The following is a 56,658-nucleotide window of genomic DNA, read 5'->3' as shown; positions in this document are numbered from 1 at the left end:
CCGCCGTGCCCGCCCCGCTGACCGGGACGAACGTGTACCAGAAGGTGTGCTGCGCGGACACCAGCGGTCCCCACAGCCCCAGCGGCAGCAGCAGCCCGAAGACACCGTGGGCCAACAGGCCCGGGGCCAGGACCGCGATGATCGCACCGGCCGTGAAGTCCACGAACAGCCACTGCACGTCCCGCCAGGTCGCCGGGTCCCGCAACAGATGGCCACAGCGCTCCACCTGACCCGTCAGACCACGCCGCATATCCTGCGGCAGCGGCCGGTAGCCGGCCGGGATGCGTACGCCGCCCCAACTGGGCGCGAGCCGCCGGCGGAGGTTGGCATGGGCACGCACCAGGGCCAGCACCGCGGGGGTCATCAGCACCCCGATCCCCACCACCGACAGGGCCAGGGACACCACCGTCAGCACGAACAGGGTGATCGAGCCGATCAGTGCCATCAACGTCAGGGCCAGTCCCCTGGCACCGGCGAGCAGTGATGTGCGCACCGTCGTGGCGTCCATGGCCGTTCCCCTCTTCGTACCGGTGTGAGCCCTCGTACCGGTGTGAGCCCTCGTACCGGTAGGAGTCCTCGTACCGGTGTGAGCAGTCTCGCCCGCCCGTCCGCTCAGGTCACTGGGTCCTGCCCCCGGCCGTGGGGTGGTGCTGGCACCACCTCGAACCCTCGCCTTCCGGCTCCGTGAACGGGGGGTTCGACGGCTGGGGGAGACACCGTTGCCTTCCTAACGTCGTCCCCGAAACGTCGTCGGCGAACGGCACGGCCCCTGGGCCCGTCGCCCCGGCCGGCGCCCATCTCGGCCCGACCCCTGGGGGAACGAACGTCATGAGACGCAATCTCGCGGCTCGCATCGGTGTGTGGAGCGCGCACCACCGCACGGCGGCCATCGTCGGCTGGCTGCTCTTCGTCGTCCTGACCGCCGTGGCCGGCGGCGCGGCCGGCATGGTGGAGATGACCGACTCCGAACAGGGGGCCGGCGACTCCGCACGCGCCCAGAAGATCCTGGAGGACGCGGGCCTGGACCGGCCGGCCGGTGAACTCGTCCTGGTCAGCGCCGATGCGGCCGAAGGATGGCGGACGGCGGTGACCGAGGTGACCACCGCGCTGCGGGGCACGGGCGAGGTCAAGAAGGTGCAACCGCCGCTGGTCTCCGAGGACCGAAGGGAAGCGCTGGTCCGGCTGGAGATGGCGGGCGATCCCACCACGGCGGGGGACCGGGTCCAGCCCCTGCTCGACGCCGTCCGCGAGGTCGACGACGACCACCGGGGCGTCGAACTCCACCAGTTCGGCGACGCCAGCGCGGACAAGTGGCTCGGCGATCTGCTCAGCGACGACTTCCAGCGGGCCGAACTCACCGCCATTCCCCTGGCCCTGGGCATCCTGCTGGTGGCGTTCGGAGCGGTCGTCGCCGCACTCCTGCCGGTCTCTCTCGCGCTCACCGCCTGCCTGGCCGCCTTCGGACTGCTCTCCCTGGCCAGCCACCAACTGCACCTCTTCCAGACGACCTACTCCGTGATGTTCCTGATGGGGCTGGCCGTCGGTGTCGACTACTGCCTCTTCTACCTGCGCAGGGAACGCGACGAGCGCGCCGCGGGACGCGACGCGGAGACCGCGCTGCGGATCGCCGCCGCCACCAGCGGCCGGGCCGTACTGATCTCCGGCGTCACCGTGATGCTGGCGATGGCCGGTATGTTCCTGTCCGGTCTGATGCTGTTCGAGGGGTTTGCGCTCGCCACCATCCTCGTCGTCCTCATCGCGATGCTCGGTTCGGTCACCGTCCTGCCCGCCCTGCTGTCCTGGCTGGGGGACCGCGTCGACGCCGGCCGCATACCGCTGCCGGGCCGTCGACGCACACGGTCACACCGGGGCGGCGGCGCCTTCGCGGGAGCCGTCCTCACCCCCGTACTGGCGCGGCCCAAGCTCTTCGCCGCCCTCGGGGCGCTCGCGCTGTTGGTGCTCGCCGCCCCCGCGGTCGGGATGAAGACCGAGCAGCTCGGCATGGAGAAGCAGTTCGGCTCCGACGCGGCGCTCTCCGTCGCCCACCAGCGCATCACCGAAGCCTTCCCCGGCGGCCCCGAGCCCGCCCGGGTCGTGGTGCGCGCCAAGGACATCACCGCCCCGCCGATACGGGACGCCCTGGCCGGCTTCGACACGGTCACCGTGGACCGGGCCCATCACGTGGCCCAGATCGACGTGCCGCTCGCCGGCAACGGCAGCGACGCGCGCTCCCGGAAGGCACTGACCGAACTCCGCGAGGAACGGCTGCCCGAGGCGTTCGACGGGACGGGCGCGGAAGCCTACGTCACCGGCTCCCTCGCCGAGTCGGTCGACTTCAACGACCAGTTGCAGCGCGGCATCGTCCCCGTTTTCGCCTTCATCACCGCCGTGACCTTCCTGCTGATGCTGTTCTGCTTCCGCTCCTACGTCATCGCCCTGACCTCGATCGTGCTCAACCTGCTCTCGGTGGCCGCCGCCTACGGAGTGATGGTCGCCGTCTTCCAACACGGCTGGGGAGCGTCCCTGCTGGGTACGGAGGCGGTGGGCGCGATCCAGAGTTGGCTGCCGCTGTTCGTCCTGGTGGTGCTGTTCGGCCTGTCGATGGACTACCACGTCTTCGTGGTCTCCCGGATCCGGGAGGCGTGGGACCGCGGGGCGGACACCCCGGCCGCGATCGACGAGGGTGTCCGCAGCACCGCGGGCGCGGTGACGGGAGCCGCAGCCATCATGGTCGCCGTGTTCGCCGTGTTCGGCACGCTCTCCATGCAGGACATGAAGCAGATGGGTGTCGGGCTGGCCGTCGCGGTGCTGCTGGACGCCACCGTGGTCCGCATGGTCCTGCTGCCGTCCGTGATGGCCCTGCTGGGCGAGCGCAACTGGCGTACGCCCCGGCTGCTGCGACGCCTACCGGTGCTGGAACACGGGGAGCCTCCCGCCCCCGCCCCCAAGGAGCGAGTGCGCTCACGGTGATTCGACGGCGCTCACCCGGTACTTGTGCACATCGGCCGCCAGGATCGCCGCGGACTGTTCCGGGTCGGGCCCCGAGCCCCGGAACGCCGCCAGGTCCGCGTCCGACGCCCACCGCTCGTACACGGTGATCCGATCGCCCTCCAACGGGTCGGCCGCCAACACGAAGTCCAAACAGCCGGGTGCGGTGCGGGCCGCGGCCACGATCCGATGGCAGCCGGCGACATAACCATCCCGGACCTGCGGGTCGACCCTGATCCAGCCGGACACGATCAGCATGGGAATCCCTCTCCTGGACCGTGCTCACACGGTGCGCGAACGGCCGGGCAGCCCCGGCCACGGAGAGGAGACCGTACGGGAAGGGGGAACTCATCGGTGGGACGTGCCACCGACCCCGGATCCGCCCCGTGCAGGACCCCGAGCGCTGACCGGACCACAGGTCCCGTCAGCGCTCGTCTGGCACCTCACGGGCCCACACCTCACGGGCCGGCACTTCACAGACCCAGGATCTCCGCCTCCACCGACGGGTCGATGCCCACCGCCGGCCGATCGGGCCGCAGCGGTGCGCTCCCGCCGACCGACTGCAACCACGCCCAGGTGTCCGCGACCGTCTCCGCCGCAGGCCGACAGGACAAGTCGCTGGCCAACGCCTTCGCCACCCCCAGCCCGTACACGGCCCGGTGGAGTTCGGCGGCCTCCGCCTGCGGCACCCAGATCGGCAGCCCGCTCCACGGCACGACACCCGCCGCCAAGATCGGCGCGGGGTCCGTCCACCGCAGTTCGGCCGTCGCCCCCGTGACCCGTACGCACTCCGTCAGGAGCTCCTCCATCGTCGAGTGCCCGGGCGGGCTCACCAGGTTGTACGGGCCGTGGAGCCCGGCGGTGGCCGCCGACAGCGTCCATTCGGCGAAGTCGCGCACATCGATGAACTGCAAGGGCGTCTCCCGTGGGCCCGGGGCGAGCACCGCACCGCCCCGGGCGATCCGCTCCAGCCACCACGGCAGCCGGCCCACGTTCTCCCGCGGACCCAGCAGCAACCCCAGCCGGACCAGCAGCGTGCGGTCCGCGCCGAACGCGTCCAGCGCGGCCAACTCCCCGCCGCGCTTGGCCTGTTCGTACGGGACGTCCACCGCGCCACGCGCGGCGGACGGTGCCTCCAGCAGTGGCGCCTCCACCAGGGGTGCCGACTCATCGGGTGCGGCCACCGGAGGCCAGGCGTACACCGAGCAACTCGACACATAGACATAGCGGCCCACCCGATCGGCCAACAGTCGGGCCGAGTCCCGCACCGCCGAGGGCGCGGCCGACCAGGTGTCGACCACCACGTCCCAGGTGCCTTCGGCGAGGGCGGCCAACCCGTCCGGTTCGGTACGGTCGCCCAGCAACTCCACCACCCCGGGCGGAGCCCCGTGCCGACCCCGGTGGAAGACGGTCACTTCCCAGCCACGCGCCAGAGCCGCATCCACCACCGCCCGCCCGGCGAACTCCGTACCACCCAAAATCAGAAGTCTCATGGGGCGACTCTGCCCCTCCGTCCCCACGGTGAACAGGGATTCTGCTGCAAGAAGAGCCCATCCGCCCGCTTTAGCCTGCGTCTTCGCCGGGATCGGACCACTCCCACCTCTCCCGCACCCGCCCGGAGGATGGCAGCATGTGCGCACCATGACGGATGTCCGGTCGCCCCTGCGCGCCCTGCGAGCCGCACTCTTCGCGGCGATCTGCAGCTCCTTGGCCGCCATGGGGCATTCGTTCACATCTGGCCATGACCTACCGCTCCTGGTGCTCCTTCCGGCCGTCCCCGTGACCGCCGGCTGCGCCTGGCTCGCCGCCGGCCGCCGCCGCGGCGCACTCTCCATCGGCCTCGGCCTGCTGGCCATGCAGGGCGCGCTGCACCTGTTCTTCGGACTCGCCCAGACCCACCGGACGACAGCCACAACCCCCACCCACCACATGGCCTCCGTGGACCACACGGCCACGGCGGTGCCGGTCGAGGTCGGGGCGACGGGCCAGTCATCCGCCACCATGCTCGCGGCCCACCTGGCCGCAGCAGCCTTCTGCGCACTGTGGCTCGCCCACGGCGAATCCGCGTTCTTCCGACTGGCCCGCACCGCCGCCGCGTTCGCCTTCACTCCGCTCCGGTTGTTGCTGGCCGTCGTCCTCCTGCCGGAACGTCCACGGCCCGCACCGGTCCGAAGGGCCCCGCTCGTCCGCCGGCCGACCCTCCTGCTCGGTCACACCGTGGTGCGCCGCGGCCCGCCCCACTCCTGGCTGTCCCGCGCCACGGCCCCCGGAGCCTTCGTCTGACCTGGGGCCTATTCCCCCATGTCACACCAACTCCCCAGGATCACCATGGCCATTGACGCCCCTGTCCAGGGCAGCACCGAGACCGAGCAGGAGACCGCAGCCGGCACCTCCACCTGGAGTGCACTGCGACCCCTCGTCCTGCGCATCCACTTCTACGCCGGTCTGCTGATCGCCCCGCTGCTGCTGATAGCCGCCGCCAGCGGACTGCTGTACGCCCTCTCCTTCCAAGCCGAGAAGATCATCTACAGCCATGAGCTGGAGGTCCCGGTCGGTGACCGCACGCTTCCGCTCGCCGACCAGGTCAAGGCGGCCCAAGCCGCCCGCCCCGACGGCACGGTGACCGCCGTCTGGCCCAGCCCCGAAGACGGAGCCACCACCCGGGTGCTGATGAGCAGCCCCCAGGTCGAGGAGGGCAAGTCCCTCGCCGTCTTCGTCGATCCGTACACCGCCGAGGTACGCGGATCACTCGCGTCCTACGGCAGTTCGGGTGCCCTCCCGGTGCGCACCTGGATCGATGAACTGCACCGCGACCTCCACCTCGGCGACCTCGGCCGCCACTACAGCGAACTCGCGGCGAGCTGGCTGTGGGTGGTGGCGCTCGGCGGACTGCTGCTCTGGCTGGGCCGGCGCCGGCGCAACAAGCGCGCGCTGCTGGTGCCGGAACGCGGTGCCAAGGGCCGTCGCCGTACCCTCTCCTGGCACGGCACCGTCGGTCTGTGGGCGACCATCGGCCTGGTCATGCTCTCCGCAACCGGACTGACTTGGTCCCGGTACGCGGGCGAGAACATCGGTGCCGTCCAGGACCAACTGGGCGGCGCCACCCCCGCCGTCTCCGCGGAGATCACCCCGGGTGCCGGTGGTGGCGGCGACCACGACGGGCACGGCGCCGGGCACGGCGGTGCACACCACGGGGCGGACGTCGGCATCGACAAGGCGCTGGAGTCGGCGCGTGCCGCGGGGATCGCCGGCAAGATGACGATCGTGCTCCCCGGCGAGGGCACCGGCTACGTCATCAGGGAGACCGACGCCACCTTCCCCGTCCATCTGGACTCGGTGGCCGTCGACCCGGCCGACGGCAAGGTCATCGACGAGCTGCGGTTCGCGGACTATCCGGTCCTCGCACAGCTGACGCGCTTCGGCATCGACGCGCACATGGGCGTCTTCCTGGGTCTCGCCAACCAGTTGGCGTTGGCCGTGCTGATGGTGGCGGTGATCCTGCTCACCTTCTGGGGCTACCGCATGTGGTGGTTGCGCCGCCCCACCAAGGACCGCAAGCTCGGCGTCGGTCGGGCGATCCCGCGCGGTACCTGGCGGCGGGTGCCGCTCGTCGTCCTGCTGCCGCTCATCGCGGTCACCGCACTGGTCGGCTGGTTCGTTCCGCTGCTCGGCATCACCCTGGTCGCCTTCCTGGTGCTGGACCTGGCCGTCGGCTGGGCGCAGAAGCTCCGCACCCCGGCCTGACCCCCACGATGAGGCACTGCTAGCACCGATGGGTCGACGCCCGGGTACTCCTCGGGACGTCGACCCATCGGCTTGCAACGGTGTGCGCTGGGCGGCCTTCGACCGGAAAGAAGGGCCCGGCCCGTGGAGTCCCCACCACGGGCCGGGCCCTCGGGCTCAGGGGGCGTACTTGTATCCCACCCGGCGCACGGTCTTGATGGTGCGTCGGTGCTCCACGCCCAACTTGCGCCGCAGTCGGGCGACGTGGACGTCGACCGTCCGCCCGTCGCCGACGTGTCCGTAGCCCCAGACGGTCGTCACCAGCTGATCGCGGGTGTGCACCCGATGGGGGTAGGTCACCAAGTGGGCCAGGAGCTCGAACTCCAGATACGTCAGATCCAGCGCCTTCCCGGCCACCAGGGCGACCCGTTCCACCGGGTCGATCCGTACCGGACCCGACTCGGTGACGGCCGCTTCGTTCGCGGCCGACGGGTACGGGGGAGGGGGTGACGCGGGCGCCAGCGGGGTGTGCAGCGGAACCTGCTGGTCGGCGGGGACGAGGACGAGATAGCCGACCATCGGCGGATGGCCGGGCAGGCTGGGCACGCTGTGCTGGGGCGCGGGCAGCCAGGTCGCGCCGGGCGGCAGATAGTCCGCCACGTTGCGCAGCCCGCCGAGTGCACCGGCCGGTACCACCTCGTCGCGGTCGACGGCGCGCAATCGATGACGGGCGGGGTTCAGGGCGCCGGCAGCGGCGGCAGCGGTCGCGGGGCCGGCCGGTACGGAGGAGAAGGAACGAGGGTTCGCCATGAGAGGTCAGCTCTCTTTCGCGCGGAGGATTCGTCGAGCCGTGTGGGACGGGACGTACGTCATGCGCGCTGGCCGAAGGCCGGGGGAACGGCTTTAGAGGGCCCGCGCGTTCACCGCGCGGCAACACACCCGGTCAAAGTCATGGTCCTGCCGGGACGGCCAGAAGGGCTCAAGGTCGCTGCGACCCATCGCGAGGTTCTCAAGGCTGGCCATGGAGCTCATTGAATCAGATGAACACGATGCGAACGAGGGTCCCTCTCACGGATCGAGACGCGAGTCTCATCACATTCAATCGGCCCTGATTGCAGGGGTGATAGGGGAGTTCCCCGCCGTCAGTGCCCCCAGCGCCGTGTCCATCGGGGGCGCACGCCCCTCCCCGGGGCTGCCCCTGGTCGCGCTCCGCCGTACCGCCGTGCGACCCGCCCGCCGGCCTGACCGCCGACCGTCCCGGCCTCCACCACCGCCACCCGACAACGACGACGGGGGTGCCCGCCGATATGGCGGACACCCCGGGGCGTCATACGTGGATCAGACCTGTCCGGCCTTCTCCAACGCGGTGCAGCAGGTGTCCACCATCAGCCGCGTCACCAGGTACGGGTCGACGTTGGCGTTCGGCCGCCGGTCCTCGATGTACCCCTTGCCGTCCTTCTCCACCTGCCACGGAATGCGGACCGACGCACCCCGGTCCGACACGCCGTAGCTGTACTCGTTCCAAGGAGCGGTCTCGTGCAGACCGGTGAGCCGGTCGTCGATGCCCGCGCCGTAGTTCTTGACGTGGTCGAGCGGCTTCGAGCCCTCGCCCAGCGACTCGCAGGCGGTGATGATCGCCGCGTACCCGCCGTCCTCGCGCATCGCCTTGGTGGAGAAGTTGGTGTGCGCACCCGCGCCGTTCCAGTCACCGCGTACGGGCTTGGGCGCCAGGGTCGCCGAGACGTTGAAGTCCTCGGCCGTGCGGTAGAGCAGCCAGCGGGCGATCCACAGCTGGTCCGCGACGACGACCGGGTTCAGCGGGCCGACCTGGAACTCCCACTGCCCCGGCATCACCTCGGCGTTGATCCCCGAGATGCCCAGGCCCGCGGTGAGGCAGTTCTCCAGGTGGGCCTCGACCACGTCACGGCCGTGGATCTCGTCCACGCCGACACCGCAGTAGTAGCCGCCCTGCGGCGCGGGGAAACCGCCCACGGGGAAGCCGAGCGGACGGTCCCCCTCGAAGAAGGTGTACTCCTGCTCGATGCCGAAGATCGGCTCCTGCGCGGCGAACCGCTCCGCCGTCTCCACGAGCTCCGCCCGGGTGTTGGAGCGGTGCGGGCTCAGATCCGTGTTCAGCACCTCGCACAGCACCAGGACGTCATCGCCGCCGCGGATCGGGTCCGGACAGGTGTAGACGGGCTTCAGCACACAGTCCGACGAGCTGCCCTCGGCCTGGTTGGTGCTGGAACCGTCGAAGCCCCACAGGGGCAGTTCGGCGCCGGTGGCCAGGATCCTCGTCTTGGAGCGGAGCTTGGCGGTGGGCTCGGTGCCGTCGATCCAGATGTACTCAGCCTTGAAGGTCACGGGTCCCATCCTTTGCGGGTGCTGCTGTATGCCCTGGAGCCTGGCAAGGGGCGATTTCCCGACCATTGCCCGATGATGAACCCCGTGTTACGGATGTGACCTCCGGGTGACCAGAGGTGTTGCTCTGATCACCCGGAGTCGAGGTGGCCGCCGTCCGCCACGATCCGTCATCGGCCGGTCGCCCGCCGCTCCGCCCCGTGCTTCAGCAGCGAACCGAAACCGGCGTCTTTGATGCGACTCACCAGCTGCGCCCGGTCGACACCCATCGCCTCCGCCGTCCGGTCCAGGTGCCAGTCGTGGTCGTGCAGCCGATCGAGCAGATGCCCCCGTCTGATCTGTGCGTCCGAGAGCCGGAACGACTTCAGATAGGCGACCTGCCCCCGGTGGTCGCAGATCGCCTCCCCGATGTGCTGCTCGGGCTCGCCCCGGGCGAAGGACGGCAGGAACCGCCACAGCGCGAAGCGATCCATCCGGTACACCCGGTCGAAGCGGTACGAGGCACCCAGGAGCCGTGCGGACATCAGCGCGTCATGGCCCTCGGCCCAGCTCCTCTCCTGCGCCCGCGCGGCCATCCGTAGATCGGCCAGCGTGCGGATGTGGCGCTCCCCGCCGATCCGCACCTCGAAGTCCGGTACAAAACCCCCGAAGAATGCGTACTGGTACACCAACTCGCCGTACAGGTCCTCGACCAGCGAAGGATGCAGAGCGCGGTAGTCGTCCGGATGCGGCACGACGAACGCGGCAGCCAGCGAATCGGCCGTGTACACCAGCACACCGCACTGACCCGGATGGATCTCGAAGATCCTCAGCGCCTGCCCGAGCCCGGGCACCCGCCACCCTGCATACGCCGCCTCCGCCCGCGGCGAGAGCCCCTGCCGCACCGCCCGCTGCGACCACTCCTCCCAGACCACCGAGGGCCCGCCGAAGTGCAGCGACAGATAGCCCTCCAACGCCAGGTGCAGGGGCAGGAACCGAAGCCGCCGCTCGCTGACGCCCTTGTCCCGTCGACGCTTGGCCAGCCGGTGGTGCACCCGTACCGGAACGCAGTCGACACCACCGTCCGCCGCAGCCGCCAACCTGCTGCCGTACGCGGCGGCCTGCTGACCACCGTCCCCCGACCAGTCCGCGATGAAGCCGTGCGGCACGTACGACAGGTAGTGCGCCCGCGGACCCACCTCCACCACGCCGTGCGAACGGTCGTAGACCTCGTGGTGCAGCCGCAGCCCCGGCACGGGCTCCGCCCGCACCAGGGGCACCAGCCGCACACCGCCCCAGACCTGGGACGGCATCACCGTCAGCCCGGTCAGATCCAGCCCGTTCACCGCTGCTCCCCTCCCCGTACGGCCAAGAAGTCCTCCGTGCGCCGGTCCAGGTACGCCAACAACTCCGGTAGCCCCGTACGCCCCTCCGCGAACTGTGCGACCTCCACCAACGCCGCCAGGTCCTCCGCGTCCCGCACCCCGGCCGTCGGCACGCTCGGTGCCAATCGGCGCACGTCGAAGGCGTCCGCGTCGTACACCGGATTCAGATGGACGATGCTGGTGCTGCGCTCCCGATCGAGCCGGGTGCGCCAGATCCGCAGCACCTCGCCCGCCAGCCCCGGCGGGGCGTTGTCCCAACCGTCCGAGACGATCACCAACCGCTCCGGGGAATCCTCCAACGCGTCCAGCACGCGATTGCCGAGCGGACTCGGACCCCACGGACGCACCAACAGCGCATCCCGGCCGCCCGAGAGCCAGTGCGCACGGTAGGAGTCGGCCAACGCCTCCAGCAGAAAGTGCGCCCCCAGGGCGACCGCGAGCGGTCGACGCCGCTTCACACCCGAACCCGAGGACGAGTAGCTGTCGTCCAGCACGGCCGACACCCGCCCCCAACTGCCCGCGTGCCGTCCCGCGACCCGTGCCGCCGCAGCCCGCAGCGCACCCGTCAACTCCGCCCGACGGGCCGCGCGCTCCTGCCGCGGCACCGACAGGACGAAGAGGGCGAGCCGGGTGAGCGGCATACCGGCCAGATCCGCGGACACCCCGGTCGAGCGCTGGGTGCGCAACCGCTCCAGACGCGTCATCCGCGGAGCGATTCGCTCCAGGAAAACGTCGCGCGGTACGCCGTGCTTCGCAGCGAAGCCCTCGGCGACCGTGAACGGCAGTTCGTAGATCGCCCCCTGCTCGTAACGGGCCCGACGGTAGGCGTCGAGACGCGCATCCGCGTAACGGGCGCTCTTGCCGGGACGGAAGAGGAAGTCGCCCAGTTCATCGCCGAGCGCGTGGTGGCCGTGGCGGGCGACCGTCTTCAGACCGCTGCGGTACTTCACCGCGTCATGGCCCAGATCCGGACGCGCGGCCAGCCAGTCCCGCTGGATCGCCCGGGTGCGGCGGTTGTTGACCTTGGCGGCGCGCAGCGCACGGAACGCCCGGTAGACGCGCTGCGGCGGCAGGGCCGCCAACCGGGCGGCGATCAGACGCCCCTCGGTCCGCTTCTGCTGCGCGGTGGCCTCATCCGCGGTGCGCAGCAGATCGACGACGATACGCACGGCATTGTGGTCGTTGATGTCCAGCGCCAACACCGCCGCGTACAGGGTGCGGTAGTTGACCCGTACGTACGCGTGCAGGAACGACAGCGACAGCCGCTGCTCACCCGCTCCTGAGTGGAACTCCCGCTGGCCGGTGGAGGTGACCGCGGCGTTCACGAAGAGGAGCACGTCCTCGGCCGCGACCAGATCTGCGGTGCACTCCTCAGTGGCTGCCATGCGTCTCCCCCTGCTTCCGTTGCCGTACGTCTCGGTCCCCGGCCGTGGCGCCCCCGGGTGACGGTCACATCGGCGGTCGGGTCGGGCGCCCGGGCCACAGTGGGACATGCGGTGCGCAGGCTCTTCCGGACAGCGGAAGCCGGCCGGGGAGTGAGGGCGTGATCAGCGAAATCACTGCTTTACAGGCAAGTCCCGGAAGTCACACCGGAGTCCCGCGGCCGGCTCGCCGAACCTACAACACGTTATCCACAGGGCTCCACGGGAATTCGGGCCGGCGGGCACACTGGGGCCATGACGGATCACGAGCCCACGCGGAAACCGCGCTTCGGACTGATGGGTGCCGGCCCCTGGGCCGAGCGCACCCAGGCCCCCGCACTCGCCGCCCACCCCGGGATCGAGTTCGCGGGCATCTGGGCCCGGCGCCCCGAGGCCGCCGCCGCGCTGGCCGCCGCACACGGCACCCGCGCCCTCAGCGGGGAATCGGGCGCCGAGGAGTTGTTCGCCGACTGTGACGCGGTCGCCTTCGCGCTGCCACCCGACGTACAGACGCCGTGGGCGGTGCGCGCCGCTGAAGCGGGCTGCCACCTCCTGCTCGACAAACCGGTCGCGACGACGGTGGCGGGCGCCCGCTCGGTGGTCGAGGCGGCAGAGCGCGCGAAGGTCGCGTCGGTGGTGTTCTGCACCTTGCGGTTCGCGGCGCAGACCCGCCCGTGGATCGAGCAGCAGGCCGCGGTCGGCGGCTGGTTCACGGCACAGGCCCAGTGGCTCGGTTCGCTGTATGCCGCCGACGGGGCCGCCTCCGAAGCCTCCGCGTACGCCGCGGCCCGCTGGCGCCGGGAGAAGGGCGGCCTCTGGGACGTCGGACCGCACGTCCTGTCGGTGTTGATACCGGTGCTCGGGGAGGTCACCGGTGTGACGGCGGCCCGCGGTCCCCTGGACACCGTCCATCTGGTGCTGCGCCATGCATCGGGTGCGTCGAGCACGGTCACCGTGGGGCTCAGCGCGCCGCCGAAGGCAGCAGGGGCCGGCGTCGAACTCGTCGGGGACCAGGGCCGGGTGCAGATGCCGCAGTGGTCCGATGCGATCGCCTCCTTCGGCAGTGCGATCGACGGACTGCTGGAGGCTTCTCGCACGGGCGGGGCGCACGACTGTGATGTGAGGTGGGGGATGCGTCTGACGGAGATCCTGGCCGAAGCGGAGTCCCAGTTGCGCTGAGCGGGTCGCGTCCTGTCGTGCAACCGCGGCCGAGGCGTTCCGTTGTTCAACCGCGGCTGATGGCGTCCCGTACGGCCTCGTCGGTGCGGGCCACCACGGCCGTGCCGTCGTCCGCCGTGATGATCGGGCGCTGGATGAGCCGCGGATGACGGGCGAGCGCGGCGATCCAACGGTCGCGCGACTCGTCCGTGCGCGGCCACCCGGCCAACGCCAACTCCTTTGCCTCGGGCTCCTGGGTGCGGGTGATGTCCCAGGGGGCGAGCGCCAGTCGCTTTAGCACCGCGCGGATCTCGTCCTCGCTCGGCACGTCCTCCAGATAGCGGCGCACGGTGTACCGGGCGCCCTCTTCGTCGAGGAGCCCGATGGCGCTGCGGCACTTCGAACAGGCGGGATTGATCCAGATCTCCATGGGGCGAACCGTACCGCCGAAGCCGTCGCTCGGGGCTCGCCACGGGTGGCCCGCCGGGCTGCTCGCAGACCCCGGCCAAGTGCCGTCAAATACCGTCTGAGCAGGGGTGATTGTCAGTGGCGGGCAGTAGAATGGAGGTAGTTCGGGATGGTCCCGCCAGCACGTCTGGAGGTTGCCGATGACCGTGGTCAAGCTCATGAGGAAGCCGACACAGACCGACTCGGGCGCAGAGCCCGCGGCGAAGCAAGTTCCCCTTGAGAACCTGAAGAAGCCGCTGCCAGCCGGGCAGCCGCGCGACTGGTACGTGACGCACAACCGCCGGTTGAAGGCGATGCGCCTCGCCATAGCCCTGCTCGACTCCGGCGTCTACCATCCGGCCACCGCTGACAACCGCCGGATCAGGGCCATGGCGGACCAGGTCGGTATCCACCCCCCGTCGGACACGACCTGCCGCATGGTGCGCGCGCTGATCCGCTACGGGCGCTGAGCAGCAGGACCGCCTGCCGTCCACAACCGGACGGCGGGCGGCCATCCGAGCGCACTTCCTCGCAATGTCCGTCCGTGCAGGGTCCGGTGCGTGGAAAACCGGGCATCCTGATGCCAATCGGTTTGCGCCACGCCTTGGGGGACTCGTATGTGGCATCCGCACCGCACCCTGTACCGAGCACTACACCGACTACTCACCCTTCAGCGACCTCTCCACCGGGCTGCACCCAGCAGACAGCACCCGAAGGGAGCCCGACCGTCCGGCGGCCGGATCACCGGGGCACGCCTTCGGTCGACGCCCGTGGCTTCACGCACCTTTGGGCCGCGCGCCCCGCGCAGGCGCCCGTCGCACACGGTCGCGCTCCTCTCGGCGGCCGGAGCGCTGAGCGCCACGGCCGTGTTGGCCTTCGCACCGCCCGCCGCCGCCGAACCGGCCACTCCGATCGCCTACGGGGCCGGGGCGAACTCCACCCGCTTCGCGGGGCTCGCCTTCGACACCTGTACCGCGCCGCCGCTCGCCGCCATGCGCGCCTGGACGGCCTCGCCGTACCGAGCGGTCGGGGTGTACTTCGGCGGGGTCAACCGCACCTGCGCCCAACCGGAACTCACCCCGTCCTGGGTCGCTTCCGTCGGGGCACTGAAGTGGCGCCTGCTGCCGATCTACAAGGGACTGCAACCCCCGTGCGGGGCGAGGCCCATCGACGCCAAGATCAGCCTCGTACCCGCGACCGCCCGATCGCAGGGCACCGCAGCCGCCACCGACGCCATCGCCAAGGCAAAGGCCCTCGGCATGCAGCCGGGCAGCGCGTTCTACAACGACATCGAGCACTACTCCCAGACGGATGCCGCCTGCCGCACCGCGGTGCTGAGCTACGTCTCAGCGTGGACCAAGGAACTGCACCGACTCGGCTATGTGTCCGGGGTCTACATGAACCTCAACCTCGGGGCGAAGCAGCTCTCCGACGTCTACACCTCCACGGCCTACGCGCGCCCCGACGCGCTGTGGATCGCACGGTACGACGAGATCGACTCGCTCAAGGGGTGGACCAACATCCCCGACTCCCGATGGGCTTCGCACCAGCGGGCCAAGCAGTTCCGCGGCAGCCACAACGAGACCCACGGCGGCACCACCATCTGGATCGACAGCAACCGTCTCGACACCCCGGTGGCGACCCTCGCCTACTCCTACAAGGTCACCAGCAGCACCGCCCTGAACGCCCGTACCGGCCCCTCGTCGACATACGCGGTCAGCCGCTCGTACGCATCCGGGGCGGCACTGAAGGTGGTGTGCCAGACACCGGGACAGACCGTCGGCGGGACCGCCGTGTGGAACAAGCTCTCCGACGGCTCGTACGTCACCGACCGCCATGTGAGCACCCCGTCCGCGACCGGCTACAGCGCCCCCGTACCCCGCTGTCTCCACCCGTACCAGGTCACCCCGGCCAGCGGTCTCTCGGAGCGCACCGGTCCAGGCGCTTCCTACGCCGCTCGGGCGGTCCTTCCCCAGGGCGCGTTGGCCTGGGTGTACTGCCAGCGGTCCGGTTCGACGGTCGGCACCAGCAAGGTCTGGAACCGTCTGGAGAACGGCCGGTACGTGTCCGACTACTACGTGGCCAACGCCAGCAACACGACCTACAGCAAACCGGTTCCCCGCTGCTGAACCGGCGAGAGACCGAAGGAGAACGGGGAGCGCACGTCACCCGGCGGTCGTCGCCGACACGGGGTCGCCGACGGACAGCGAGCCCCGACGCACGACCGCGGCCTTCATCCCGAAGCTGACCCTGTTGTCGAACTGCGGCTCCCGTCGATAGGTGGCGAGGGTGCGGATGGGTTCGGGACCGGACCGGGCCCCGGTGCGCTGGTCGACCATCGGCACGGCGCACCGGGTCGCCCGTACCGCATAGGCGAGTCCTACGGTCCCGATGTCGAGACGGCGCATCGCGTCCTCGGCATGGGCGTCGGTGCATCCGTCGAGGACGATGTTCGGCCGGAACCGGTCCATGGGGACGGGTGCCGCGCCCCGCGCGGTGATGAGCGCATTGAGGTGGTCCAACGACGCCTGGGACACCACCAGAACGGCATGGGCGTCCGCGAACCCGACCTTGCCCGGGGTCTCGCCCCACCCGTCCCGGTCGAAGTCGTTCGGTACGCGGACGAGTCGGGACGCAGCTCCCAGCACCTCGGAGAACCAGGCGGCGACCTCGTCCCCCTGGTCCACGCCCTCCCCGACGGGCCGGCCGAACATGCTCACTGCCCGACGGCTGCCTTCCGGCACCACCCGGAGCAGCAGATCGTCCACGTTCGACGCCGAGAGGCGCAGTGTGCTGCCGTCGTCCGCGATCGTCGGTCGGATCGCGGCCATGGCGGGCTCGGTGCGCTGGCTCCGGAAGGAACCGTCCGCCGCGTCGACGACCATGAACGTGCGGTCGTGCGCCAGGCCGATCGTCGTCACGGCCGCCGATGCGGTGTCCGTTCCCGCACAACCCTTGACGGGGTAGTACGTGAGCCGCTGTACGGACGGCAGCCCGGGCCCGGTCATGAGTGCCCCATCGGAGCGAGGGCCGACCGCAGACGCGCCTTGGCCGCCGGCCATTCGTCCGCCAGCAGCGAGTAGTACACGGTGTCCCGCCACGTGCCGTCGTGGCGCATCCGATGGCGGCGCAGCACACCTTCGCGTCGTGCCCCGAGCCGGGCGATCGCTGCTTGGGAACGCTCGTTGCGGTGGTCGGTCTTCAACTGGACGCGGCCCATGCCGAGATCCTCAAAGGCGTGCGTCAGCAGCAGGAGCTTGGCTTCTGAGTTGACCGCGGTGCGCCAGTGCTCCCGTCCGTACCAGGTCCAGCCGATCTCCAGCCGCTCATCGCGGACCTCGATGTCCAGATAGGTCGTCCAGCCGATCGCGCGACCGGTGGCGAGGAGGATGACGGCGAACGGAACGAGCGCCCCTCGCTCCGCCTCGTCGAGCACCTCGCGCAGCGTGGCTCCGAGGTGCTCCTGTCGGGTGGGTGTGGGACCGCCCTGCCAGCGCCACACCTCGTCATCACCCCCACCCGCGACGAAGAGGTCCGGGAGGTGTGCCGTGGTGAGGGGTTCGAGGCGGATGTGCCGACCGGTGAGGGTGGTCGGCGACGGTGTCTTCGCGGGCATACCGCGACGGTAGCCGCTCTCTGTATTAGCTGCAAACTATTTTTGTACTAGTGTGAAATTCAGTGAGAGATCTCGTCGATCAACTCACGTGCCCCCTGCCGCAGGAGGGCCACCGCCACCGAGGTGCCGAGCGTCGCCGGATCGAGCGGGCCCGCCCACTCATGGGCGTTCAACACCCGCTTGCCGTCCGGGGTGAAGACCTTCGCCCGCAGGGACAGGTCCCCGCTGCGCTCCGAACGGGCGAAGCCGGCGATGGGGGAGTTGCAGTGCCCCTGGAGGACATGGAGGAACATCCGCTCTGCGGTGGCTTCGCGATGGGCCGCCGGATCACCGAGCCCGCTCACCGCGTCGATCGTCGTGGTGTCGTCCTCCCGGCACTGGAGGGCGAGGATGCCCGCCCCGATCGGCGGACACATCGTCTCCACCGACAGCACCTCGCTGATCACGTCCGTACGCTCGATGCGCTCCAGTCCGGACACGGCGAGCAGCAGCGCATCGGCCTCCCCGTCGGCGAGCTTCTCCAGCCGACGGTTGGCGTTCCCCCGCATCGGTACGCACTCCAGCTGCGGATGGGAGGCGGCGAGTTGGGCGACCCTCCGCACGGACGAGGTTCCGATCCGCGTGCCCACGGGAAGCTCGTCGAGGCGCAGACCCCGGGGGTGGACGAGCGCGTCCCGGACGTCATCGCGACGCAGGAACGCGGCGAAGGTGGTCCCGGCCGGGAGCGGCCGGTCGGCGGGCACGTCCTTCACGCAGTGCACCGCGAGATCGGCTTCCCCGGCGACCAGCGCCGCGTCCACCTCCTTGGTGAACGCCCCCTTGCCGCCCAACTGGGCGAGATCCCCCATCCAGCGGTCGCCCGAGGTGGTGACGGGCACCACCTCGGTCCGAATCCCCGGATGCAGAGCAGCCAACTCGTCCTGTACGCGGGCGACTTGGGCCAGAGCCATGGGGGAGGAACGGGAGACGATGCGAATCAGCTCAGGGGCAGACATGCGCAACACCATAGGGCGTCCCGCTAGAACGCCGGTTCACTCCGCGGCACTCGCACCCCGTAGCCCCACCCGCTCTCCAGCGCCCGCCCAGTCGAAGCCCAGGCCAGACGCCCACCACCGTCCCCCCACGGCACCGGGAGCACCTTCGACGACCACCCTCGGACCGCGCCCAATCGGGCGAAAGCACCATTCCGCGGACTGCCCGGAGGCATCTCCCGTGCCCATCACACGGTGATCGCTCACGAAACCCCCGGCCCGAGGGCCCGGAAGGACGGTACGGACGGACGGTCGTGCATCCGGGGGACCGCAACCCCGCCGTGCGTGTGTCGACCGGCGACGGTGTGGCCGCCCGCCCCACAGTGAGTAGCCACATCCACCAGCGCACCCAGGGGTGTACTCACATGCCACACGCAAACCGGGGGATCGGCCGCCGCGACATGCTGCTGCTGGCAGGGGGCGCTGCCGCCGCGGCGACCGTCACCGACGGCCACCGGGCGTACGCCGCGCCGGGAGGCGACAGCCCCCTGCCGCACGGCCGCCCCGCCGGTGACGCCCGCGGTGCGCGCATCGACGTCCACCACCACTACACGGCATCCAGCTGGGTGACGTGGGCGGCCGGTAAAGGGCTTGTCGAACCCGCCCAACTCCCCTGGTGGACACGGTGGAACCTCGCCGACACGCTCGCCCTGATGGACGACGCGGGCATCGCCACCAGCGTGCTCAGCCTGGCCATGCCCGTACGCAGGTTCACCGGCCCCGCCCAGTTGCAGGAGAGCGTGACCGTCGCCTTCGAAGCGGTCACCGAACTGAAGGACAGCAACCCCGACCGCTTCGCGTTCTTCGCGCCGATCTTCACCGACGACCTGGAGAGCTCACGCCGCTCCTTCACCCGGGGCCTCGACGAACTCGGCGCACTCGGCGTCCAGACCAGGGCGAGCACCAACGGCGTCTACCTCGGTGACCCCTCGCACTCCACCCTGCTGGCCGAGCTCAACGAGCGCTCCGCAGTGATCAACACCCATCCGCTGGAGCTGCCCGGCTCGGACCCCACCCGCCCGGCGGTCCCGGGCGTGCCGAGCTTCCTGTGCGACTTCCCGCTGGACACCACCCGTGCGGCGATCAATCTGATCCTCAACGGAACGCTCGACCGCTACCCCGACCTCTCCTTCATCCTGCCGCACGGCGGCGGCTTCCTCCCATACATCGCCACCCGCGCGGAAGCCTTCGCCGGCTTCCTCACCCCACCCGTCGACCCGTCGCGCGTGCGCGACTACCTCCACCGCTTCTACTACGACACGGCCGCCCCCCTGGGCCCGTCCTCGGTCGCGACCCTGCTCACGGTCACCGACCCCAGCCGCCTCCTCTACGGCAGCGACTGGCCGGCCAGCCCCGCCGCAACCATCACCGACATCGCCCTCCCGGCCCTGGACGACGACCCCACGCTCACCACCCGCCAACGCCGCCACATCAACCGCGACAACGCCGTACGCCTGCTGCCCGCACTCGACCGCAGACCGACGACGCCCCGCTGAGTCCCTGCAACTCCGGCTCCCACCCACTCGCTGACGGCCCTCGTGGAGCACGTCAGCGACGGCTCCTTCCGCCCTCGTCGTCATCGGGCGGAAGGAGCTCACCCGTGACGGGGGGTGGGGTGGAACCCGGGACGCTTCGCCTCCTTAGAGTGCGCCGTTTGCAACGCGTCCCACTGTGGGAGGAACAGGGGCTCAGCCCTGATGGTGCCGGGCCGCGGCCAGCGTTGCCAGGAGTGCGTCCTGGCCTCCGGTGTGGACGATGACTTCCTCGTCTTCGGACGGAACATCGAAGCGGGCGAAGAAGTCGTCCAACGCTTCGGGGGTGACGGTGAGGGCGTTGGCGTCCTCGCGCTGGTTGCGTTCGGCCAGGCGCCGGAGCAATTCGTCGCGGCCGGCGGGGAGGTAGACGAGGACGGGATGGCTGCCTGCTTCACGGGCGGCTTCCCGCCAGGCGTCCCGGTCGGAGCGGCGCCACAGCCCGTGGTCGAGGACGACATCGCCGCCGGCCTGGAGTTCCTTGATGAAGCGCTCCCGGATCGCCTCGATGGCGGGTCGTTCGCGCTCGAAGTAGGCGTGCTCGGGATAGTCCACGCCGTACCGGCCGTGGAGGCGGTGCACTTCTTCGTCCACGGACAGCCGGATGTAGCCGTGGCCAGTGAGGAACCGGGCGATGGTGGTCTTGCCAGAGCCGGTGAGGCCGACGAGGAGAACGGCGAGGGGCACGGAGAGATCCCTTTCGCGACTTACGTGGGGCGAGCGCGGTCATTCTCCCCGATCCCGGGTAGAGCGGGCGGTAGGTCGCCAGGCGGTGACGATGCTGCGGGCCTCGGCGCGCCAGGTGCCCGGCATCCGGTCCAGGCTCACCTGCCGGAACGCGAACCGTTGATCGTTGGTGTCGATCGTCCCGTTGTGTTGGCCGATGTGAGCCAAGAGACAGGCGGCTTCGTCGCGTACGGCCGGGGTCTGCTCCTGCCAGATGCCCGTCGAGAAGTGCTGGGCCCTGCGACGGAGGTCTTCCAGCACGCCGGAGCGCCACTTGAAGTGGTGAACGACGCAGATGCGGTCCGGGTCTGGCTGGTGCCCGGGGGATCGGTGGTTGCCGGAGGAGACGGGGATGCCGTGGCGGGCCAGGACGATCTTGCGTGGATCCCCGTGAAGGAGTTGGTGGGTGAGATGGCCTCCGAGGGGATAGCTCTGGTCAAGCCCGTTTTCAGGATGCCAGACGGTTAGGCGCCCGGTCGTGGCGACGCGGTCGAGCATCAGTCCGCCTACGACACGGTGTCCGGAGTCTCCGGCCTGGTCGATCACTTCGGAGAGTGGGACGGCGTACTGCTGGAACTCGTCAGCGTCGGCGAACAGATGCCAGCCACGTCCGGCGTGGTGCCGCAGGGCATCACGGAGTTGACTGTTCGTGTGCTCGTGCCAAGGGCCGGTCGAGGTAACGGTGGGAACGATGCCCAGCTCCCGACAGGCCGCCTTGAGCTGGTGCTGCTGGGCATCGGGAACATGCTCGGGGAAGTGGAAGGCGATCAAGAAGCGTTCGACGTCAAGCTTTCGGTAGTGGTGGACCCATGCCTCGAACAGAGAGGGCTCGACGGGCCCTACGACGGCGATCAGAGCCGGAGGCGTGCTCAACATCAGGACTCCTCTGCTGTGAGCGCGGTGAACGTCCGGGTGAGGAAGTCAGCCTGGTCTGCGGCGGTTGGCATCCCCAGAAGGCCAGGAACTTCGGGGCCGGGTGGTTCGGGCGGCTGGCGGATGACGCTGTGTAGAGCGTGGGCGAGGCCGCTCGCGTCGCCCGCAGGAAACGTCAGAACCCACGGCTGGCCCTGGAGCCGGCCGGTGAGCGTGGGGTCGTGATCGGAGACGATCAGTGGAATGCCGAGCCGGGCGGCGTCCATCACCAGGCCGGACTCCTTGCCGACACCGGGGCGCCGGGCAACCAGGGCGGCGTCGGCCGCGCCGTAGACCAGCCGCAGCACGCACTCCGCGACGGGGCCCGGGACCACGTGCAGGCGGAGGAAGGGCAGGCTCCGCCATCGTGCGAGCACCGACTCGTCCAGCGGATCGCCCGTGACCAGGAGGTGCAGCGGTTCCCTCAGCCGGGCCCAGGCTGCGTCGATGACGTCGAGGTCCTTGTACGGCCACCAGCCGCCGACCAGACACACCGTGGGATCGGTGGCCGGGATCCCGAAGGCCGTTCGTCCGCTTTCGCGTTCGGTGTCGGTCAGACGGAGACCGTCGTCGACCGCGAAGGCTCGGACCATGGCCGGCAGGTCGGGGAAGTCCTCGGCGAACTGGTCTCCGACCGTCTGGGTCGGGTACAAGGCGATCACTCGCTGCTCGCTCCGGCGGGTCAAACGGCCGATGAACCGTACGAAGGGGCTCTCAGCCGTCACAGCCTCATGGACGAATCGCAGATGTGGTTGGCCGCCCAGCAGGGCGGCCGTCCCGTGAAGGGCTTCGCTGGCGGTGAGGATCACGACCGTGTCGGCGTCGGTCTGGAGTCGACGGGCGGTCCGCAGCGCGGAGGCTTCAACCAGACAGCGGGCGATGAGGGTGATCTGATGTGGTAGCCGCCGTAGCCGGTCGGGCCAGTGACGGGAGTGAAGGACGCGCCGGACGAGCGTCGAGACCCGGGCAACCCGCCGTGATGCGGTGAGGACAATGACGGAGACGAGCCCCACGGGCCTGGTCACCAGCCGAGCCGTGACCCCCCGGAGTGTTGCCACCGCATCGGGGGCGATTCCGTTCAGGGCGATGACCAGGGTGCCGGGCCGTGCCTGGGCAAGCGCCACCAGAGTGCGCTGATGGTGTCCGCCGAGCAGGCCGGCGTACGGCTCGATCAGCACAAGTTGCTTGGTCATCCGGAGACCGCCTGGTCCCCGTGGGCCGTGGTGAACCTGGCCCGCAGCCACGACGGGTCATTGAGACGTTCGAACTGGTCCGGGCGGGAGGCTTCGCGAGCGAAGGCGACGCCCTCTCGTGCCCCCGACGCCGCGTAGTCGGCGAACTCACCATCACTGCTGCGCTGCCAAGCGTCCACCCGCCAGCGGGCGTCGCCGTCAGCCATGCCGTACTCGCTGCCGCAGGTGAGCATCACGCACTCCCTGAAGCCAGCCTTCCAGGAGTGGAAGGGGCTCTGGTTGAAGCGCGTGACTCCGGCGGTCCGTTCGGCGAACTCGACGCGTCCGGGCAGTGCGGCGAGCACGTCCACCGCCTCGCCCATCTCCCGCAGAGCGCTGCGGCGGATCAGCTTGAGCCCGCCGTAGCCGTAGGTCAGACCGTTGACGGGGTTGACTGCGCGCCACACGCGCATGGAAACGCCCTCGTCCAAAGGTTCCACGGCAGCCAGATCGAAGTCAGTGTCGATGGCGAAATCGCCGTCGGCGAGGAAGAACTGCTCATGGTCGACGGCCTCGGCGCACAGCCGGTAGGCCCGGCGCATCCCGTGCACACCGTGCAGACGCTTCACGGCGCCCCCGAGCGTGCGTTGGAGACGCGAGTGGAGGGAGTCGGCCATCGGTTCGTCGTACGAGAGGAAGACGGCGTCGAACCCGGTCACGAGATCGCCTCCAGGTAGCGGGCTGCGACCAGTTCGGGGGTGAAGTCGGCCGTGGAGGCATGGGCGCGCTTGGCGTGCAGGGCGTGGAAAGCGTCGTCGGAGACCAGCCTCTCTGCGAGGGCGACCGCCTCGGACATGGTGGTGAAGCACAGTTCGGGGTCGATGTGCTCGGCGAGCCAGCCCAGTCGCGGCGAGATCACAGGCAGGCCCATGCCCTGGCAGTCGATCACGCTCATCGACCACGGGCAGCCGGGCCGGAAGGGGGCGATGCCGAAGCGCGCCCCGGCCAGCAGATCCCGATAGCGGACGCGGTCACCCCGGTCCGAGACGATCTGCACATGAGGCAGCGCGGCAAGTTTCTCCCGCATCCGCTCGGGACTGTCGTTCAGCCCGGTCCGAGCGGCACTGCGCTGCCCGAACAGGTCCATCACCCGAAGCCGCACCGAGCCGGAGGCCGCAAGATCACGCGCCAGGTCCACGAACTGTTGGGCGCCGTAGTGCGCGTACAGCCTGTGGTTGTAGACCCCGATCGGCTCGGCTCCGTCGCCGCTCGGGGTGGTGACGGGCGCGCGGACCAGGCGTTCGTCGCGTGGGGCCGGAACCACTCGCAGCCTTTCGCCCAGATCCACGGTCATCCGTTCAGCTGCGGCCGAGACCCAGGAAGCGGCCGTGGAGGAGTGCACCATCACCCGGTCGCAGACAGCCAGGCCGGCGGCGAACGCCAGCAGCACCGGCCGCCCGAGCCCGCCATCGTCGAGGGATGGGTCGACCAGGAGCCGCCCGCCGTCGTCGAAGGAGTACGGCAGATAGTGGCAATACCCGGCCAAGAGCGCGCCGGAGCCCGCTTCCAGCAGGGCCGTACGGATCGCGGGGGCCTCCTCGATCTGGTTGGCCACCACGACATCCGGCTTCTCGGCCCGGATGAGTGCCACCAGCTCGTCGATATCTGCCGAGAAGCGGGCGCGATACTTCGTTCCGGGCAGCTTCGTCTGCCGGAAGCCGCACCGGTCGTCCCCGGCCGGTGCCGGCGCGGCGACGGTCACCTCGGCTCCGGCGTCCGCCAGCGCCGGGGCAAGGAGGTCGGCGAAGATCCAGCCGGAGTCCGAGGACAGCCGGTCGGGGTTGGAGATGTTCAGCAGGTACAGCACGCGCATGATGCGTCGCCTCCGTCATCCGCCCGGGAATCGGTCCGGGCCGCTGAGGGAAGGAAAGCGTCGACGCGGACCGTGACGGGATGATGAACTGGGATCACTCACGGTTCATTCATGCTCACTGAAGATGACACGGGGCGATGGTTCGATGGACACCCAGGGCGAGGAGATCACCGCCGAGCAGGCAGCCGAGGACTTCGCGGCCGAGGTGGCCCGCTGGCGTGAGGTACGGGGTCTGTCCAAGCGAGCGTTAGCACAGGCCATGGGCTTCGACCCGTCGTACGTCAGCCACATGGAGTCCGGTCGCCACAAGCCCAGCGCGGAGTTCGCCCGGCTCGCCGACGAGGTTATGAACTCCGGGAAGGCCATCTGGCGGCGCTGGCTCGACTACGAGCAGGCGAAGGCCAGAGAGTCCCGAGCACGGCGCCCACCCGCAGCCCCGCCGGCCCCGCGCAGGCCCGAGCAGCCTTACGCCGCAGGCTCCGCCCTCGTCGTCGAACACGACGCCGCCCATCTCCGCTACGACGGTCGCGCTTACCGGCTCACGATGCGACGACGGCTCCGGAACACCGGAACGGAACCGGTCACCCGGTATCTGATCCGCATCTCGGTCGACCGCTACCCCGGCGACCCGGAACAGTCCAACGCCCACTACCGAGCCCACCCGCTGACGTGGGACGAACTCGATCTCACCGCCACCTGCCGGGGCGAGTCAATGCGCTGGCAGGCCAAGCACGACCGCGACGCCTTCAAGGAGATCTGGCTGCTGTTCGACAACGAACACGGCCGCTTCCCGCTCTACCCCGGCGAATCCGTCTGGATCGAGTACGCCTACACCGTCGGCGACGACAAATGGGGCAACTGGTTCCAGCGTGCCGTTCGCCTGCCCACTGAACAGCTCGAAGTCCAGCTTGTCTTCCCCGCCGCTCTCGACCCGGTGGTCTGGGGCACCGAGACCTCCATGACCGCCGAAGCCTCCCCGCTCCGCACCCCACCCGTCCGCCGTGACGACGGTGAACAGCGGGCTTTCACGTGGATCACGACCACACCCGCACTGCACGCTCGGTACCGTTTGGAGTGGCGGTTCCGGGCGCAACCCGAATACGAGACGGACCAAGGGGAGTTCAGTTGACGGACGTTCGGCCCAGCCAGCAGATGCGCGACCTCGGCGTCGTCCAGGAGGGCGCCGCCATCCTCACCACACCTGCCCGCCCCTTCAACCTGCCCAGCGAGCGCAACGAGGCCGAGCGCATCGTGGATGAACTGTTCGCCGCCCTCAATCGCATCAGCCAGGTGCACCCCTTCGCCAAGGGCATGGGCATCGCGGCCCCGCAGATCGGCATCGGCCGCGCCGCCGCCGTCGTCCAGCCGCCGGGGGACGCGCCAGCAATCATCCTGCTCAACCCACGGATCACAGCGCGCGTGGACGCGAGCGACGAGCAGTACGAGGGCTGCCTGAGCTTCTTCGACGTCCGGGGCCTTGTCCCCCGCCCCCTGGAGATCACGGTGGCGACCACGACCCTCGCCGGCGAGACCGTGGCCACCGTGTACGAACACGGCCTCGCCCGACTCATCCACCACGAGATCGACCACCTCGACGGCCTCCTGTACACCGCCCGCATGCGTTCCGGAGCATCGCCGATTCCCGTGGAGCAGTACCGACAGAGTGGTCAGGCTTGGGCGTACGACCGGTCATGACCTACGAGGGCGGAACCCGTCTGCTGGAACCCGCGGTGGCGAATCGTCGTTTCATGGCGGCAACGAGGGCCGCTGCCCTCGTACGGGGTAGCGGCCCTCGTGGTGTGCTGGCGTGACATCAGGGAATCGGCCGGGCGGTGCTTACTCGGTGCACAAGGGGGCGGATCTCCCGCGCCCGGCCCAGCCCCTTAGAGGTCGAAGTACAGCTCGAACTCGTGCGGGTGCGGGCGCAGCTGGATCGGGGCGATCTCGTTGGTGCGCTTGTAGTCGATCCACGTCTCGATCAGGTCGGACGTGAACACGCCACCCGCCTGGAGGTACTCGTTGTCCGCCTCCAGCGCTTCCAGGACCGCCGGCAGCGAGGTCGGGACCTGGGGCACGCTCGCGTGCTCCTCCGGAGCGAGCTCGTAGAGGTCCTTGTCGATCGGCTCCGCCGGCTCGATCTTGTTCTTGACGCCGTCGAGGCCCGCCAGCAGCAGCGCGGAGAACGCCAGGTACGGGTTGGACGACGGGTCCGGGGCGCGGAACTCGACGCGCTTGGCCTTCGGGTTCGACCCCGTGATCGGGATCCGCATCGCGGCCGAGCGGTTGCGCTGCGAGTACACCAGGTTCACCGGGGCCTCGAAGCCGGGCACCAGACGGTGGTACGAGTTCACCGTCGGGTTGGTGAACGCCAGCAGCGACGGGGCGTGCTTGAGGATGCCGCCGATGTAGTAGCGGGCGGTGTCCGACAGACCCGCGTAACCCTGCTCGTCGTAGAACAGCGGGACGCCACCCTGCCAGAGCGACTGGTGGACGTGCATGCCCGAACCGTTGTCACCGAAGATCGGCTTCGGCATGAAGGTCGCGGTCTTGCCGTTGCGCCAGGCGACGTTCTTCACGATGTACTTGAAGAGCATCAGGTCGTCGGCCGCGGCCAGCAGCGTGTTGAACTTGTAGTTGATCTCGGCCTGACCGGCCGTGCCCACCTCGTGGTGCTGACGCTCGACCTGGAGGCCCTGACGGTCCAGCTCCAGCGAGATCTCGGCACGCAGGTCGGCGAAGTGGTCCACCGGCGGGGCGGGGAAGTAGCCGCCCTTGTAGCGGACCTTGTAGCCGCGGTTGTCCTCGACCGCACCCGTGTTCCAGGCGCCGGCCTCGGAGTCGATGTGGTAGAAGCCCTCGTTGGCAGAGGTGTTGAAGCGCACCGAGTCGAAGACGTAGAACTCCGCCTCCGGGCCGAAGTACGCCGTGTCCGCGATCCCGGTGGAGGCCAGGTACGCCTCGGCCTTCTTGGCGATGTTGCGGGGGTCACGGCTGTACTGCTCGCCCGTGATCGGGTCGTGGATGAAGAAGTTGATGTTGACCGTCTTGTCGCGACGGAAGGGGTCCAGCCGCGCAGTCGACAGATCGGCGCGCAGCGCCATGTCGGACTCGTGGATCGCCTGGAAGCCGCGGATCGAGGAGCCGTCGAAGGCCAGTTCCTCGGTCGGGTCGAACACCGCCGCCGGGATCGTGAAGTGCTGCATCACTCCTGGCAGGTCACAGAACCGGACATCGATGAACTTGACGTCCTCGTCGGCGATGTACTTCTTCGCGTCGTCGGCGTTCTGGAACATCCAACTCCTCCTACTCCCGGCCCGGGAGGGCGGGGGTTGCAACTCGGTCGTGAGGCCAGTGCGGTGGCACACGCAAGACCCGACCATAGGTAGACGGGATTTCTCCAGCGTGACCCGTTTGTTTCGCACAAGTTAACCGGGTGGGGAGCGGAGGGTCTCGATCCGTCGGTGCGCCATGGGCATGTCGGCTCGCTGTGGGCTGCGCCACAGGGCCGTACGGAGGCAAGCACCTGCCGGCTGCTCACCACTGCGGGGCCGCCCCGGCCGCCCGCAGCAAGGGCACCAGCCGTGAGCTCGCCGAGCCGAGCACAGTACCGTGGACGGGTGGACAACAGGCAAGTAATCGGATCGTGGCTCTCCGGGCCCCGCGCGGCGGCCGAACAGATGGGGGCCGACTTCGGGCACCGCGGTCAGCGGCTCGGCCTGCCGGAGTCGGGGCCCGGCGCCATCGCCCCGCTCGGGAGGCGCTTCGGCGCACTCTTCGTCGACTGGGGGCTCTGCCTGCTCATCGCCTACGGCCTCTTCGCCGCCGGCGACCAGCAGGCCGCCGGCAACTGGGCGCTCGGCATCTTCCTCGTGCTGAGCGTGCTCACCGTCGGCACGGTCGGCTCCACCCCCGGCAAACGACTCTTCAAGCTCCGCGTCATCTCCGTGGACGGAGGGCGGCTGAGCATCCCCCGTGTGGTCGTACGCAGTGTGCTGCTCGGCCTCGCCCTCCCGGCCCTCATCTGGGACCGCGACGGCCGGGGGCTCCACGACCGCCTCGCCCGCGCCGTCCAGGTGCGGATGTAGCTCCGGCGTCCCGAGGGCGCTGGCAGTTTCCGGGAACACAACGCGAAACACCTGCGGTCTCCGCATCGGGCAGCGGCATGTTGCTCAGCAGCCCGCCCGGGGCGCGCAGTCAGTCACTCGTCGGACATGCGGAAGGGGCGGTACGGACTCTCGTGTCCGGCCGCCCCTTCGTGGTGTGTACGAGGCGCCGCGCTAGCGCATCTTCGGGCCGCCCCGGGGCATCCGCATCCCCTTGGGCATCGGACCCTTCGGCAGCGGCATGTTGCTCATCAGGTCGCCCATGGCGCGCAGCCGGTCATTGGTCACCGTGACCTGCGGGCCGGTGAGGACGCGAGGCAGCTTCAGCATGGTCGTACGGACCTTCTTCAAGGGCACCTGGCCCTCGCCCGTACCCACCACGATGTCGTGCACCGGCACGTCCACCACGATGCGTGCCATCTTCTTCTTCTCAGCGGCCAGCAGGGACTTCAGCCGGTTCGGGTTGCCCTCGGCCACCAGCACGATGCCCGACCTGCCGACGGCCCTGTGCACCACGTCCTGGCTGCGGTTCATCGCCACGGCCGGTGTGGTTGTCCAGCCCCGGCCGATGTTCTGGAGCACCGCGGCAGCCGCGCCCGGCTGGCCCTCCATCTGACCGAACGCCGCCCGCTCGGCCCGGCGCCCGAAAACGATCGCCATCGCGATGAAAGCGATCAGGAAGCCGAGGATCCCGAGATAGATCGGGTAGTCGATCCAGAATCCGATCGCGAGGAAGACACCGAAGGTGACGATTCCCACAGCCGCGAGGACGAGACCGACCTTGGAGTCGGCCTTCCTGGTCATCTTGTAGGTCAGAGCGATCTGCTTCAGTCGCCCCGGGTTCGCAGCAGCGTCAGTGCTGTCGGATTTTGCCTTCCTCGCCATAACGGGAAGTTTACGTGGCCTGGGAAGCGCGACCAGCCACGGCCTCCAGTACGTGTTGGGTCTCGACACGGTCCTTGGCCCGACGACGGTCCTCCAGGACCGATGTCCAGGCATTTCGACGCGCCGTGCGATGCCCGCGACCCAGGAGCAGCGACTCCACGGTGCGCAGCGCGTCGGTGACGGACGGAAGGGCTGTAGCGCGTACGGGACGTACCGGCGCGGCCTGCATGATGCGGTCCCCTCGGAATGAACGGGCAGGAAGGTGCGGGGGGTGTGGTGCTGGAAAACCAGGGTTACCGATTGGTGTTACCAGTGGGTGACCGACCGGTCAAACACTGATGAAACCTCTACGTGTCTGCCCTAAAGCCCCGGAAAACGCCGAAGCGGCCCCCGTACCGCCCCCACCTGCGGGGAACGCGCGGACCGCTGTCGACCTGGCAGTACTTGCCGGTAGCTGCTTGTGCCTGAATTCACAGGAGCTGGGGCGCCATCTGCCGACCCCCCACCTACACCGCCGCTCGACTCCGCCGTGCGGTTGGTTGGTCGCGCTGCGTCTCGCCTTGGTTTCGGCGGCGGGCCGGCCTCGTTCCTCGGCCGACCCCCCACCTACACCGCCGCTCGACTCCGCCGTGCGGTTGGTTGGTCGCGCTGCGTCTCGCCTTGGTTTCGGCGGCGGGCCGGCCTCGTTCCTCGGCCGACCCCCCACCTACACCGCCGCTCGACTCCGCCGCTCCATGGCCTGGGCGAAGAGCCTGCCCGCCCGGTACGACGAGCGCACCAGCGGACCCGACATCACGCCCGAGAAGCCGATCTCCTCGGCCTCGTCCTTCAGCTCCACGAACTCGTGCGGCTTCACCCAGCGCTCCACCGGGTGGTGGCGCACCGAAGGCCGCAGGTACTGCGTGATCGTTATCAGCTCGCAGCCGGCCGCGTGCAGCTGGCGCAGCGCCTCGCTGACCTCGGCACGCTCCTCGCCCATGCCCAGGATCAGGTTGGACTTGGTCACCAAGCCCGCCTCACGGGCACGTGTGATGACGTCGAGCGAGCGCTCGTAACGGAAACCGGGACGGATGCGCTTGAAGATCCGCGGCACGGTCTCGACGTTGTGGGCGAGCACCTCGGGGCGGGAGGAGAAGACCTCGGCCAATTGCTCGGGGACCGCGTTGAAGTCGGGAATCAGCAGCTCGACCTTGGTCTGGCCGCTCTCGCGCTCCGCCGTCATCGCATGGATCTGGCGCACGGTCTCGGCGTACAGCCAAGCTCCGCCGTCCTCCAGGTCGTCGCGGGCGACACCGGTGATCGTCGCGTAGTTCAAGTCCATCGTGACGACGGACTCACCCACGCGTCGCGGCTCGTCGCGGTCGAGCGCCTGCGGCTTGCCCGTGTCGATCTGACAGAAGTCGCAACGTCGGGTGCACTGGTCGCCACCGATGAGGAAAGTCGCCTCACGGTCCTCCCAGCACTCATAGATATTGGGACAGCCGGCCTCCTGGCACACCGTGTGCAGACCCTCGCTTTTGACGAGCTGCTGCATCTTCGTGTACTCGGGACCCATCTTCGCCCGGGTCTTGATCCACTCGGGCTTGCGCTCGATGGGGGTCTGGCTGTTCCGGACCTCCAGGCGCAGCATCTTGCGTCCGTCGGGTGCGACAGCGGACACGTCGGCGCCCCTTTCTGCTATCGCGGCATGTGATTCTGCGGCGCACACCAGGGTACGCCCGTCATTCGTGTGGCCTACTTCCAGCCAACCCTGGGGCGGCGGGGTCCATTCCCCTTCCGTCAGGAATCCTCGGAGCTCACGCTTCGCTCCCGACCGTCCGTGGGAGCGGCTCGGCCGCCTCCAAAACCGCCCTCAGATGCCGCTCCACCACCGGAACCACTTCGGCGACGGTGATGTCCCGGCCGAGTTCCGTCGCGAGCGACGCGACCCCCGCGTCCCGGATGCCACACGGCACGATCCGGTCGAACCAGGTGTTGTCCGGATTCACATTGAGTGCGAAGCCGTGCATGGAGACGCCCTTGGCGATGCGGATGCCGATGGCGGCCAGCTTGCGGTCCTCGCGGCGCTGACCCGCGTTGGACGGGGCGTACTCGGGGCCGTTCAGCCGCGGGTCGAACTCGTCGTCGTGCAGGCGCGGGTCGAAGTCGAGCGACAGGCCGCCGATCGCCGGACGGTCCTCGACGGGATCGCCGAGCACCCACACGCCGCTCCGGCCCTCCACCCGACTGGTCGGGACGCCGAACTCCGCACAGGTGCGGATCAGCGCGTCCTCAAGCCGGCGCACATGGGCCACGACATCCACCGGCCTGGGCAGCTTCATGATCGGGTAGCCCACCAACTGGCCCGGTCCGTGCCAGGTGATCTTTCCGCCGCGATCGACGTCGATCACCGGAGTGCCGTCCAAGGGGCGTTCGCTGTCGAGCGTGCGGCGCCCCGCGGTGTAGACCGGGGGGTGCTCCAGCAGCAGACATGTGTCGGGGATCTGGTCGTCGAAGCGTTGGGCGTGCACCTCGCGCTGCTTCTGCCACGCCTCCTGGTACTCCACCGCCTCGGCGCCGAAGCCCAGCCGGACGAACCGCAGCTCACTCACGGCACTGCCTTTCCCTTGGACTCTCCGTTGAAGCGCATGGACTGCATGGACTGTATGGACCACACGGACCGCATCGCCGGCACTGCCTGCGTGGTTTGCGTCACCTGCATCTCCAGCACTTCCTACGCCTCAGCCACTGTACGGCGGCCCATCGGGGCCCGACGGGGGCGGTACGACCGTCAGCGTCACCTTGAATCCTCACACGATCGAATGAATTTGGGGCGAAGGCGGCGGTACTCACGGTAAGGGCCGCTACATTCACGCCGTTCCATGAGGGCTGGACCGGCCCGGAAGGCAGGAGACCGCACAGCTGATGACGGAACGACCCTCGCAGCGCATCCCCAATCGCCAGCTTGCCGCACTCATCGCAGAAGCCGGATTCTCCAATGCGGGACTCGCCCGCCGAGTGGATCAGTTAGGTCTTGAGCACGGCCTCGACCTCCGCTACGACAAGACGTCCGTCACCCGATGGCTCCGCGGCCAGCAGCCGCGCGGCACCACCCCCGCTCTCATCGCCGAGGTCTTCACCCGGCGGCTCGGCAGGCGACTGTCCGCCCAGGACCTCGGGCTCGACGCCTGCGCACCCGTCTACGCGGGACTTGAGTTCGCGGCCACCCCCGAAGAGGCCGTGGACATCGTCAGCGGGCTGTGGCGCAAGGACTCGGGCAGCCACGGCGAACTGCGCAAGATCGCTTTCACTCCGGCCGGGCTCGTGGTGCCGAGCCGGGACTGGCTCATCGGGCGGCCGGACGAACGGGTCGGGCGACCCGACAGCGGGCCCATCGGCTCGCGGGTGCCGCATCAGGCGGGCCCCGGCACCCTCCCCCGACAGCGCCCCTTCGACCGCACCGACCGCGGCCCGGGACAGCGGGTCTCCAGCGGCGACATCGCGGCACTGCGCTCGGTGGGGGAGCTGTTCCGCACCCTCGACCACGCCTACGGCGGCGGGCACGCCCGACAGGCCCTGGTGCGCTACCTGGAGCACGAGGCCGAGCCGATGCTCCGCGGCAGCTACGGCGAGGCGACCGGCCGCAGGCTCTTCGGCGCAGTGGCCGATCTCACTCGGCTCGCCGGCTGGACGTCGTACGACATCGCCGCCCACGGCCTCGCCCAGCGGTACTTCGTCCAGGCCCTGCGCCTCGCCCAGGCAGCAGGGGACCGGGCGTACGGCGCCTATGTGCTGGTGGCCATGAGTCGGCAGGCGATCTACCTCGGCCACGGGCGCGAGGCCGTCCAGCTCACGCGAGTAGCCCAGCAGGGAGTGGGCCATGCGGCGCCGCCCGCAGTCCAGGCGCTACTGCATGCCGTGGAGGCGCGCGGTCACGGCGTGCTCGGCGACGGGCGGGCCTGTGCCGCCTCGCTCGTCCGGGCCGAGAGGGCGTTGGAAGCGGCGCGGTCGGGGGACGAGGTGCCGCACTGGGCGCGGTTCTTCGACGAGGCGCAGTTGGCCGATGAGTTCGGGCACTGTCACCGCGACCTCCAGCAGTACCGGCAGGCCGTGCAGCACGCGGAGCGCTCCCTGCAACTGCGTCCGCCGGGCCTGGCCCGCAGCCGGCTGTTCTGCCGGGTCGTGCTGGCGTCCGCCCGGCTGGGGCTCGGCGAACTGGACCAGGCCTGTGCGCTGGGTGCGGAGGCGGCCCAGCAGGCGTCGGAGATGAGGTCCGCGCGGGCGACGGAGTACGTGCGGGACTTCGAGCGGCGGTTGGAGCCCTACCGGGACGCCGCGGCGGTACGGAACTACCGCGACCGGGTGGCCGCCTACGGATGAAGGGCCCGTCCGTTGCCGACGGGGCGACACCGGACGTGAACCACGGCCGGCGGCCCCTCCCGTACGCCCGAACCCGGGAGTACGGGAGGGGCCGTCGCGCTGTCAGGCGGCGGCCGGCAGGGGTGGCGTTCCCGGACGGCGTACGGCGAAGTCCTGGACGATCGCGTCCGTCACCCGCCGCGCCGAGTGCATCGCCCCCCGGACCGTGCTGGTGGTGCGGTGGTCGCCGCAGACGTACAACCCCGCCAGCACCCGTACCGGCCGATGGAGGTCGTGTGGAGGGGCCATCGCGGGCACCGCATCCCGGGTGTGGTGCACGGCGAGCGTCTCCCAGCCGTCGGTGGGGACGCCGTAGAGGCGGCTCAGCTGCGCCCGTGCGCGCGCTTCCAGCTGCGGCGGGGGCGGCCCCAGTACGGTCGAGGTGATCAGCGTGCGTCCCTCGGGGGCACGAGAGGGGTCGACCTGGCTCATCACCGCCGTATGGGCGATCGGCCCGAGCCGTTCTGCGTCGAGGACCAGGGACGCACCCGTCGGTGGCGGCGAGGGTGCCGTGTGGTGCACCACCGTCACGGGGTGGAACGGGGGGACCCGCAGCCCCGGCAGCAGTTCGGCCGCCTCCCGTGCACCGGTGGCCACCACGAGGGCACGACAGGTGAGTTCGCCGTACTCCTCCGTGCTGACCCGGTTGATGGACGCCTCCTTGACCCGTACGCCCGTCAGGACCGTGCCCGGGGGCAGCGTCGCCGCAAGGTGCTCCGGCAGGGTCACCGCGCCGCCGGCGGGGACGGCGAGCCGGCCGCGGGCGAAGTCCCGCAGCACCAGATCGGCACTTCGGCTCGATGTGGTCAGCTCCGGATCGCAGAGCAGGGCCGACAGCAAGGGCCGGAGGAATCCATCGAGGGTACGGGTCGGAAGCCCGCGGCTCGACAGCGAGGCGAGGGCGGTCCGCTCCGGCCGGGCGGCCAGCCGTGCGGTCGAGGTGCCGGCGAGTCTGGTCAGCCAGGCGGCGAGCCGCGCTTCGTCCAAGGGCCTGGGGGCGCTCGCGAGGGCTCTCGCCACCGTCAGAGCGCCCCGTGCGCTCCCCGGTTGACCTGGTCTGCGGACGGTCTCGCCCATGCGGTGGAGCCGCCCCGCAGCATGGACCAACACCCCGGGGGCGAAGGGCCGTAGCTCCACGTCCACCGTGCTGATGTCGTCCGGCAGCCCCGGGTGCGAAGTGCTGACGAACGGTCCGACGCGGTCGAGGCGGTAGCCGTCGACCTCTTCCGTGGCCATGCGTCCCCCCGGCCGCGGCGCGGCTTCGAGAACACTGACACTGAGTCCTGCGCTGATCAGCCGATGGGCGGCCGAGAGTCCAGCGACCCCGGCTCCGACGATGATGACGTCCGCATGGTCCTTGTGGTGAGCGGTGCTGATGAGCACGTGCCCCTCCCCGAGGTCGCACGGCCGGCGGGAGGATCTCGCCCCCACCAAGCCCCTGGAATACCCGAGTTCAGTACGAGGGTAGGCAGGGCCCCCGGCCAGCGGTGCGCGCGTGTGGCGGGGCACCGGAGCGCAGGGGGCGCACGCGCCCGGCGCGGGACCCGTCTCAACCGCCCCCGGCCCGGCGCCGCCCCGGTTCAGGAGTCGTCCGACGTACCCTCCCCGTTCCGCCGATCGCGTACCGCCCGCCACACCAGCCCCAACCCCAGGGCAGCTGCCCCGAACTGGAGCACCGCAGCACCCAGTTCGGCCATCACCTTCACCATCTCCACCTGATCCACTTCCCCTTCCGTCGTGATTCGTCCCGTCCTCTCGCACATCGACGTTCGCGGGGCCGTCAATCTTGCGCCAGAAGCAACAAAAGATCTTCCCGTCGTCCGGGAAGATTGGTCGACTGGCAGCGCTGGAAGGGGAGTTGTTGCGGGGGATGCAAGAAGCACGCCGAGGACGGCCGCTCAAGAAGCTGGACCCGGAGCTCAAGCCGGAGATCGCCGCCTGGGCGATCAGACTGCGCGAGTTCTACACGATCCTGAACATGACACTGGTCGAGCTGGAACAGCACCTGGGCGTGACACCGGCGACCCTGTCGCGCTACCTGAACGGCGAACGGCTCCCCGAAATCACCTTCCTGGCCCGCCTGGACGCCGCAGTGGAGAGCAAGACCGGCCGGGCGCTGCGGCCGGAGGTCGTCTGTTCCGTACGGGAGCAGTACTACGCGGCCTGCGCGGTGCGGGAACCGCAGCGACACCAGGTGTACGTACTCCAGGACGCGCTCAAGGAGGCCGAGGGCAGGGCCGCGGAAGCCGAGCGGACCGTGTGGGAACTGCGCACCGAGCTCCAGGTCGAGAAGAAGCTCAGGGGTGCGGCGGAGACGAGCCTGCGGGCGCTGAGGGAGCGCACCGACCGGGCCGCCGAGATCGGGGCCGTGCGCAGGGAGCTCAAAGAAGCAGCCGCCGAGCGCGACCGGCTCGGCGCACTCGTCCAGCTCCATCTGGAGGAGTTGGCGCACGCACTCAAGTCACAGCAGCTCATCGAAGACGCGCGGGTTCGAACGGAGTTCGCGTTACGGAAGGCCGAACTCGAACTGGAGGCGGAGTTGGAGCGGCGCTGGGCAGCGGTACAGGCGGAACGGACCGATCGAACCCCCTCGGCACCCGGACCGGCGCACGGCTGGTGGCGTCGGTTCAGGCCCAAGCCGGGGGGCGACCCGCAGGAGGAGCGGAGGGCACAGGGGCGAGGGCGGCCGGCCCCCGCGGAGCCCCCCGTGCTGGAGCCCGACCCGCCCGACGCGCGGGAACTCATGAACGACCTGTTCGTCAACCTCTCCCGCCGCAATCAGCTGCTGATCAAACGCCAGCTCTCCCTGATCTCCACGCTGGAGTCGAGGGAAGCCGACCCGGACCAGTTGTCGTCGCTGTTCACACTGGACCACCTGGCCACCCGGATCCGTCGCAACGGCGAGAACCTCCTCGTCCTCGCAGGCGCGGAGGCGGGCCGCGAGATGGTCGGCCCGGTGCCCCTGGTGGACGTGCTCAGGGACGCGGCGTCCGCGGTCGAGGAGTACGAGCGCATCGAATTGGAATCGGTGCCCACGGCAGAGGTGACGGGCCGGGCCGTCAACGACCTCGTGCACCTCTTCGGCGAACTGCTGGAGAACGCCACCTCGTTCTCGTCCCCGCAACACCGGGTCCGGGTCACCGGTCACGATCTGCCCGACGGACGGCTCCTGGTCCAGATCCAGGACAAGGGGGTCGGGATCGCCCTCGCGGACCTCGCCCAGATCAACGAACGGCTGGCCGCGCCCCCGACGGTGGACGTCTCGGTCTCCCGCCGCCTCGGCCTCCTGGTGGTCGGCCGGCTCTCCGTGCGCCACGGTACGAGCGTTCGGCTGCGCCCATCCGAAACCGGTGGGACGACCGCACTCGTCATGCTGCCCGGGCATGCGCTGGAGGGCCGCGACGGGTTCGCGAACACCCCGCCGCCCTTCGCACCGGGCCAGTGACCCCGTGCACACCCTTCGGACACTCCCTAGCGCAGCGCCGCCCCGATGGCCGCGTCGATCCCCGGGAAGGCGAAGGAGAACCCCGAGTCCAACAACTTCGCCGGCACGGCACGCTGACTGCCGAGCACATCGCCCGCCATGTCCCCGAGGGCGGCCTTCAGCGCCACCGCGGGCACCGCGAACAGGGTCGGTCGGTGCAGTACGCGCCCCATGGCCGCAGTGATCTCCCGATTGGTCAGCGGGTCCGGGGCCGTGCAGTTCACCGGCCCCGACAGCGACTCCGTGTCCAGGATGTGGCGCAGCGCCGCCACTTCGTCGTGCAGGGAGATGAAGCTCCAGTACTGGCGTCCGTCGCCGAGCCGGCCGCCGAGCCCGGCTTTGAACAGCGGGAACATCCGTCCCCAGGCGCCGCCCTCCCGGGCGACCACCAGGCCCGTGCGGGCGAACGCCGTCCGCACCCCTGCCTCCTCGGCCGGGGCCGTGGCCTCCTCCCACTCCACGCACACCTCGGGCAGGAATCCCCCACCGGGCGGGGCCTTCTCGTCCACCGCCCGGTCGCCCGTGTCGCCGTAGTAGCCGACCGCACTGCCGTTGAGCAGGACCCGCGGCGGTCTGTCCAGGGAGGCGACCGCCTCGGCCAGTGCCGCCGTGCCCAGCACCCGGCTGTCCCTGATCTCCTTGCGGTAGGCGTCGGTCCATCGGTGGTCGCCGATGCCCGCGCCCGCCAGGTTCACCACGGCCTCGCACCCCACGAGGCCGGCCACGTCCACGTACTGGCGTTTGGGTTGCCACTCCACCTCGTCCCCGGAGCGGGAGGGGCGGCGCACCACGCGCACCACCTCGTGCCCGTCCGCGCGCAGTGAGCGCACCAGGGCGCCGCCGATGAGTCCGGATGAGCCGGTGACCGCGATCCGCATGAGCCCATCCTGCCCTCCGAAACCCCCATGACACAGTTGCCGTCATGCCCGAGTCGCACATACGCCCCGCCCTGCTCGCCGATGACGCCCTGCTCACCGCCCTCGACGTGGAGACCTGGTCGACCCTGCACGCGGTGACCCCACGCCCCCTGCCCCCGTACGACGCCTTCTTCGACTCGAACCACCGCCCGCAGGACTACCTCGTGGCGGAAGAGGCGGCGAAGCCGGCCGAAGGGGTCGGTGCCGGGGAAATCGAAGGTGTGCCGCCGTCGGCCGGTGGTGCCGGCGGTCCGGTGATCGGCTACATCCGACTCGTTCCGCCGACCTCGCTCGCGTCCAACCAGCACGTGCGGCAGATCCAGGGGCTCGCCGTCGCTCCGAGGGCCCGGGGGCGTGGCGTGGCGCGTGCGCTGTTGCGGGCGGCCTGTCGGGAGGCGAGAAGCCAGGGCGCTGTGCGGATCACCCTGCGGGTGCTGGGGCACAACACGCCCGCCCGCGCGCTCTACGAGTCCGAGGGGTTCGCGGTGGAGGGGGTGCTGCCCGAGGAGTTCTTCCTCGGCGGGCGGTACGTCGACGACGTGATCATGGGCCGGAGCCTGCGCTAGCCGAGCGCCCCGCCCGCAGCCGCTCAGTCCGTGCCGAAACGCTCCCACAAGCGGGGGAAGCGGCGGGCCAGCCCGGCATCGTCGTCGAAGTCGAACGGGCTACCCAGCGGCTCCGCCGGCTGTGGCGGAATCCCCAGGTCCGGTGCGACGACGCCGGTCAGCTGTTCGTACGCTTCGTCCGCCGCGTACCCCAGCTCCTCGCCATCCCCGTCGATGTCGTCGTCGAAGTCTTCGAGGAGTTCGGCCAGCGCGTCCGGCTCGTGCACCCCGCCCTCGAAGATCTCCCTGCCCTGTCCGATCAACCAGCAGCGGAAGTAGTCGAAGGCGTCGTCGCTGGCTCCGCCGAGCAGTACGGCTGCCGCTCCCCACAGGTCCCAGGTGTAGGCACGGTTGTAGCGGGCCTCGAAATGACGGGCGAAGTCCAGCACAGAGTCGGGGTCGAGCTGCATCAGCCGTTCCACCAGCAGGTCGGCATGGTCTTCGGGGTCGCCCTCGGCGGCCTCGCGGGTGCTGTCGACGATCTCCCAGAACTCCGTCTCGTCCATCACGGGTCCAGCATCGTGGTTGGCGGGGGGCGGCGCACGCCGAGCCACCGAAGTGATGAGGATTTCGAAGGGTTGTTTCGAGGGAGGGCTGTGCTCCGGAGGGCGTGTTCTTGCGAAGAAGCCTTTCGGGGGAGCCTTTCGAAGGAGATTGACCGCCCGTTGTTCAAGCGGGCGCAATCGGCGACAGGAGATGTCCGGTATTCGTGCGACGGTCGTCCTCATGACCACCAAGAACACAGCAGCGGACGCACCCCCGCTCGCCGGGCGGATCGCTCTCGTCGCCGGGGCCACCCGGGGTGCGGGACGGGCCATCGCCGTACAGCTCGGACAGCAGGGCGCGACCGTCTACGTCACCGGTCGCACGACCCGCGAACGGGTCAGCGAGATGGGCCGACCGACGGAAACCATCGAGGAGACGGCCGAACTGGTGTCCGCCGCGGGCGGCACGGGAATCGCCGTGCCCACCGATCATCTCCAGGTCGCGCAGGTCAGGGACCTCGTCACCAGGATCGAACGCGAGCAGGGCCGGCTCGACATCCTCGTCAACGACATCTGGGGCGGCAATGCGCTCCTCGACTTCGACACCCGGATGTGGGACATCGACCTCGACCGTGGACTGCGGATGATCGACCTCGGGGTACGCAGCCACATCATCACCAGTAGCGTGGCGCTGCCCCTGTTGGTCCGCAGGCCGGGCGGGCTCGTCATCGAGGTCACCGACGGGACCTCCCGGACCAACGAGGGCTTCCGCGAGAACTTCTACTACGACCTGGCCAAGAACACGCCCATCCGCATGGCCTTTGTCCTCGGTGAAGAACTGAAGGCCGTGGGCGGTACGGCCGTGGCCGTCACCCCGGGGTTCATCCGCTCCGAGGAGATGCTGGACACCTTCGGCCTCACCGAGGAGAACTGGCGCGAGGGCACCGAGGCACAGCCGCACTGGTCGCTCTCCGAATCCCCCCTCTACCTCGGCCGCGGAGTCGCCGCGCTGGCCGCGGACCCCGAGCGTGCCCGTTGGAACGGACAGTCGGTGGACAGCGGGCGGCTCGCCCAGGAGTACGACCTCACGGACACCGATGGCAGCAGGCCGGATGTCTGGGGCTTCATCCTCGCCGAGCGCGCCGGCGAGTCGCCGGACCCGGTGGACTACCGGTAGCCGTCAGCGTTGTCGAGGGGGCCACGGGAGGGCCGCCGAGTCCGTATCCCTGAGACCGGTCGTGGACACCCCTCAGGAGCGGTCGTAGAGATCGGCCGTTCGACGCGCCGCCGTCGCGAACCTCTCGCGCAACTCCACCGGCTCCAACACCTCCATGTCCGGCCCCAGCGCGAACAACTGCGCGTACGCCACATCGGGGGACTCCACCGGCAGTCTGACGGTCGTCCACCCCTCCCGATCGGCGGGGGCCGACACGGCCAGGGCCTCCCGGGCGGCGGCGCGATCCGTGACGTAGGGCAATCGGTGAACGCCCTGCTCGGTGAGGCGCACCACGATCTCCGTCCGCAGGATGGAGCGGGCGAACTGCGTCGCCCGCTCCGCCCAGAACTCCGGCAGGTCGAATGCTTCGTCGCGGACGAAGACCCCGCTGTCCGGCGGCTCGTCGACGGACTCGAAGCGATCGATCCGATACACCCGAAAGGAACCCGCCACCCGCGCACAGAGGTACCAGACCCCCGCCTTGAGCACGAGACCGTACGGTTCCAACTCCCGCCGCACCTCGACGCCCTTGCGGTTGCGGTACACCACCGCGACCGGGCGGTCGTCCCACACCGCCTCGGCGACCGTGGGCAGCAGGGGCGGGGTCTTCGGCTCCTGGTACCAGCCGGGGGCATCGAGGTGGAAGCGCTGTGCGGCACTCCGTGAGGCGTCGCTGAGCGAGGGCAGCAGGGCCGCGGACACCTTCAGCCGCGCCGCTGAGGCCGCGTCCGCAAGCCCCATCTCCCGCAGCGCCCCCGGCAGCCCCGACAGGAACAGTGCCTCGGCCTCGCTGCGGCCCAAGCCGGTCAATCCGGTGCGGTAGCCGCCGACCAGTCGGTACCCGCCGGCCCGACCGCGATCCGCGTACACCGGGACACCCGCCTCCGACAGGGCCAGGGCATCCCGGGTCACCGTCCGCTCCGACACCTCCAACTCACGGGCCAGTTCGGCACCCGTCATGGACGGCCGGGACTGGAGGAGCAGCACCATCTTGATCAGCCGAGCAGCGCGCATGGCCCCATCATCGCCCGGGCCCACACGGACTACGCCAACGGCTCCTGGAGCTCGGTGACCCACTGGTCCGGGTCGGGCGGGCACTCCAGGCTGACCTCGCGCGCATAGCCGGCCGACCGGTGGCCGCCCGCGTCGATCCAGCGGGCGAGCGTCTGTGCCGACGGCATCACCGACTGCATCGGGCCGCGGTGCACGAGCGTCGCCGCCCGTTCGACCGCGGGCAGTTCGACGATCTCGAAGTCCGACCCGGGCCGGGGGGACGCCGAGACCGTCACGCCGGCGTGGACCACGATCGAGCCGTCGCCCTGGGGCCCGTCCTCGTAGTGGGCGATGCCCGGACCGGTCGGCGTGACGTCCGACGCCTCCAGCCGTCGGAACAGCTCCGTGTAGAGGGGGCCGATGACCGGGCCGATGTGCTCCGGTGCATAGCTCTTGGCCACCGCCGTCAGCTCGGCGACCCGGACGGCCGGAAGGGACTTGATGACGACGTCGTCGGTGGGCATGTGCCCCTCGCTCTCGATCGTTCGGAGCCTCGCCTCGACCTGACCCAGCGTCGCCGCAGCCGCGGTCATCGCCGCCTCCAGCTCTGCCCGCCGCAGGACGAGCATCCCGCGCAACTCCTCCGTACTCACCTTCTCCTCCAGGATCCGCCCCACCTGGTCCAGGGTGAAACCGAGGTCCTTGAGGGCGACGATCCGGTTGAGTCGGGCGAGCTGGGCCGCCGCGTAGTGGCGGTAGCCCGTGAACGGGTCGGTGCGCTCCGGGCGCAGCAGCCCGATCGCGTCGTAGTGGCGCAGCATCCGGGCCGATACCCGGCCGTGCCTGGCGAAGTCTCCGATGGTGAACATGACTCCCTCAGTGCACGGGTTCACACGGTGTCAAGGTCAAGGGGCGCCCCCTCGGGAGACCACGGTCTCCGGGGACGCCCCTCAATTTTTACTCTCCGTGCCACATCCCCCGACGAATGGGGGCGTTAATCACAGGCCGTAGCGCTCGCGCGCCTCCTTGACCACGGAAGCCGGAATCTCACCGCGCCGCGCCAGCTGGGCCAGCGCCGCGACCGTCACCGACTGGGCGTCGACACCGAAGTGCCGTCGGGCCGCCGGCCGGGTGTCCGACAGACCGAAGCCGTCCGTGCCGAGCGAGGACCAGTCCTGCTCGACCCACTGGCTGATCTGGTCCGGCACCTGACGCATCCAGTCGCTGACCGCCAGCACCGGGCCCGGAGCACCGCTGAGCGCCTGCGTGACGTACGGGGTGCGCTGCTCGCCGCGGAGCAGGGCCGCATCGGCCTCCAGCGCGTCCCGACGCAGCTCGCCCCAGGAGGTAGCCGACCAGACGTCGGCCGTGACGCCCCACTCGGCCGCGAGCAGTTCCTGTGCCTCCAGGGCCCAGTGGATCGCCGTTCCCGAGCCGAGCAGCTGGAGCCGCGGCGAGTCGGGGGAGGCGGCCACGCCCTCCTTGAAGCGGTAGAGGCCGCGGATGATGCCCTCTGTCACGCCCTCGGGCATGGCGGGCTGCGGCTTGGGCTCGTTGTAGACGGTCAGGTAGTAGAAGACGTTGGGGTCCTCGCCGGGGAGGTTCTCCCCGTACATCCGGCGCAGACCCTCCTTGACGATCACCGCGATCTCGTACGCGAACGCAGGGTCGTAGTTGAGCGACGCCGGGTTGGTGGCCGCGATCAGGTGCGAATGGCCGTCGGCGTGCTGGAGGCCCTCGCCGGTCAGCGTCGTGCGGCCCGCGGTCGCACCGACGATGAAGCCCTTGCCGAGCTGGTCGGCGAGCTGCCACATCTGGTCACCGGTGCGCTGCCAGCCGAACATCGAGTAGAAGATGTAGAACGGGATCATCGGCTCGCCGTGCGTCGCGTACGACGTGGCGGCGGCGATGAAGTCCGCCATGGAACCGGCCTCGGTGATCCCCTCGTTGAGGATCTGGCCGTCCTTGGCCTCCCGGTAGTACATCAGCTGGTCGCGGTCGACCGGCTCGTACGTCTGGCCCAGCGGCGAGTAGATGCCGGCCGAGGGGAACAGCGACTCCATGCCGAAGGTGCGGGCCTCGTCGGGCACGATCGGCACCCAGCGGCGACCGGTCTCCTTGTCCCGCATCAGGTCCTTGACCAGCCGGACGAAGGCCATGGTGGTGGCCATCTCCTGCTTGCCGGAACCCTTCTCCAGGGTCGCGAACGCGCGCTCCTCGGGGGCCGGCAGGGCCACGGAGTGCACTCGGCGCGCAGGGGCCGGTCCGCCGAGTGCCGCACGGCGCTCGTGGAGGTAGCGCACCTCGGGGGCGTCCTCGCCGGGGTGGCCGTAGGGCACCAGACCGTCGTCGAAGGCACGGTCGGGGATCGGCAGTTCCAGCAGGTCCCGCATGCACTTGAACTCGTCCACCGTCAGCTTCTTCATCTGGTGGTTGGCGTTCTTCGACGCGAAGCCCTTGCCGAGGGTGTGGCCCTTGACGGTCTGCGCGAGGATCACGGTCGGCGCGCCCTTGTGGGAGAGCGCCGCCCGGTACGCGGCGTACACCTTGCGGGCCTCGTGGCCGCCGCGGGAGGTGTAGAAGCACTCCGCGATCTTGGCGTCCCCAATGACCCGCGCCAGCTCGCTCAGAGCGGGCTCGGTGCCGAAGAAGTGCTCACGGATGTACGCGACGTCGCGAGTGGCGTACGTCTGGAACTGGGCGTCCGGCACCTCGCGCAGCCGGCGCAGCAGGGCGCCCGTGGTGTCGAGCTGGAACAGCTCGTCCCAGGCGGAGCCCCAGAGGGACTTGACGACGTTCCAGCCGGCGCCACGGAACTGGGCCTCCAGCTCCTGCACGATCTTGAAGTTGGCGCGCACCGGTCCGTCGAGGCGCTGGAGGTTGCAGTTGATGACGAACGTCAGGTTGTCCAACTGCTCCCGGGCCGCGAGGGCGAGGGCCGCGGTCGACTCGGGCTCGTCCATCTCGCCGTCACCGAGGAAGGCCCACACATGGGAGGCGGAGGTGTCCTTGATCTTGCGATTGTGGAGATAACGGTTGAAACGCGCTTGATAGATGGCCGAGAGCGGCCCGAGACCCATGGAAACGGTGGGGAACTCCCACAGCCAGGGCAGTCGGCGCGGATGCGGGTACGAGGGCAGGCCCTCGCCACCGGCCTCCTGGCGGAATCTGTCCAGGTGCGCCTCGCTCAACCGGCCGTCGAGGAAGGCGCGGGCGTAGATGCCGGGGGAGGCGTGGCCCTGGACGTAGATCTGGTCGCCGCTGCCATCACGCTCCTTGCCCTGGAAGAAGTGGTTGAAGCCCGTCTCGTAGAGCCAGGCGGCAGAGGCGAACGTGGCTATGTGGCCGCCCACGCCGAGGCGGGAGCCCCGGGTGACCATCGCGGCTGCGTTCCAGCGGTTCCACGCGGTGATCCGTGCTTCCAACGCCTCGTCGCCGTCGAAGGCGGGCTCGGCGGCGGTCGGGATGGTGTTCACGTAGTCCGTCTCCAGCAACCGGGGCACCGGGATGCCGGCGGCCTCGGCGTGCTGGAGGGTGCGGCGCATCAGATACGCGGCGCGATGCGGGCCGGCATGCTGCGTAACGGCATCGAGGGAGGCCGCCCATTCGGCGGTCTCCTCACTGTCACGATCCGGGAGCTGGTCGAGCTCGCTCGGAAGCTTGCCTACGGGGTCGGTCATGATCGCCGCCTTCCGGACTGGGAGGTGGTGTAACAGGGGGTGATGGGGCTGCCTCGTCTGGCAGGACAGGGCGGTGGGGGCTGACCCCGAAAGCGACTGTAAGCCTCTGATCGATGATCGATCAAAGTATTCGGAGATAAAAATACTCTGCGGGGCGAAATTGGCATTCCGTGCCCCGAGGGGCGGCACCCGGTGCCGCAAATCCCCGCCCTGAGCAGGGCTTTGTTACTGGCCCGACAGCAGAGGGTCATGGGGATTCTGCGCTCTGTGGGAGCGTACTGGCTGGGCGTGATGACCGGGGGGCGTTCGCGCGGACGGCCGTCAGGACGGCCGCCGGCGGTTACCAGCCAGGGCGCACGTCCCGGCCGTGGTGGCCGTACGGCACCGGTGCGGAGACCGGCGGCGCAGCCGGCCTGCCGAGTGACACGGACCATGCGCGCAGCCTGCGACAGAAACGTTGGGCGCGCCTAAAACGACAGGCGAGGACACCGGGCCGGTACGGGCGCGGACCGGAGCAGCGGCCTCCAAGGGGGCGCCGTCGTGCCCCGGGATCGGGGCTATGCCCGCGGTGCGCACCCCAGGACATGTGCCTTCACCAGGAGGCCGATGTCCGGATCGCGTCGGAGGAACGCCTCCACCAGCGCCTCGTGCTCCTCCGCGTACGACTGCTGGACCGTCCCCAGCCATCGGATCGACAGGGCGGTGAAGACCTCGATGCCCAGCCCCTCCCAGGTGTGGAGCAGCACGGCATTGTCCGCGGCGCGCACCAGCTCCCGGTGGAAGGCGACCGTGTGCCGGACCTGGCCCGCCGAGTCCCCGGCCTGGTCAGCGGCGTACAGGGCGGTCACATGGGGCTGGAGCGTGGAGCAGTCCTTGGCGAGTTGCTCGGCCGCGAGCTCCGCCGCGATCTGTTCCAGCCCCGCCCGGACGGGATAGCTCTCCTCCAGGTCGGCCGCGGTCAGATTGCGCACCCGGACGCCCTTGTTGGGCGCGGACTCGATCAGTCGGAGGCTCTCCAGCTCGCGGAGCGCCTCACGGACGGGGGTCTGCGAGACCTGGAGCTCGGTGGCGATGCCGCGCTCGACGATCCGCTCGCCCGGCTTCCAGCGGCCACTGACGATCCCCTCCACGATGTGCGCGCGGATCTGCTCCCGCAGCGACTGGACGACGGGCGGGGTCATGGGGGGCTCCTTCAGGAATGGGCATAGCTCACCGATTATGCCCCTCGGCCGGCGGGGGACAGCGGACGCACGGCGCCCCCGCCCGGGAGGACCCGGACGGGGGCGCCGTAGTGCACTGTCGGTAGACACCTGCCGACGGGCCTTAAAGGCCCAGCTCAACCTCGAACTCGCCGGCTTCCAAGATCGCCTTGACGGCGGTCAGGTAGCGGGCGGCGTCCGCGCCGTCCACCAGGCGGTGGTCGTACGAGAGCGAGAGATACGTCATGTCACGGACGCCGATCACGGTGCCGTCCGGCGTCTCGATGACGGCCGGGCGCTTCACCGTGGCACCGATGCCCAGGATGGCTGCCTGGGTCGGCGGCACGATGACCGTGTCGAAGAGCGCACCGCGCGAACCGGTGTTGCTGATGGTGAAGGTCGCGCCCGCCAGGTCGTCCGGCCGGATCTTGTTGGAGCGGACGGCTCCGGCGAGTTCGGCGGTCTTCTTGGCGATGCCGGCGATGTTGAGGTCGCCAGCGCCCTTGATGACCGGCGTCATCAGACCCTTCTCGGAGTCCACGGCGATGCCGATGTTCTCCGAGTCGAAGTACGTGACGGTGCCTTCGTCCTCGTTGATCCGGGCGTTGATGATCGGGTGGGCCTTGAGCGCCTGGGCCGCGGCCTTCACGAAGAACGGCATCGGGGAGAGCTTGACGCCCTCGCGGGCCGCGAAGCTCTCCTTGGCCTGGTTGCGCAGCCGCATCAGCTTGGTGACGTCGACCTCGACGACCGAGGTCAGCTGGGCCTGACCGTGCAGCGCCTTCATCATGTTGTCGCCGATGAGCTTGCGCATCCGGGTCATCTTGACCGTCTGGCCGCGCAGCGGGGACACCTCAAGGGAGGGGGCCTTCGCCGACGGCGCGGCAGCCGCGGGTGCGGCGGCCGGAGCAGGTGCGGCGGCCTTGCTGGCCTCCGCCGCTGCGATGACGTCCTGCTTGCGGATGCGTCCGCCGACGCCCGAGCCCTTGACCGCGGACAGGTCCACGCTGTTCTCGGAGGCGAGCTTGCGGACCAGCGGGGTCACGTACACATCGCTGCCGACGGGCGCCGTGGGCTGGGCCGGGGCGGCGGGTGCCGCCGGTGCCTGCTGGGCGGGTGCCGGAGCGGGAGCCGCGGGCTGAGCCGGCGCCGGAGCGGGCGCGGGAGCCTGGGCGGCGGGTGCCGGGGCTGCGGGCTGGGCCGGCGCCGCGGGTGCTGCCGGCGCAGGAGCGGGTGCCGGAGCGGGTGCCGGTGCCTGCTGGGCGGGTGCGGGAGCCGGCGCCGCGGGCTGGGCCGGGGCGGCCGGAGCAGCACCGGGAGCACCGATGACGGCCAGCTTGGCGCCGACCTCGGCGGTCTCGTCCTCGCCGACCACGATCTCCAGCAGGACGCCGGCCGTGGGGGCGGGGATCTCGGTGTCGACCTTGTCGGTCGAGACCTCCAGCAGCGGCTCGTCGGCCTCGACGGAGTCGCCGACCTCCTTCAGCCAGCGGGTGACCGTGCCCTCGGTGACGCTCTCACCGAGCGCGGGCAGCACCACGTCGGTGCCGCTCGCACCGCCGGCCGGAGCCTCCTGCGCGGGAGCCGGGGCGGGGGCCTCGGCGACCGGAGCGGGAGCTTCCTGCACCGGGGCAGGGGCCGGAGCCTCCTGGGCGGGAGCGGGAGCTTCCTGGGCGGGAGCCGGCGCAGGCGCCTGTGCGGCAGCCGGGGCCGGAGCCTCGGCCGGCGCACCGGAACCGTCGTCGATGATGGCCAGCTCGGCGCCGACCTCGACCGTCTCGTCCTCGGCGACCTTGATGGAGGCCAGCACACCGGACGCGGGCGCGGGGATCTCGGTGTCGACCTTGTCGGTCGAGACCTCAAGCAACGGCTCGTCGGCCTCGACGCGCTCGCCCTCGGCCTTCAGCCAGCGGGTGACAGTGCCCTCGGTGACGCTCTCACCGAGCGCCGGAAGGGTTACGGAAACCGACATGGTTTCAGTTGCTCCTAACGGTGGGGTCTCCCCAGCTCAAGCGAAGCGCGAGCGTAGGGGAAATGCGGAAGTGGTCGTCTGGCCCGAGGGACTCAGTCAGCGCGAGCTGCGGGAACGGCTCGGTCAGCTCAGTCATGCGCGTGCAGCGGCTTGCCCGCGAGCGCGAGGTGGGCCTCGCCGAGCGCCTCGTTCTGGGTGGGGTGCGCGTGGATGAGCTGCGCCACCTCGGACGGCAGAGCCTCCCAGTTGTAGATCAGCTGGGCCTCGCCGATCTGCTCGCCCATCCGGTCACCCACCATGTGGACACCGACCACGGCACCGTCCTTGACCTGGACGAGCTTGATCTCGCCCTGGGTCTTGAGGATCTTGCTCTTGCCGTTGCCACCGAGGTTGTACTTCAGCGCGACGACCTTGTCCGCACCGTAGATCTCCTTGGCCTTGGCCTCGGTGATGCCGACGGACGCGACCTCCGGGTGGCAGTACGTCACCCGGGGCACACCGTCGTAGTCGACCGGGACGGGGTTCAGACCGGCGAGCCGTTCCGCCACCAGGATGCCCTCGGCGAAGCCGACGTGCGCGAGCTGGAGCGTCGGGACCAGGTCGCCGACCGCGGAGATCGTGGGCACGTTGGTGCGCATGTACTCGTCGGCGAGGACGTAACCGCGGTCCATCGCGACGCCCTGCTCCTCGTAACCGATACCGGCCGAGACCGGGCCGCGACCGACGGCGACCAGCAGCACCTCGGCCTCGAAGGTCTTGCCGTCCGCGAGGGTCACCCGGACGCCGTCCTGCGTGTACTCGGCCTTCTCGAAGAAGGTGCCGAGGTTGAACTTGATGCCGCGCTTGCGGAAGGCGCGCTCAAGAAGCTTGGAGCTGTTCTCGTCCTCGACGGGCACCAGGTGCTTGAGGCCCTCGATGACCGTGACGTCCGCGCCGAAGGACTTCCACGCGGAGGCGAACTCCACGCCGATCACACCGCCGCCGAGCACGATCGCGGACTGCGGAACGCGGTCCAGCTTCAGTGCGTGGTCGGAGGAGATGATGCGGTTGCCGTCGATCTCCAGGCCGGGTAGCGACTTCGGTACGGAACCGGTCGCGAGGAGGATGTGCCGGCCCTGGATGCGCTGGCCGTTGACGTCGACCGACGTCGGCGAGGACAGTCGGCCCTCACCCTCGAAGGTGGTGACCTTGCGCGAGGCGATCAGGCCCTGGAGTCCCTTGTACAGGCCGGAGATCACCTCGTCCTTGTACTTGTGCACGGCTGCGACGTCGATGCCCTCGAACGTCGCCCGGACACCGAACTGCTCGGATTCACGGGCCTGGTCGGCGATCTCGCCGGCGTGCAGCAGAGCCTTGGTGGGGATGCAGCCGTAGTGCAGGCAGGTGCCGCCGACCTTGTCCTTCTCGATCAGGGCGACGTCCAGGCCCAGCTGGGCTCCGCGCAGCGCCGCAGCGTAACCGCCGCTACCGCCGCCGAGGATCACTAGGTCGAAAACGGTGCTGGCGTCGTTCGCCACGTCACGTCCTCCATGCATGTGCGCCGGTCGCCGGGGTCCCCTTCCCGGGGACGACCGGTCTCTCGGCTGGTGTGCGGCCGCTGTTTCTTCGGCCCTGTCGTGGGGCCCTGTCCTGCCGAGCCCATCTTCGCACTTGTTGGGGGAAGACGGGACGCGGGGCGGGTGTCTTCCGGCGTCTGATCGATCACCTCAAACATTACCGGGGCGTAACAACCCCGGTAGAGCCGAAACGATTCCGCCCGTGGCGAGATTTCGTCGAGAGCGAACGCGCTCCGAGGGGTGGCGACGGTGCGGAACCGTCCGCCGCCACCCCTGCGGGACGTCGTCAGCCGAGCTCGCCCGCGCCGATCCGCTCGGCCAGCTTCACCAGGGTGCGCACGGACGAGCCGGTGCCGCCCTTGGGGGTGTAGCCGTACGGGGCCCCCTCGTGGAACGCCGGGCCGGCGATGTCCAGGTGCGCCCAGGTGATGCCCTCGCCCACGAACTCCTGGAGGAACAGACCGGCCACCAGGCCGCTGCCCATCCGCTCACCCATGTTCGCGATGTCCGCGGTGGGGGAGTCCATGCCCTTGCGCAGCTCGCTCGGCAGCGGCATCGGCCAGGACTGCTCGCCGGCCTCCTCCGCGGTCTCGTAGATGGCGGTACGGAACGCGTCGTCGTTGGCCATGATGCCGAAGGTGCGGTTGCCGAGCGCGACCATCATGGCGCCGGTCAGCGTGGCCACGTCCACGATCGCGTCGGGCTTCTCCTCCGACGCCTTCCACAGCGCGTCCGCCAGCACCAGCCGGCCCTCGGCGTCGGTGTTGAGCACCTCGACCGTCTTGCCGCTGTACATACGCAGTACGTCGCCGGGGCGCACGGCGGAACCGGACGGCATGTTCTCCGCCAGGGCGAGCCAGCCGGTGACGTTGACCGGCAGCCCGAGCCGGGCGGCGGCGATGACGGCGGCGAACACCGCGGCGGCGCCGGCCATGTCGCACTTCATCGTCTCGTTGTGGCCGGCCGGCTTGAGGGAGATGCCGCCCGAGTCATAGGTGATGCCCTTGCCCACGAGCGCCAGCGTCTTGGCGTCCTTGGAGTGGGTGTAGGTGAGCTTCACCAACCGCGGCGGGTTCTGCGAGCCCTGGCCGACGCCGAGGATGCCGCCGTACCCGCCCTTGATCAGGGCCTTGTCGTCCAGGACCTGCACCTTGACGCCGTGCTCCTTGCCCGCGGCGGTGACCACTGCGGCGAAGGACTCGGGGTAGAGGTCGTTGGGCGGGGTGTTGACCAGGTCCCGGGCCCGGTTCAGTTCCTCGGTGACGGTCAGCGCGCGCTCGGCCGCAGCCTTGTGCGCCTTGTCCCGCGGCTTCGCACCCAGCACGGCGATCTCGGCGAGCGGCGCCTTCGGACCCTTGTTGCCCTCGCCGCCCTGGTAGGCGGTGAAGGCGTACGCGCCCAGCAGCGCGCCTTCGGCGATCGCCTCGACGTCCTCCGACGCCTCGATCGGCAGCGCGTAGGCCGCCTTCTTCGACCCGGCGAGCGCACGGGCGGCGGTGCCGGCGGCCCGGCGCAGGGACTCGGCCCCGTACGCCTCGTCCTCGTTCGGTACGGACCCGAGCCCGACCGCGATGATCAGCGGCGCCTTGACGCCCGCGGGCGCGGGGAGCTTGGTCACCTCGCCCTCGGAGCCACCGGCGCCGAGGGTCTCCAGTACGGAGGCGAGCTTGCCGTCGAACGCCTTGTCCACGGCCTCTGCGCCCGGTGCGACCACCGGGCCCTTGTCGCCCTTTGCGACCCCGATGACCAGGGCGTCGGCGCGCAGCGTTGCGGCACCGGCAGTGCTGAGAGTGAGAGCAGTCACGGTGGTGAAATCTCGCTTCCGTTGAGTTCGAGGGCCATTTCGGGGCCGTTGGGGGGATAGGTCGACACCCCGCCCGGCAAGAGCCTACGCGCGGTCCTACGGGTCTCTCACGGCGGCAGTCGTTCGCTTTGCCCGTGGCGTCCGGCCTGCTTGGGGGCGCCCGGGGGCGCAGTGCGGGGTGATGCTCATGTGACAGGAGCGAGGCGGTGGACGTACTCCCTTGAGCGGGAGGGAACTTGGGACGCAGGCTCCATCGGCCGTGGACAGCGGTGTGCGGCGGTCGGCCCGCCGCGTCGGTCGTGCTCCGTTCACCATGGGCGCACCGGTCACCGCCCGATGGGGCGACGGCCCGTGCGCTCACCTCCGGTCTCCGGTGAGGGTGCATGGGGGTCAGCCCAGGACGAGCGCCACCAGGCAGACCGTCGCGGACGTTTCGGCGACGGCGCCGAACACGTCCCCTGTGACCCCGCCGAAGCGCCTTACACAGTGCCGCAACAGCAACTGGGCGACCACCAGTCCGCTCACCACGGCCAGTGCGACGTGCAGGGCGCCGAGCGGACCCGGCGCCTCGCCAGGGCCGTACGACAACCAACCGGCAGCGGCGCAGAGCAGGGTGACCCCGCCGGTGATCGCCAGCGCGGACCGTACGGAGAGCACCTCCGCCACCACAGCGCCCAGACCGTTGGGACGGGCGGCCGGTACTCCTGCGCGGGCGGCGAGGGTGAGGGCCAGCCGGGCGGCGACCTGGTAGACGATCGCGCCCAGGGCTCCGTGGCCCCAGCCCTGCGCATACAACTCGGACAGGGCGGCGATCTGCGCCACCAGCGTGAACAGCAGCGTCAGCACGCCGAAGGGGCCGATGTCCGACCTCTTCATGATCTTCAGGGCGTCTTCGGCGGGACGGGCGCTGCCGAGTCCGTCGGCGGTGTCGGCGAGGCCGTCCAGATGCAGGGCACGGGTGAGGACGGCAGGCACGGCCGCGGTCGCGATGGCGACGAGCAGCGGTCCGGCGTCCAGCAGGACGAACACCCCGCCCGCCCCGGCCGCGAGCAGACCGACCACGAGCCCCACCAATGGTGCACACGCCATGCCCGCCCGAGCAGCCTCGCGGTCCCAGCGCGTGATCCGCACGGGCAGGATGCTGAGGGTGCCGAAGGCGAAACGTACGCCGGTCAGGGCCGCGGAGACGGGTGCTTCACTCACCGCCGAAGGGTAGCCCGGTCCGCTCCCCGGGCGATCCGAACGCCGTCTCACCACAGTTCGGCCCGCTGGTGCCGCCCGTGGCCCCACCCCCGGCGGTAAATTGCGCATATCGCGCAAAATGGGAGGACGCACTATGGGCAGCTGGTTCTCCACCAACATCGTCGAGCCGGGAAAGCTCCCGATGTTCCTCGCCCTCGCCTCCTTCGTGCTGACCTTCCTCATCACCCGCGTCATCACCCGCATGATCCGCGCGGGCCGCGGACCCTTCCGCAACATCACCCCGGGCGGGGTGCACATCCACCACGTCGTACCGGGGGTCATCCTCACCCTCGTCGGCGGCTTCGGCGCCGTCGGCAGCGGACAGCACGGCGTCACCGCCTCCGTCTGCGCAGTGATCTTCGGGATCGGGGCGGGTCTCGTCCTGGACGAGTTCGCGCTCATCGTCCACATCGACGACGTGTACTGGACCGAAGAGGGCCGGCAGAGCGTCGAGGCCGTCATCGTCGCCACCGCACTCGCCATGCTCGTGCTCAGCGGCTTCTCACCCCTCGGCGTGGACAGCCTCACCCCAGACGAACGACAGAACCGCGCCACCCTGATCAGCACCCTCGTACTGAACTTCCTGCTGGTGATCGTCACCCTGTTCAAGGGCAAACCACAACTGGCCCTGATGGGCACCCTCGTGCCCTTCGTGGCGATCTTCGGCGCGGTCCGGCTGGCCAAGCCCACCTCGCCGTGGGCACGTCGCTTCTACCGCCGACGGCCCAAGTCCCGGGCCCGCGCCTGGGTGCGCGCCTATCGGCACGATCGACGCTGGGACGGGCCGCGCCGCAAGTTCCAGGACCTGATCGGGGGTACGCCCGACCCCGAGCGCGTCGGACGGTGACGGCACTCCGTGCCGAGGCGGAGCCCATCCCGGCCGGCCACTCAATCCCCGAGGTCCCCCACGGACGCCGACTCACCCTGTTCTGCGGCTTCTGCGGCTTCTGCGGCTTTCTCGGGCAACTCGGCCGCGAGCACGGCAGCCGCCCGAACGAGCGGGAGGGCGAGCAGCGCCCCGGTCCCTTCCCCCGCCGTCACCCCGTGGTCCAACAGCGGAGTGAGCGCCATCCGATCCAGCGCCTTCGCCTGCGCCGGCTCCCCCGACAACTGACCCGCCAGCCACCAGTCCGGCGCGCGGTACGCAGCCCGCTGCCCCACCAGCGCACAAGCGGCCGACACCACTCCGTCCAGGATCACCGGCATCCGCCGCGTCGCGCTCTGCAGGAGGAAGCCGGTCATCGCCGCCAACTCCGCACCCCCCACCGCGGACAGCAACTCCAACTGATCACCCAGCACCGGGCGGGCACGGCGCAACGAATCCCGGATCGCCGCGCACTTGCGCATCCACGCCAGATCATCGATGCCCGCGCCACCGCGACCCGTCACCACCGAGGCGTCCGTACCGCACAGCGCAGCGATCAACGTGGAGGCGGCCGTGGTCCCCCCGACGCTCAGATCACCCAGCACCACCAGATCGGTGCCGGAATCCGCCTCCTCATCGGCGATCGCCATGCCCAGGCGCACCGCACGCTCCGTCTCGTCGAGCGTCAGGGCGTCCTCGACGTCGATGCGCCCGCTGCCGCGCCGCACCCGGTGGCGCACCACGTCGTCCGGCAACAGCTCGGGGTCGCAGTCCAGACCGGCATCGACGACGCGCACCTGAACACCCGCCTGGCGGGCCACCACCGCAACGGGACTCGCCCCCTCCAACACGGCCCGGACCAACCGGTGCGCCGACCCCGCCGCACGGCCCGACACCCCCAGTCCCGCCACCGCGTGGTCACCGGCGAACAGCACCACGCGCGGCTGATCGATGGGCTTCACCGGCACCCGGCCCTGAGCGAGCGACAGCCACTCGCCCACCTCGTCGAGTCGGCCCAGAGCGCCGGGCGGGACGGCGAGCCGCGCCCGGCGGTCCTCGGCACGCTGGCGGAGGCCACTGTCCGGGCGCTCGATCAGATCGGAGAAGTCATCGAGATTCAGCCTGCTCATTCGCCGAACAGTACCCGCCCACCCCGTCGATCAGCTCCGGAGCACCAAGGGCTGTCCGGCGACCACCAACAGCACCTGCTCGCACTCCGCGGCGAAGGCCGCGTTCAACCGACCGAGCTCATCACGGAAGCGGCGCCCCGACGCGGTGGCGGGAACCACCCCGGACCCGACCTCGTTCGTCACCGCCACCACCGTGCGCGGAGTCTCCCGCACCGCCGTGACCAACTCGGCCACCCTCTTGCGCAGCGCCCTCTCACCGCCCTCCCGCCACTGAACGTCGTCCCAGGCACCCACCTGGTCCATGGCATCCGTCAGCCACAGCGACAGACAGTCGATCAACAGCGGAGGGCCGTCCTCGGCGAGCAGCGGGACCAGATCACAGGTCTCCGCGGTACGCCAGGAACCCGGCCGGCGGTCACGGTGCAGGGTCACCCGCTCCGCCCACTCCTCGTCGCCCTGCCGCGTGCCGCCCGTCGCGACGTACAGCACGCCCGGGAAGGTCTCCAACCGACGCTCGGCCTCCAACGACTTGCCCGAACGCGCCCCACCGGTGACCAGGGTGCGCCGGGGCACGTCCGGTACGGCGTGGTACTCCCCGACCACCAACGTCGTCCCGTCGGGCACGGCCCGCGCACCCGCGGCGGCGAGCCGACGATCCAACTCCGCTCCACCGGGGACCTCGTGACCGATGTGCACGGCGATCACATCCGTGGTCGCCCCGATCGCCCCGACGGCCCTCAGCCGCGCGATCGCATCCGGACGTCCCACGACATCGGCCACGACCATCTCGTAGGCCGCCCGCCCCTCCGCCACACCGGCCGGAGCGCCCCCCGGAGGCAGGTACAGCAGCCGATCACCCTCCGGGGATGAGACCTCGTACCCCGTGCCGGGGTGGTCCATCGCCACGGCCCGCACCCGGTGACCGCTGATCAACGTCAACACCCGTCCATCGGGAACCCGCCCCGCCGACGGCAGCCCCGCGGGCAACTCAACGGCCGGTCCGTCGTGCGGGTGCGTCAACAGCACCTGCCGTACGCCGACGAGCGAATGCCCGGCGCGGGCAGCGGCCAGAGCGGCTCCGGGCGTCAGATCCAGGAGCAGGGCCCCGTCGACGAGCAGCGCGGTCGCCGCCCGCGCACGGGAGCCCCGAGCAGCGGCACACGCGGCGCAGGGGCAGTCTGGCTGAGGGAGACCGGCCGGAGAGCCGGTGCCGAGCAAAGTCACTTCCACACCCACGATCCTGCCTCTTCACCGCAGGCAGTGCGCGCCCGGATACGCTGCGGGCAGGACAGAGATCCTTTGCGGGACTCAGGGAGGCGTACATGGTATGGACGTGGCGGTTCGAGAAGTCCGACGGAACGGAGGTCCAGCCGGCGGTCGAGCCGGAGGAGTTCACGACCCAGGGGGACGCGGAATCCTGGCTCGGTGAGCACTGGAAGGAGCTACGGGACGGTGGCGCGGACCAAGTGAACCTCTCGGAAGACACGACGAAGATCTACGGCCCCATGAGCCTGGACGCTCCGGAGTAGCCCTCGGGGCAGCGGCTCTGACGACGAACCCCCGAAGGGGGGATCCTTCGGGGGTTCGTCGTTTGGGCTCGGCCCCGGGGGGTGGCGGGGTTCTGTCCTCAAGCGCCGGACGGGCTGAGCTTGCTGGGGCTGGGGCCTTGCCTGGGGCTGGGGTCTGGCTCTTTCCGGGTGGGGCCTGTTTGTTGGGTTCCGCCTTGGGGGGTGGCGGGGTTCCGTCCTCAAGCGCCGGACGGGCTGGGTTTGCTCGGGTTTTGGGGGGCTGGGGTTTGGG

Annotated in this window: 51 protein-coding genes (1 of these 51 only partly in view); 16 read left to right on the top strand and 35 right to left on the bottom strand. The window is 70.1% G+C overall.

Translation table 11 applies throughout. The features are described 5' to 3' along the window. Window positions 1–508, bottom strand: partial view of a sensor domain-containing protein gene (locus tag ABZ348_RS20585; RefSeq protein WP_358935023.1) — the 5' end (the start) only. 758 nt of this gene lie to the left of the window's left edge; the window shows 508 of its 1,266 coding nt (coding positions 1–508); its start codon is at window positions 506–508; the stop codon falls past the left edge of the window. 320 nt (window positions 509–828) lie between these two features. Between ABZ348_RS20585 and ABZ348_RS20580 the strand changes: the two genes are divergently transcribed. After that, the gene (locus ABZ348_RS20580; protein WP_358935021.1) at window positions 829–2,970 is read left to right on the top strand and encodes an MMPL family transporter; all 2,142 of its coding nucleotides are present in this window, start codon (window positions 829–831) and stop codon (window positions 2,968–2,970) included. On the opposite strand, the gene ABZ348_RS20575 is transcribed toward ABZ348_RS20580, so the two are convergent. Beyond that, complete coding sequence (locus tag ABZ348_RS20575) at window positions 2,962–3,246, bottom strand: antibiotic biosynthesis monooxygenase (protein WP_358935019.1); 285 nt, start codon at window positions 3,244–3,246, stop codon at window positions 2,962–2,964. The two genes, ABZ348_RS20580 and ABZ348_RS20575, sit on opposite strands and share 9 nt — an antisense overlap. A 215-nt stretch (window positions 3,247–3,461) precedes the next feature. Continuing rightward, window positions 3,462–4,481 (bottom strand): NAD-dependent epimerase/dehydratase family protein, encoded by a 1,020-nt coding sequence (locus tag ABZ348_RS20570; protein ID WP_358935017.1) that lies wholly within the window; start codon window positions 4,479–4,481, stop codon window positions 3,462–3,464. A 148-nt stretch (window positions 4,482–4,629) separates the two neighbouring features. Here ABZ348_RS20570 and ABZ348_RS20565 point away from each other — a divergent pair, with 148 nt between their 5' ends. Then, window positions 4,630–5,271, top strand: a complete 642-nt coding sequence (locus ABZ348_RS20565; protein ID WP_358935015.1) for a hypothetical protein — start codon at window positions 4,630–4,632, stop codon at window positions 5,269–5,271. A 45-nt stretch (window positions 5,272–5,316) separates the two neighbouring features. Then, window positions 5,317–6,732 carry a PepSY domain-containing protein gene (locus tag ABZ348_RS20560; RefSeq protein ID WP_358935013.1) on the top strand — a complete coding sequence of 472 codons (1,416 nt, stop codon included), beginning with the start codon at window positions 5,317–5,319 and terminating at the stop codon, window positions 6,730–6,732. 156 nt (window positions 6,733–6,888) lie between these two features. Here ABZ348_RS20560 and ABZ348_RS20555 read toward each other — a convergent pair whose 3' ends face one another. From ABZ348_RS20555 to ABZ348_RS20540, 4 genes are all read right to left on the bottom strand, one after another. Beyond that, window positions 6,889–7,521: a winged helix-turn-helix domain-containing protein gene (locus ABZ348_RS20555; protein ID WP_358935011.1), complete on the bottom strand. Its 633-nt coding sequence runs from the start codon at window positions 7,519–7,521 to the stop codon at window positions 6,889–6,891. A gap of 528 nt (window positions 7,522–8,049) precedes the next feature. Continuing rightward, on the bottom strand, window positions 8,050–9,075 hold the full coding sequence (gene glnII, locus ABZ348_RS20550) for a glutamine synthetase (protein WP_358935009.1): 1,026 nt from the start codon (window positions 9,073–9,075) through the stop codon (window positions 8,050–8,052). 167 nt (window positions 9,076–9,242) lie between these two features. After that, complete coding sequence (locus ABZ348_RS20545) at window positions 9,243–10,397, bottom strand: hypothetical protein (protein WP_358935007.1); 1,155 nt, start codon at window positions 10,395–10,397, stop codon at window positions 9,243–9,245. Next, the gene (locus ABZ348_RS20540; RefSeq protein ID WP_358935005.1) at window positions 10,394–11,821 is read right to left on the bottom strand and encodes a hypothetical protein; all 1,428 of its coding nucleotides are present in this window, start codon (window positions 11,819–11,821) and stop codon (window positions 10,394–10,396) included. The genes ABZ348_RS20545 and ABZ348_RS20540 overlap by 4 nt, the downstream gene beginning before the upstream one ends. A 291-nt stretch (window positions 11,822–12,112) precedes the next feature. Here ABZ348_RS20540 and ABZ348_RS20535 point away from each other — a divergent pair, with 291 nt between their 5' ends. After that, window positions 12,113–13,036 (top strand): Gfo/Idh/MocA family oxidoreductase, encoded by a 924-nt coding sequence (locus tag ABZ348_RS20535; protein WP_358935003.1) that lies wholly within the window; start codon window positions 12,113–12,115, stop codon window positions 13,034–13,036. A 46-nt stretch (window positions 13,037–13,082) separates the two neighbouring features. Here ABZ348_RS20535 and ABZ348_RS20530 read toward each other — a convergent pair whose 3' ends face one another. After that, a complete protein-coding gene (locus ABZ348_RS20530) occupies window positions 13,083–13,445 on the bottom strand; it encodes an ArsC/Spx/MgsR family protein (RefSeq protein ID WP_358935001.1) in 363 nt (120 codons plus the stop codon). Window positions 13,446–13,623: 178 nt separating this feature from the next. Here ABZ348_RS20530 and ABZ348_RS20525 point away from each other — a divergent pair, with 178 nt between their 5' ends. After that, the gene (locus tag ABZ348_RS20525) at window positions 13,624–13,932 is read left to right on the top strand and encodes a hypothetical protein (RefSeq protein ID WP_358934999.1); all 309 of its coding nucleotides are present in this window, start codon (window positions 13,624–13,626) and stop codon (window positions 13,930–13,932) included. Window positions 13,933–14,232: 300 nt separating this feature from the next. Next, window positions 14,233–15,591, top strand: coding sequence for a glycoside hydrolase domain-containing protein (locus ABZ348_RS20520; protein ID WP_358934997.1), 1,359 nt, complete (start codon window positions 14,233–14,235; stop codon window positions 15,589–15,591). A 36-nt stretch (window positions 15,592–15,627) separates the two neighbouring features. Here ABZ348_RS20520 and ABZ348_RS20515 read toward each other — a convergent pair whose 3' ends face one another. From ABZ348_RS20515 to hemC, 3 genes are read right to left on the bottom strand one after another with little or no spacing between them, the layout of a single operon-like run. Then, window positions 15,628–16,470: an MOSC N-terminal beta barrel domain-containing protein gene (locus ABZ348_RS20515; protein WP_358934995.1), complete on the bottom strand. Its 843-nt coding sequence runs from the start codon at window positions 16,468–16,470 to the stop codon at window positions 15,628–15,630. Then, window positions 16,467–17,078: a GNAT family protein gene (locus tag ABZ348_RS20510; protein WP_358934993.1), complete on the bottom strand. Its 612-nt coding sequence runs from the start codon at window positions 17,076–17,078 to the stop codon at window positions 16,467–16,469. The genes ABZ348_RS20515 and ABZ348_RS20510 overlap by 4 nt, the downstream gene beginning before the upstream one ends. Window positions 17,079–17,137: 59 nt before the next feature. Next, window positions 17,138–18,073 carry a hydroxymethylbilane synthase gene (hemC, locus tag ABZ348_RS20505; protein WP_358934991.1) on the bottom strand — a complete coding sequence of 312 codons (936 nt, stop codon included), beginning with the start codon at window positions 18,071–18,073 and terminating at the stop codon, window positions 17,138–17,140. Window positions 18,074–18,474: 401 nt separating this feature from the next. On the opposite strand from hemC, the gene ABZ348_RS20500 reads away from it, so the two are divergent. Then, window positions 18,475–19,605, top strand: coding sequence for an amidohydrolase family protein (locus ABZ348_RS20500; RefSeq protein ID WP_358934989.1), 1,131 nt, complete (start codon window positions 18,475–18,477; stop codon window positions 19,603–19,605). Window positions 19,606–19,797: 192 nt separating this feature from the next. Here ABZ348_RS20500 and ABZ348_RS20495 read toward each other — a convergent pair whose 3' ends face one another. The 5 genes from ABZ348_RS20495 to ABZ348_RS20475 are packed head-to-tail and all read right to left on the bottom strand — an operon-like array spanning window position 19,798 to window position 24,324. Further along, window positions 19,798–20,328 carry an ATP-binding protein gene (locus ABZ348_RS20495; RefSeq protein WP_358934987.1) on the bottom strand — a complete coding sequence of 177 codons (531 nt, stop codon included), beginning with the start codon at window positions 20,326–20,328 and terminating at the stop codon, window positions 19,798–19,800. A gap of 39 nt (window positions 20,329–20,367) precedes the next feature. After that, a complete protein-coding gene (locus tag ABZ348_RS20490; protein ID WP_358934985.1) occupies window positions 20,368–21,243 on the bottom strand; it encodes a glycosyltransferase family 2 protein in 876 nt (291 codons plus the stop codon). Next, window positions 21,243–22,472 carry a hypothetical protein gene (locus ABZ348_RS20485; protein WP_358934983.1) on the bottom strand — a complete coding sequence of 410 codons (1,230 nt, stop codon included), beginning with the start codon at window positions 22,470–22,472 and terminating at the stop codon, window positions 21,243–21,245. Before ABZ348_RS20485 ends, ABZ348_RS20490 begins: the two co-directional genes overlap by 1 nt. Beyond that, on the bottom strand, window positions 22,469–23,170 hold the full coding sequence (locus ABZ348_RS20480) for a hypothetical protein (protein ID WP_358934981.1): 702 nt from the start codon (window positions 23,168–23,170) through the stop codon (window positions 22,469–22,471). The genes ABZ348_RS20485 and ABZ348_RS20480 overlap by 4 nt, the downstream gene beginning before the upstream one ends. Further along, a complete protein-coding gene (locus ABZ348_RS20475; protein ID WP_358934979.1) occupies window positions 23,167–24,324 on the bottom strand; it encodes a glycosyltransferase in 1,158 nt (385 codons plus the stop codon). The genes ABZ348_RS20480 and ABZ348_RS20475 overlap by 4 nt, the downstream gene beginning before the upstream one ends. Before the next feature lie 124 nt (window positions 24,325–24,448). On the opposite strand from ABZ348_RS20475, the gene ABZ348_RS20470 reads away from it, so the two are divergent. Together ABZ348_RS20470 and ABZ348_RS20465 are read left to right on the top strand one after the other, a co-directional pair. Beyond that, on the top strand, window positions 24,449–25,453 hold the full coding sequence (locus ABZ348_RS20470; RefSeq protein WP_358934977.1) for a helix-turn-helix transcriptional regulator: 1,005 nt from the start codon (window positions 24,449–24,451) through the stop codon (window positions 25,451–25,453). Further along, window positions 25,450–26,019, top strand: coding sequence for a peptide deformylase (locus ABZ348_RS20465; RefSeq protein ID WP_358934975.1), 570 nt, complete (start codon window positions 25,450–25,452; stop codon window positions 26,017–26,019). The genes ABZ348_RS20470 and ABZ348_RS20465 overlap by 4 nt, the downstream gene beginning before the upstream one ends. Window positions 26,020–26,207: 188 nt before the next feature. Here ABZ348_RS20465 and glnA read toward each other — a convergent pair whose 3' ends face one another. Further along, window positions 26,208–27,617: a type I glutamate--ammonia ligase gene (gene glnA, locus ABZ348_RS20460; protein WP_358934973.1), complete on the bottom strand. Its 1,410-nt coding sequence runs from the start codon at window positions 27,615–27,617 to the stop codon at window positions 26,208–26,210. A gap of 324 nt (window positions 27,618–27,941) precedes the next feature. Here glnA and ABZ348_RS20455 point away from each other — a divergent pair, with 324 nt between their 5' ends. Next, complete coding sequence (locus ABZ348_RS20455) at window positions 27,942–28,409, top strand: RDD family protein (protein WP_358934971.1); 468 nt, start codon at window positions 27,942–27,944, stop codon at window positions 28,407–28,409. 192 nt (window positions 28,410–28,601) lie between these two features. Here the strand turns inward: ABZ348_RS20455 and ABZ348_RS20450 are convergent, their stop codons facing one another. From ABZ348_RS20450 to lipB, 4 genes are all read right to left on the bottom strand, one after another. Continuing rightward, complete coding sequence (locus tag ABZ348_RS20450) at window positions 28,602–29,312, bottom strand: DUF4191 domain-containing protein (RefSeq protein WP_358934969.1); 711 nt, start codon at window positions 29,310–29,312, stop codon at window positions 28,602–28,604. A 10-nt stretch (window positions 29,313–29,322) separates the two neighbouring features. After that, window positions 29,323–29,541, bottom strand: coding sequence for a hypothetical protein (locus ABZ348_RS20445; protein ID WP_358934968.1), 219 nt, complete (start codon window positions 29,539–29,541; stop codon window positions 29,323–29,325). A gap of 477 nt (window positions 29,542–30,018) precedes the next feature. After that, window positions 30,019–30,972 carry a lipoyl synthase gene (gene lipA / locus ABZ348_RS20440; RefSeq protein WP_358934966.1) on the bottom strand — a complete coding sequence of 318 codons (954 nt, stop codon included), beginning with the start codon at window positions 30,970–30,972 and terminating at the stop codon, window positions 30,019–30,021. A gap of 136 nt (window positions 30,973–31,108) precedes the next feature. Then, on the bottom strand, window positions 31,109–31,903 hold the full coding sequence (gene lipB / locus ABZ348_RS20435; RefSeq protein ID WP_358934964.1) for a lipoyl(octanoyl) transferase LipB: 795 nt from the start codon (window positions 31,901–31,903) through the stop codon (window positions 31,109–31,111). 313 nt (window positions 31,904–32,216) lie between these two features. Here lipB and ABZ348_RS20430 point away from each other — a divergent pair, with 313 nt between their 5' ends. After that, the gene (locus ABZ348_RS20430) at window positions 32,217–33,671 is read left to right on the top strand and encodes a regulator (protein ID WP_358934962.1); all 1,455 of its coding nucleotides are present in this window, start codon (window positions 32,217–32,219) and stop codon (window positions 33,669–33,671) included. Between the two features lie 102 nt (window positions 33,672–33,773). On the opposite strand, the gene ABZ348_RS20425 is transcribed toward ABZ348_RS20430, so the two are convergent. Then, window positions 33,774–35,093: an NAD(P)/FAD-dependent oxidoreductase gene (locus ABZ348_RS20425; RefSeq protein WP_358934960.1), complete on the bottom strand. Its 1,320-nt coding sequence runs from the start codon at window positions 35,091–35,093 to the stop codon at window positions 33,774–33,776. A gap of 197 nt (window positions 35,094–35,290) precedes the next feature. Further along, on the bottom strand, window positions 35,291–35,434 hold the full coding sequence (locus ABZ348_RS20420) for a hypothetical protein (protein WP_358934958.1): 144 nt from the start codon (window positions 35,432–35,434) through the stop codon (window positions 35,291–35,293). Window positions 35,435–35,496: 62 nt separating this feature from the next. Here ABZ348_RS20420 and ABZ348_RS20415 point away from each other — a divergent pair, with 62 nt between their 5' ends. Then, window positions 35,497–37,155, top strand: coding sequence for an ATP-binding protein (locus ABZ348_RS20415; RefSeq protein ID WP_358934956.1), 1,659 nt, complete (start codon window positions 35,497–35,499; stop codon window positions 37,153–37,155). Between the two features lie 26 nt (window positions 37,156–37,181). On the opposite strand, the gene ABZ348_RS20410 is transcribed toward ABZ348_RS20415, so the two are convergent. Further along, a complete protein-coding gene (locus ABZ348_RS20410) occupies window positions 37,182–38,072 on the bottom strand; it encodes a TIGR01777 family oxidoreductase (protein ID WP_358934955.1) in 891 nt (296 codons plus the stop codon). 44 nt (window positions 38,073–38,116) lie between these two features. On the opposite strand from ABZ348_RS20410, the gene ABZ348_RS20405 reads away from it, so the two are divergent. Beyond that, complete coding sequence (locus tag ABZ348_RS20405) at window positions 38,117–38,677, top strand: GNAT family N-acetyltransferase (RefSeq protein ID WP_358934953.1); 561 nt, start codon at window positions 38,117–38,119, stop codon at window positions 38,675–38,677. Window positions 38,678–38,700: 23 nt separating this feature from the next. On the opposite strand, the gene ABZ348_RS20400 is transcribed toward ABZ348_RS20405, so the two are convergent. Continuing rightward, window positions 38,701–39,222: a DUF4240 domain-containing protein gene (locus tag ABZ348_RS20400; RefSeq protein WP_358935215.1), complete on the bottom strand. Its 522-nt coding sequence runs from the start codon at window positions 39,220–39,222 to the stop codon at window positions 38,701–38,703. Window positions 39,223–39,442: 220 nt separating this feature from the next. On the opposite strand from ABZ348_RS20400, the gene ABZ348_RS20395 reads away from it, so the two are divergent. Further along, window positions 39,443–40,378: an SDR family oxidoreductase gene (locus ABZ348_RS20395; protein WP_358934951.1), complete on the top strand. Its 936-nt coding sequence runs from the start codon at window positions 39,443–39,445 to the stop codon at window positions 40,376–40,378. Between the two features lie 72 nt (window positions 40,379–40,450). Here the strand turns inward: ABZ348_RS20395 and ABZ348_RS20390 are convergent, their stop codons facing one another. The 8 genes from ABZ348_RS20390 to ABZ348_RS20355 all read right to left on the bottom strand — a co-directional run bounded on the left by ABZ348_RS20390 (window position 40,451) and on the right by ABZ348_RS20355 (window position 52,824). Next, window positions 40,451–41,431, bottom strand: coding sequence for a YafY family protein (locus tag ABZ348_RS20390; protein WP_358934949.1), 981 nt, complete (start codon window positions 41,429–41,431; stop codon window positions 40,451–40,453). A 29-nt stretch (window positions 41,432–41,460) separates the two neighbouring features. Beyond that, a complete protein-coding gene (locus ABZ348_RS20385) occupies window positions 41,461–42,279 on the bottom strand; it encodes a MerR family transcriptional regulator (protein WP_358934947.1) in 819 nt (272 codons plus the stop codon). 129 nt (window positions 42,280–42,408) lie between these two features. Further along, window positions 42,409–45,090, bottom strand: a complete 2,682-nt coding sequence (gene aceE / locus ABZ348_RS20380; RefSeq protein WP_358934945.1) for a pyruvate dehydrogenase (acetyl-transferring), homodimeric type — start codon at window positions 45,088–45,090, stop codon at window positions 42,409–42,411. A 557-nt stretch (window positions 45,091–45,647) separates the two neighbouring features. Next, window positions 45,648–46,271, bottom strand: coding sequence for a GntR family transcriptional regulator (locus tag ABZ348_RS20375; RefSeq protein ID WP_358934943.1), 624 nt, complete (start codon window positions 46,269–46,271; stop codon window positions 45,648–45,650). Window positions 46,272–46,413: 142 nt separating this feature from the next. Continuing rightward, a complete protein-coding gene (gene sucB / locus ABZ348_RS20370; RefSeq protein ID WP_358934941.1) occupies window positions 46,414–48,261 on the bottom strand; it encodes a 2-oxoglutarate dehydrogenase, E2 component, dihydrolipoamide succinyltransferase in 1,848 nt (615 codons plus the stop codon). Between the two features lie 128 nt (window positions 48,262–48,389). Beyond that, on the bottom strand, window positions 48,390–49,778 hold the full coding sequence (gene lpdA / locus ABZ348_RS20365) for a dihydrolipoyl dehydrogenase (RefSeq protein ID WP_358934940.1): 1,389 nt from the start codon (window positions 49,776–49,778) through the stop codon (window positions 48,390–48,392). Between the two features lie 325 nt (window positions 49,779–50,103). Further along, entirely contained in the window at window positions 50,104–51,621 is a 1,518-nt protein-coding gene (locus ABZ348_RS20360; RefSeq protein WP_358934939.1) for a leucyl aminopeptidase, read from the bottom strand. A gap of 390 nt (window positions 51,622–52,011) precedes the next feature. Next, window positions 52,012–52,824 carry an adenosylcobinamide-GDP ribazoletransferase gene (locus tag ABZ348_RS20355; RefSeq protein ID WP_358934937.1) on the bottom strand — a complete coding sequence of 271 codons (813 nt, stop codon included), beginning with the start codon at window positions 52,822–52,824 and terminating at the stop codon, window positions 52,012–52,014. A gap of 133 nt (window positions 52,825–52,957) precedes the next feature. On the opposite strand from ABZ348_RS20355, the gene ABZ348_RS20350 reads away from it, so the two are divergent. After that, window positions 52,958–53,710: a hypothetical protein gene (locus tag ABZ348_RS20350; protein WP_358934935.1), complete on the top strand. Its 753-nt coding sequence runs from the start codon at window positions 52,958–52,960 to the stop codon at window positions 53,708–53,710. Window positions 53,711–53,751: 41 nt separating this feature from the next. Here the strand turns inward: ABZ348_RS20350 and cobT are convergent, their stop codons facing one another. Together cobT and ABZ348_RS20340 are read right to left on the bottom strand one after the other, a co-directional pair. Continuing rightward, window positions 53,752–54,858: a nicotinate-nucleotide--dimethylbenzimidazole phosphoribosyltransferase gene (gene cobT, locus ABZ348_RS20345; RefSeq protein ID WP_358934933.1), complete on the bottom strand. Its 1,107-nt coding sequence runs from the start codon at window positions 54,856–54,858 to the stop codon at window positions 53,752–53,754. A 30-nt stretch (window positions 54,859–54,888) separates the two neighbouring features. Beyond that, a complete protein-coding gene (locus tag ABZ348_RS20340) occupies window positions 54,889–56,088 on the bottom strand; it encodes a bifunctional adenosylcobinamide kinase/adenosylcobinamide-phosphate guanylyltransferase (RefSeq protein ID WP_358934931.1) in 1,200 nt (399 codons plus the stop codon). A gap of 92 nt (window positions 56,089–56,180) precedes the next feature. Between ABZ348_RS20340 and ABZ348_RS20335 the strand changes: the two genes are divergently transcribed. After that, window positions 56,181–56,387 carry a hypothetical protein gene (locus ABZ348_RS20335; RefSeq protein ID WP_358934929.1) on the top strand — a complete coding sequence of 69 codons (207 nt, stop codon included), beginning with the start codon at window positions 56,181–56,183 and terminating at the stop codon, window positions 56,385–56,387. Window positions 56,388–56,658: the final 271 nt, after the last annotated feature.

The organism is Streptomyces sp. NPDC005963 (assembly GCF_040638655.1).
Lineage (GTDB): Bacteria > Actinomycetota > Actinomycetes > Streptomycetales > Streptomycetaceae > Streptomyces.
The sequence above is the reverse complement of the archived record's forward strand: the minus strand, read 5'-3'. Positions and strand labels throughout refer to the sequence as shown.

What these genes read in the sequence shown, in the direction of transcription:
- ABZ348_RS20540 (WP_358935005.1), bottom strand. Translation starts at nt 11,821, where the DNA reads ATGGCAGCCACTGAGGAGTGCACCGCAGATCTGGTCGCGGCCGAGGAC.
- ABZ348_RS20350 (WP_358934935.1), top strand. Translation starts at nt 52,958, where the DNA reads ATGGGCAGCTGGTTCTCCACCAACATCGTCGAGCCGGGAAAGCTCCCG.
- ABZ348_RS20475 (WP_358934979.1), bottom strand. Translation starts at nt 24,324, where the DNA reads ATGCGCGTGCTGTACCTGCTGAACATCTCCAACCCCGACCGGCTGTCC.
- ABZ348_RS20560 (WP_358935013.1), top strand. Translation starts at nt 5,317, where the DNA reads ATGGCCATTGACGCCCCTGTCCAGGGCAGCACCGAGACCGAGCAGGAG.
- ABZ348_RS20565 (WP_358935015.1), top strand. Translation starts at nt 4,630, where the DNA reads ATGACGGATGTCCGGTCGCCCCTGCGCGCCCTGCGAGCCGCACTCTTC.
- ABZ348_RS20385 (WP_358934947.1), bottom strand. Translation starts at nt 42,279, where the DNA reads ATGTTCACCATCGGAGACTTCGCCAGGCACGGCCGGGTATCGGCCCGG.
- ABZ348_RS20570 (WP_358935017.1), bottom strand. Translation starts at nt 4,481, where the DNA reads ATGAGACTTCTGATTTTGGGTGGTACGGAGTTCGCCGGGCGGGCGGTG.
- ABZ348_RS20530 (WP_358935001.1), bottom strand. Translation starts at nt 13,445, where the DNA reads ATGGAGATCTGGATCAATCCCGCCTGTTCGAAGTGCCGCAGCGCCATC.
- ABZ348_RS20450 (WP_358934969.1), bottom strand. Translation starts at nt 29,312, where the DNA reads ATGGCGAGGAAGGCAAAATCCGACAGCACTGACGCTGCTGCGAACCCG.
- ABZ348_RS20485 (WP_358934983.1), bottom strand. Translation starts at nt 22,472, where the DNA reads ATGACCAAGCAACTTGTGCTGATCGAGCCGTACGCCGGCCTGCTCGGC.
- ABZ348_RS20500 (WP_358934989.1), top strand. Translation starts at nt 18,475, where the DNA reads ATGCCACACGCAAACCGGGGGATCGGCCGCCGCGACATGCTGCTGCTG.
- hemC (WP_358934991.1), bottom strand. Translation starts at nt 18,073, where the DNA reads ATGTCTGCCCCTGAGCTGATTCGCATCGTCTCCCGTTCCTCCCCCATG.
- ABZ348_RS20375 (WP_358934943.1), bottom strand. Translation starts at nt 46,271, where the DNA reads ATGACCCCGCCCGTCGTCCAGTCGCTGCGGGAGCAGATCCGCGCGCAC.
- ABZ348_RS20575 (WP_358935019.1), bottom strand. Translation starts at nt 3,246, where the DNA reads ATGCTGATCGTGTCCGGCTGGATCAGGGTCGACCCGCAGGTCCGGGAT.
- ABZ348_RS20580 (WP_358935021.1), top strand. Translation starts at nt 829, where the DNA reads ATGAGACGCAATCTCGCGGCTCGCATCGGTGTGTGGAGCGCGCACCAC.
- ABZ348_RS20395 (WP_358934951.1), top strand. Translation starts at nt 39,443, where the DNA reads ATGACCACCAAGAACACAGCAGCGGACGCACCCCCGCTCGCCGGGCGG.
- ABZ348_RS20555 (WP_358935011.1), bottom strand. Translation starts at nt 7,521, where the DNA reads ATGGCGAACCCTCGTTCCTTCTCCTCCGTACCGGCCGGCCCCGCGACC.
- ABZ348_RS20490 (WP_358934985.1), bottom strand. Translation starts at nt 21,243, where the DNA reads ATGTTGAGCACGCCTCCGGCTCTGATCGCCGTCGTAGGGCCCGTCGAG.
- ABZ348_RS20405 (WP_358934953.1), top strand. Translation starts at nt 38,117, where the DNA reads ATGCCCGAGTCGCACATACGCCCCGCCCTGCTCGCCGATGACGCCCTG.
- ABZ348_RS20470 (WP_358934977.1), top strand. Translation starts at nt 24,449, where the DNA reads ATGACACGGGGCGATGGTTCGATGGACACCCAGGGCGAGGAGATCACC.
- glnA (WP_358934973.1), bottom strand. Translation starts at nt 27,617, where the DNA reads ATGTTCCAGAACGCCGACGACGCGAAGAAGTACATCGCCGACGAGGAC.
- ABZ348_RS20335 (WP_358934929.1), top strand. Translation starts at nt 56,181, where the DNA reads ATGGTATGGACGTGGCGGTTCGAGAAGTCCGACGGAACGGAGGTCCAG.
- ABZ348_RS20535 (WP_358935003.1), top strand. Translation starts at nt 12,113, where the DNA reads ATGACGGATCACGAGCCCACGCGGAAACCGCGCTTCGGACTGATGGGT.
- ABZ348_RS20410 (WP_358934955.1), bottom strand. Translation starts at nt 38,072, where the DNA reads ATGCGGATCGCGGTCACCGGCTCATCCGGACTCATCGGCGGCGCCCTG.
- ABZ348_RS20525 (WP_358934999.1), top strand. Translation starts at nt 13,624, where the DNA reads ATGACCGTGGTCAAGCTCATGAGGAAGCCGACACAGACCGACTCGGGC.
- sucB (WP_358934941.1), bottom strand. Translation starts at nt 48,261, where the DNA reads ATGTCGGTTTCCGTAACCCTTCCGGCGCTCGGTGAGAGCGTCACCGAG.
- ABZ348_RS20515 (WP_358934995.1), bottom strand. Translation starts at nt 16,470, where the DNA reads ATGACCGGGCCCGGGCTGCCGTCCGTACAGCGGCTCACGTACTACCCC.
- ABZ348_RS20510 (WP_358934993.1), bottom strand. Translation starts at nt 17,078, where the DNA reads ATGCCCGCGAAGACACCGTCGCCGACCACCCTCACCGGTCGGCACATC.
- aceE (WP_358934945.1), bottom strand. Translation starts at nt 45,090, where the DNA reads ATGACCGACCCCGTAGGCAAGCTTCCGAGCGAGCTCGACCAGCTCCCG.
- ABZ348_RS20445 (WP_358934968.1), bottom strand. Translation starts at nt 29,541, where the DNA reads ATGCAGGCCGCGCCGGTACGTCCCGTACGCGCTACAGCCCTTCCGTCC.
- cobT (WP_358934933.1), bottom strand. Translation starts at nt 54,858, where the DNA reads ATGAGCAGGCTGAATCTCGATGACTTCTCCGATCTGATCGAGCGCCCG.
- ABZ348_RS20390 (WP_358934949.1), bottom strand. Translation starts at nt 41,431, where the DNA reads ATGCGCGCTGCTCGGCTGATCAAGATGGTGCTGCTCCTCCAGTCCCGG.
- ABZ348_RS20430 (WP_358934962.1), top strand. Translation starts at nt 32,217, where the DNA reads ATGACGGAACGACCCTCGCAGCGCATCCCCAATCGCCAGCTTGCCGCA.
- ABZ348_RS20400 (WP_358935215.1), bottom strand. Translation starts at nt 39,222, where the DNA reads ATGGACGAGACGGAGTTCTGGGAGATCGTCGACAGCACCCGCGAGGCC.